We start from the raw sequence: 57,671 nt of genomic DNA on the forward strand, positions 1-57,671 counted from the left end.
GTACCGTTCCAGATTGCCCATGGTCACCCAGCGGGTGGACCGGCCGATGCCGGTGCCGGCCTTGTCCGCCATTTCGAACACCGTGACCCGGGACGTTCCCCGGAACATGTATTCCTTGAGCTTTTCAGGAGACACGGCGTCGTAGGTGATCAGGAAGTGAACCATCTCCGGGCTGAGGGTTCCTTTGTGGGCGATGTAAAGGGCCGTTTCAAGACCCACGGCCCCGCCCCCGATCACGGCCGTCTTCGGGCCCAAGGGCGGGCGGTTTGCAAGAACGTCCCAGGCGCATAAAACCTCCGGTCCGTCGAGCCCCGGAATGGGGGGTGAAAGTGGCCCGGCCCCTTCGGCGACGATCACGTGGTCCGGCCTTTTCTCCCGGATCATCGGCACCGTCACCGGACAGTTCAGGTGAAGGGGGATGCGGTATTTTTCTATCATGGCCTGATAATACCGGGCGAAGGCCCACAGGTCCTCTTTGTTGGGCGGGGTTCCGGCGATCCAAATCTGGCCGCCGATCCGGTCTTTGGCTTCGAAGATCGTAACCCGGTGTCCGGCCCGGGTCGCAGTGACCGCCGCTTCGAGCCCCGCCACCCCGGCCCCCGCCACCCAGACCGTTTTGGGATGTTCCGTTTTTTTAATGATCCGTTCGGTTTCGTATCCGGCCCGGGGGTTGCCGATGCAGTAAACCGCCCGGCCCGAAAACACCGAATCCGTGCAGCCCTGGGAACAGCCCACGCAGGGACGGATCTCGTCGGGCCGTCCTTCCTTGGCCTTCGTCGGCCAGAAGGGATCGGCGATCAGCACCCGGCCCAGGTTGACCATGTCGGCCAGCCCGTCGGCGAGAATCGTCTCGGCGTCTTCGGGCCGGGCGATGCGGTTGGAGGCCATCACGGGGATGGACACGGCCCGTTTGACGTTGAGGGCCAGATAGGCGTAACCCCCGTGGGGCAGTTCCATGGGCAGCTGGGGCACCCGGGACTCGTGCCAGCCGCCGGTGACGTTGATCAGGTCCACCCCGGCCTGTTCATAGGCCCGGGCGATCAGAGGCGTTTCTTCATCACTGGTGCTGCCGGGAACGAAATCGTTGCCCGCCATGCGCACGCCAAGGGGATAATCCGGGCCCACCCGGTCCCGGACGGCCGCGATGATTTCCAGGGGAAAGCGGAGCCGGTTCTCGAGGCTTCCCCCGTAGGCGTCGGTGCGCCGGTTTTTGACCGGAGACAGAAACTGGGTGATCAGGTATCCGGCCGATGCCAGGATTTCAATGCCGTCGAAACCGGCGGCCCTGGCCCGTGCCGCCGCGTCGGCATAGGCCGTTATCGTGGCCCTGATGTCATCGAGGCTCATCTCCCGGGGCATGGCCTTGCTGTAGGTTGAATAGACCGAAGACGGCGCCAGAGGGGGCTGGTTGCCGATGGTCACCGGATAGGCGTAGGCCCCGGCGTGAAAGAGCTGAATCCAGGGACTGGCCCCCCCGCTGCGGATGATGTCCGTCAGGGTCCGGAAGTCATCGACGGCGCCGTCGTCGGAAAGGGCCAGGGTCACAAAGCCCGATCCCACGGTGTCGATGCCCACCGGCCCCACGGTGACCAGCCCGGCCCCTCCCTCGGCAATCTCCCGGAAAAAGGCATAGTACCTTTCATTGAGCCTGCGGTCGTACGAGTACAGAAGACCTAAGGACGGATAGGCGATACGGTTCTTGATTTGAAGGCCGTTGACGGTGATGGGGCAGAACAGTCGATCGAACATGGCAATCTCCTTGGCATCGGTAAATGAATGACCCGTTCAACGCGAAAAAGCCATTTAAGGACAGACCTGCCGTTAACGTCAACCGTTTTTTTACCGAACACGGTTTTCCCTTTCCGCCCGGCATCACACGCGCCATCGAAAGAGACGATGCCGGTGCAGGGAAAAAGAATTACACGGCAAGGAGAAAAAACATGGTCCCTGTTTCCGGAAAAACAAGGATGTGGTATCAGAGGGCCATGGGATTTTTATTGAAATAATGCAGGCACGGTTTATTCAACCGCCGGAGCCGGGGAGCGACCATGTCAAGCGATCAGCAGACCGACAGCCGTCCGTTTGCGATTTTTCTTATTTTTCTGCGTCTGGGCCTGACCTCCTTTGGGGGTCCCATTGCCCATCTCGGGTATTTCCGGGATGAGTTTGTCGTGCGGCGGGGCTGGATGTCGGAGCGGCGGTATGCCGATCTTGTGGCCTTGTGCCAGTTTCTTCCGGGGCCGGCCAGCAGTCAGGTGGGGATTTCACTGGGGCTGTCCCGGGCGGGGTATGCAGGGGCCCTGGCCGTCTTTGCGGGGTTTACGCTGCCGTCGGCGGCGGCGCTCACGCTGTTTGCCTTGGGGATCGGGGCCTTTGGGGAGATGCTTCCCGCGGGCGTTCTTACGGGGTTGAAGATCGTCGCCGTGGCCGTGGTGGCCCAGGCCGTGTGGGGCATGGCCCGGAATCTCTTAACCAGCGCCCTGAAGGTGACGGTCATGGCGGCGGCAACCGCCATGGCCCTCATGGTGCCCACGGCTTTCGGACAGGTGGCGGTGATTGCCGTGTCGGCGCTGCTCGGCATGGCCCTTTTCACACCGGATCGGCAGGCGGGGCATGAGCCGTTGCCGCCCATCGCCGGTCGACGCGCGGGGCTGATCTGTCTTGGGCTTTTTTTCATTCTTCTGGCGGGACTGCCCGCTCTGGCCGGGCTTGTGCCCGGCGGGGCCGTGTCGATGCTGGATTCGTTTTATCGCGCAGGATCGCTGGTGTTCGGCGGGGGCCATGTGGTCCTGCCGCTGCTCCAGGCCGAGGTCGTTCCGTCCGGCTGGGTGGACAACGGGGCCTTTCTGGCCGGTTACGGCGCCGCCCAGGCCGTCCCGGGGCCGCTTTTCACCTTTGCGGCCTTTCTGGGCGCATCGATGACGATCACGCCGTCCGGTCCCCTCGGCGCGGCGCTCTGCCTTTTCGCCATCTTCGCCCCCTCGTTTCTGCTGGTGTTCGCCGCCTGGCCGTTCTGGGAACAGGTCCGCCGAAATGCCCGGATGCAGGCGGCCCTTTCCGGAATCAACGCGGCGGTGGTCGGCCTCTTGCTGGCGGCCCTGTACACCCCCGTGTGGACCGGGGCCATCCGCGGCCCCCGGGATTTTGTCCTGGCCCTTTTCGCACTCGTCGCGCTGATGTTCTGGAAACTGCCGCCCTGGCTCGTCGTTGCGGCAACCGGCCTTGCCGGATGGCTGGTCACCCTGTTTTAATACACGCTGGCTTCTTCGGGCCCGTGTGAGGACTATCCGGTCGCGTGGCCTTCGCCCGAAACCCACGGGGGATTTTGACAGATGCTCCCGCTTCGCGTATAATGCCTGCATCATCACGCCAGACGATCACATGCGAGTGCTTTTTTACAAAAACCCATAAGATATAGGTGAACCATGACGGATAGATCCGGACCGCGCACGAGCAAACCCGATCCCGAGCGCATGAGAATTCTCCGCGCCCTTCCCCTTCAGATCAAGGAAACCATCACGGGGGAGGAGGCCCAGGCCTTTTTGTACAACGAACCCCTGCCCGAATCCCTGCTTGAAAAACTCAAAGACTACATCGTGGACGAGGATCTCTAACCATCCGGCGAAAGGGGCGGGTCACAAGGACGGGACATGAAGAAAAAAAAGGTGTTGAAGGAACTGAAGATCAACCGGGTCTGGTGCAAGGGCTGCGGGATCTGCGTGCGTTTCTGCCCGGGCAGGGTCCTTGAAAAGGACGAGCAGGGCAAGGCGGTGGCGGCCCGGCCCGAGGACTGCATCTGCTGCAGGGAGTGTGAGCTGAGGTGTCCGGATCTGGCCATCGAGGTGATCGTGGAGACACGGAAGGAGGCCCCATGAGCGATCGGGTCAGGTTCATCCAGGGCAACGAGGTCTGTGTGGAGGCGGCCCTGTACGCGGGCCTCAATTTCTTTGCGGGCTACCCCATCACCCCGTCCACGGAAATCGCCGAGCATCTGTCCGAACGTTTGCCCCAAAAGGACGGCATCTTCATGCAGATGGAAGACGAGATCGCCTCGATCTGCGCCGTCATCGGGGCCTCGCTGACGGGCAGCAAGGTGATGACCGCCACCAGCGGACCGGGGTTTTCCCTGATGCAGGAGGGCCTGGGCTTCGCCATCATGGCCGAGATCCCCTGCGTGATCGTCGATGTCCAAAGGGGCGGTCCGTCCACGGGCCTGCCCACGGGTCCGGCCCAGGGCGACGTGCTTCAGGCCAGGTGGGGCACCCACGGCGATCACGCCATCATCGCGCTGACCGCCTCCAACCACCAGGATCTGTTCGCCCTGACCGTGGACGCCTTCAACCTGGCGGAAACCTACCGGACCCCGGTGATTCTGCTCCTGGACGAGGTGATCGGCCACATGCGGGAGAAGGTGGTGCTGCCCGGGGCGGGCGACCTGCCCGTGGTGGACCGCCTGCGTACCTCGGTTCCGGCCGGGGTCGATTACTTCCCCTACCTGCCCCGGGAGGACGGTCGTCTGCCCATGAGCGATTTCGGCGGCGAGCACTGCTATCACGTGACGGGCCTGTTCCACGATATGTGGGGCTTCCCCAGCACCCATCCCAAGATCGTCCACGGACTCCAGCGTCATCTGAACGACAAGATTATCCACAATGTCCGGGATATCACCCGGATGAAGGAATACTACGTGGAGGATGCCCGGACCGTCCTGATTTCCTACGGGGCCTCGGCCCGGTCGGCCCTGCACGTGGTGCACAACCGCAGGGCCCGGGGCGAACGGTTGGGGCTCATCGAACTCCAGAGCCTCTGGCCCTTTCCCTTTACCCAGATCGCGGAGAAATGCGAGAGGGCCCGCCAGATCGTGGTGGTGGAAATGAACATGGGCCAGGTACTGCTCCAGGTCAAGCGGGCCGTCAGCCGTCCCGAGCGGGTGATGCTGGCCAACCGCATCGACGGGCAGTTCATCACGCCCACGGACATAAGGGATATCCTCAGACTGATTCACGGAAGGGGGGTCTGATATGGCCATTCACGACTACATCCGCAAACGGTTTTTTCCCCATCTCTGGTGCCCCGGCTGCGGCCACGGGACGGTACTGAACGGCCTGGTCCGGGCCATCGACGATTTGAAGATCCGCAAAAACGACATCGTGATGGTTTCGGGCATCGGATGCTCGTCCCGGATCACCGGCTACGTGGACGCCCACACCCTCCATACCCTGCACGGCCGGGCCCTGGCTTTCGCCACCGGTGTCAAGATGAGCCGTCCGGAACTCCATGTGATCGTTCCCATGGGCGACGGAGACGCCCTGGCCATCGGCGGCAACCATTTCATCCATGCAGCCCGCCGGAACATCGATATCACGGCCCTCGTCATGAACAATCAGGTCTACGGTATGACCGGGGGCCAGTTCTCACCCATGTCCGACACAGGCAGCCGGGCCACCACGGCCCCCCTGGGCAGTGTGGACCCGCCCTTCGATGTGGTGAAGATGGCCACGGCGGCCGGGGCATCCTACGTGGCCCGGACCACGGTCTTCCACGTGCGCCAGATGATCACCCTGATTACCGAGGCCATCCGCCACAAGGGGTTCTCCGTGGTGGAAATCATGAGCCAGTGCCCCACCTACTACGGCAGGAAGAACGATCTGGGTTCGGCGGCGGACATGCTCGAGGCTTTCAGGGATCATACCGCCCCCGTCGGATCGGCGGCCCTTGCCGAAACGCCCGGACTCATTGCCCGGGGCGTGTTCGTCAATGAAGACCGGCCCGAATACTGTGAGGCCTATCGGCGGCGCGCCGCTGAAATCAAAGCCCGGGGAGGTGCGTGATGGAACGTCTGAGAATCGTTTTTTCGGGCTCCGGCGGCCAGGGGGTGATCACGGCGGCCATCGTCCTTGCCGAGGCCGCGGTGCTTCATGACGGCCTTCTGGCCACCCAGACCCAGTCCTACGGCCCCGAAGCCCGGGGCGGGGCCACCCGGTCGGATGTGATTATTTCCGATGCCCCGATTTACTTTCCCAAGGTGACCCAGCCCAACGTTCTGGTTTCGCTGACCCAGGAAGCCTACATGAAGTACTACGACATCGTCCGGCCCGGGGGGATTCTTTTGACCGACCCCCGCCACGTGACCGTTTTGACGGCGGTGGACTCGCGTCAGGTGGAGATTCCCATGCACAGCGCCATGACCGATCATCCGGCCACACCTGCGGGATACAACATCTGCGTGCTGGGGGCCTTCCTGGCCCTGACCCGGGTGGTCCGCCCCGAGTCCGTGGCCCGGGTGCTGGAAGCGCGGATGCCCAAAGCGTCCCTTTCGGCCAATCTCGAGGCTCTGGAACGGGGCCTCGCCCTGGGGGAAACCCATCACATCCGGGGTTCCTGAGACGGGGTTGCAGGGCAATCGCATGTACTATTCGTTCACGAGCACGGCAGGCCGAGACCGGCTCGACCGTCTCATCCCACGCCGGTTGAACCATCAGACGGTTGCGTTCACGTGTTGCCGGCAACCATCGTGAACGTGCTCGTGACCGTAAACGTGAACGGCAGTCTTAGGATGTCGCTAAGCGGCACTGTGTGACATGCGAAGGCATGTCCGGTTTTTCTTTGTCTTTGTGTCTCTGTGAGAGCGATAAAACCGGCGTCTCCGACGGGGACGGTCTATGTGATTTCTCACGGAGACACAAAGTCACAAAGAGGGCTCGTGTGCTTACGCGGTGTATTTCCTGCCGGCAGGGATGACGTGTTTACGTCGACAGGATTGATCTGAGATCAATCCACTGAGATTCTCACGGAGGCCGTTTTTAGTTTTCTTCAAGGATATGAAACATGCGATTGACCTGGACGGGGTTGGGATCCGGATTGATTCCATCTCCGTTTGGTCGTATAGTGGGGCACCTGTCAGGAAGGCGGGTTTTTTCGTACCTTATCCCAAACCGTTTCATGCAATCGCGGGGAGTCGTCATGCCGTTCAAACAGAATCTTCTGAAAAAAATCAAGCTCGATCAAATGCGCAAGAGGGTCCTGGTGACCCTGGGGCCCTCGGGCAGCGGCAGCAAGGTCGACAAAAAGGCCATGCGCCACCTGCTCGATGCCGCCGGATACCGGCACAGCTCTTTGAGGGGGCTCGACGTGTTTCTGCCCGAAGGCACAACGGATACGGACCGACAGGCCATCTTCGTGCTGGACAACGATCTGGCGATTTATGACAGTACCCTCGGTGATGTGGCACTGCGCAAGGAACCGACCCTCAAAGAGATGATCAGCATCAAAAACGCCGTCAAGATCCTCAATGACAAGGACGTGGTGGTCAGTCGAAGGGACCGGTCCGTGGAAACGGTCTATGCCCGGTGTCTGGAACGCCTGGACCTGTCCTTCACCCCGGACGATATTCGCAAACTGGAGTACGACGGCAGGGCCGCGGTGGAATGGAACGACACCGAAGCGGTTCTCGAAGCGCTGCGCCTGTTCGAAGAACTGCTGGCCTTCCGGCCCGAACCCCGGCATTTCAAAATCGACAGTTACGTCATGACGGGGGCCTTCAGCCGGGGCGATGCGGGCCGGGAGCATTTCGGACCCTCGGTGGTGTTCAGCATCGGCGACGGCACGATCCGTCTGATCGAGGACGTCATCGCCGTGGACGATAAAGAGGGGCTCCGAACGTTTCATGATCAGGTGCTGGGCCGCCGTGACCCCTCCCAAATCGGGCCGACGGTCTTTACCTGGCTGGCCGACCGGGTCTTGTCCAATGCCTCGGATAAGGGATGATTTGACAGACGATTCGGATTCCCGTATAGTATCCCGTTTGTTTTCTGAAAGCCTTGGTCTGTGATCAATTAACGATTCGAAACGGAGAAACATGATGAAACCCGTGGTAGCTCTGGTGGGGCGTCCCAACGTCGGCAAGTCCACCCTGTTCAACCGGATTATCCGGAGTCGGGAGGCGCTGGTCGACGACATGCCCGGTGTGACCCGGGACCGGCATTACTGTGATGCGTCCTGGGAAGGCAAGGCCTTCACCCTGGTCGACACCGGCGGATTCATCGAGGGCGATGCGGATGATTTTGCCGGGGATATCAGGTACCAGGTGCTCCAGGCCATCCGGGAGGCGGACGTGGTGGCGCTGGTGCTCGACGGCAAACACGGGCTCTCCCCCTATGACCGGGATCTGGTGGCCATCCTCCGGGACAGCGACCGGACGGTGTTTTACCTGGTCAACAAGATCGATGGGGAAATGCATGAAGACAACCTGACGGAATTTTATGCCCTGGGCGTGGAGGATCTTTACCCCGTGTCCGGCGAGCACGGCTACGGGGTGCCTGATTTCATGGACGACCTGGCCCGGACCCTGCCGGATATTCCCGAACCGGAAGGCGACGAGGATCTGATCCGCATTGCCGTGGTGGGACGACCCAACGTGGGCAAATCATCCCTGATCAACAAGATCCTGGGGGAAAAACGGCTGGTGGTCAGCGACGTGGCCGGCACCACCCGGGACTCCATCGATTCGCGCTGCAAACGGGCCGGTAAGGATTATCTGCTGATCGATACGGCGGGTATCCGCCGCAAGGGCAAGGTCGATGAAAAGCTTGAAAAATTTTCCGTGATCAAGGCCCTGAAAAGTCTGGACCGCTGTGACGTGGCCCTGATCCTGATCGACGCCTCCGAAGGGGTCACCGACCAGGACATCACCATTGCCGGGTATGCCCAGGACCGGGGCTGCGGCTGCATTTTCCTGCTCAACAAGTGGGATCTGGTGGACCGCAGTGAAACCGGCATGAAGGCCTTTTACGAGGATCTCTACATGGAAGCCAAGTTCTTGAGCTTCGCTCCGGCCATGACCATTTCGGCCCTGACCGGCCTTCGGGTGAGCAAAATATTTTCCATGGTGAACGAGGTCTACGCGCAGTATTCCCGCCGCATCCCCACCGGCGAGCTCAACCGGATCCTCGACCTGGCCACCCAGCGGACTCCGCCGTCCCTGCACAAGGGCAAACGCCTGAAATTCTACTACGCGACCCAGGTCGAGATCCGGCCCCCCACCGTGGTCTGTTTCGTCAATTACCCCGAGGCCGTTCACTTTTCGTATAAACGCTACCTGATCAACCAGATCCGCGAACGTACGGGTATGGACAAGACCCCCGTCAAGCTTGAGTTCCGCCAGCGCACCGGCAAGATCGACTTTGCCGAACGCAAGGACGAGACCTACCATGCCCGGAACAAGGACAGCTTCGACAAAGAAAGCCGGAACAAGGAAAAGAAAAAACGCGAGCGGAAAATTCAGGGCCGGAAAAAGATCGAGCGGCTTCAGGAGAAGTAAGGGCCGCGAACGAAGAAAGCGAGGGGCTTTGCATGGATCTGTTTGACTACCAGGGGCGGAAGGCGGGAGAGGACACCCGACCCCTGGCCGATCGGATGCGGCCTCGGACTCTGGACGAATTCATCGGCCAGCCCCAGATTTCCGGCGACGGGACCCTGATCCGGAAGGCCATCGAGAACGACCGGATTTTCTCGATGATCCTCTGGGGCCCTCCGGGCTGCGGCAAGACCAGCCTGGCCAACATCATCGCCCGGGAGACGAGGGCCCGGTTCGTCCAGATCTCGGCGGTCCTGTCCGGGGTCAAGGACATCCGGGAGGTCATCGAGGCCGCACGGACCCAGCTCAACCAGTACGGCAAACGCACCCTTCTTTTTGTCGATGAAATCCACCGTTTTAATAAGGCCCAGCAGGACGCCTTCCTGCACCACGTGGAAAACGGCCTGATCACCCTCATCGGTGCCAGTACGGAAAATCCCTCCTTCGAGGTGATTCCCGCCCTGTTGTCCCGGTGCCGGGTCATCACCCTGGCCCGTCACACCGAGGAGGACATCGTCCGGGTTCTTCGCCTGGCCCTCGCCGACAGCGACCGGGGTCTGGGCCGGATGGGCCTTGAGGTCGAGGACGCGGCCCTGTCCCATCTTTCGGCCCTGGCCGACGGGGATATCCGCACGGCCCTGAACAGCCTGGAAACGGCGGCCTTTTATGCCGTGAAAAATACCGATGGGGACGGGACCGTCAAAGCCCTGACCCTGTCCGACCTTGAAACCATTCTCCAGAAAAAAGCCCTTTTGTACGACAAGTCCGGCGAGGAGCATTTCAACCTGATCTCGGCCTTTCACAAAAGCCTCCGGGGCAGCGATCCCGACGCGGCCATGTACTGGCTGGCCCGGATGCTGATGGCCGGGGAGGATCCCATGTACGTGGCCCGCCGCATGGTGCGTTTTGCCTCGGAAGACGTGGGGCTGGCCGACAGCGGCGCCCTGTCGGTGGCCTTGTCGGCCCTGGAATCCTACCGGTTTTTGGGCCCGCCCGAAGGAGAGCTGGCCCTGGTCCAGGCGGCGGTCTACCTGGCCACCGCCCCCAAAAGCAACAGCATCTATACCGCCTGGAAAACCGTCCGTGACGAGGTGGGGAAAAGCGGGGCCCTGCCCGTTCCCCTGCATATCCGCAACGCCCCCACCCGCCTGATGAAACACCTGGGATACAACGAGGGTTACAAATACGCCCACAATTACAAGGGCGCCTATGTCCCCCAGGACTACCTGCCCGATGCCCTTGCGGGCCGGGAATTCTACCAGCCCACCGACCGGGGCTACGAAAAAACCATTGCCCACCGCCTGAGCGCCTGGCGGGATCTCAAACGAACCTTTTCGGAACACCCAAAGGGCCCGGGCGAAAGCGACGCATCTTAACGTCGTCGCAGGGGCCGGGAGAACGGTCGCCGTCTTTTTCCCTTTCAGGCTGAAAACGAAAAACGCCCCGCAGTTTTTTTGGCAGCGGGGCGTTTATTCTCTGTCCCGGACAGGCCGGTCAGAATCCGAACAGAATCGTCATCTCCGCGATCATGTCGGAGAGATCCGGTTTTTCATCTTCTCCCACCACGTCCGGGGACATGGTGGGAACGCAGGTGTCAAAAACAATGCGTTTGTCCGCGCCGTCCCGGGCGTCCCAGGGTGTCCAGGCCGGAAGACCATCGGATTCGGCATTCGGATTACCCGTTCGGGCGAACCGGGCAAAATAGCGCATCATGACGTCCGAGAGGTATTCGCGGCCTGGCCGGTTTGCCTCACTCCAGGCCGGTCGCGTGAGTGTTTCCGGTTCGGAAATAAAGGTATCTGGTTATGCACTTCCCTCAAGTTGGAGGTGATTTTTCAATTGTTAAACCACCCGTTCGCGTTGCTCACCGAAGGGCACGAAGAGCACGAAGAAGTACGTAAATAGTGGGCTTTTCTTCGTGCTCCTTCGTGCCCTTCAGTGAGCGCAGCGAACGGGTGGTTAAAAAATCTGTAGCTTTTCTCAAGGGGAAAGCCTCTCACCTTATAGACACATCGACAAAGCCATAACCAACCCAATGTCATTATTTTAAGACCATGATGGGCACGCTTTGCTTTACCCATCAACTGGACAACGATAATATGTTTAAGTTAATGGCATTGATTACGCGGTTGAAGAGTCACTGGAACCAAGTGCATAACCAGATAAAGGTATTGAAAACAAAGGGGCTATCCAGTGCATGGGCGGCGCCGGACACAATGTCCAGGGGCTGGGGCTCTTCATCCCAGGCAAACGTGCACACATAAGGGGTGTTCTGGTGGCCGGCCATGGCCCTGACAGAGGAATCCACGCCGTAACCCTGAAACACCATTTTGCTCATGTGGTTCACCGGTTCCAGGAGGGGCAGGAACACCGGATAGAGCCGTTGGGAGACATCCAGTTCCACATCGTCCGGATTGTCGGTCCGGGTGAAATCCCAGGCCGACACCGGATCGCCGAGAATCATCGGGAGAAACAGCGTGATTTCGTCGGTGGAGTTTCCGACCCTTTTAAGGGACATGCAAAAAAACACATATTTCCTTCTTTACAAATCAAGGTTCCTTTTGATAGTCGATATATTAATCGTTTTTATAAAGTTATTTCGGTCACCAAGGAGGATCATCACTATGCCGAGAACAACCCGGATGCTCAGTTCGGATCAGAAGTGCGTTTACCATGTTATTTCCCGGACGGCCTTGGACGGCCTGCCGTTCGGTCCGGTGGAGAAAGACCGCTTTGTATCGATTCTCAAATGGTTTGCGAAGATTTATTTTACCGAAATTATCGGTTATGCCGTGATGGATAACCATGTGCACATTCTGGTCAAGATGCTGCCCAGCAGGAATTATTCCGACGAGGAGATCGAAGCCCGTTACAAAATCAAATACGGGAAAGAGGCGGTTTTCCCTTTGGGGCGCAGGGATCATTTCCGGAAAAAATGGGCGAGTCTGTCTGAATTTATCCGGGAGGTCAAGCAAACCTTTTCCCGCTACTACAATAAAGTCAAGGGGCGAAAGGGGACCCTTTGGGGTGAACGCTTCAAAAGCGTGATCGTCGAAAAAGGGGAAACGTTGATTCACTGTCTGGCATACATCGACTTGAATGCGGTCCGAGCAGGTATTGTCAAACTCCCCGACGATTACCGCTGGTGCTCATTAGGTTACCACAGTCAGACCGGCAACCGGGATCATTTTCTGTCAACGGACTTCGGTCTTGAGGAATTTGGGGACATGGCAGAGGCTGAGCGATTTCGACGTTATCGTCGTTATGTCTATGAAGCCGGGGCTCTGGCGCGCAAAGACGGGAAAAGCAGACACGCCATCGACAGTGCCATTCTTGAAAAAGAACGCCAACGAAATTTCGACCCCGGCCGGACAGGACGGTTCATGAATCGAACCCGGTATTTCACCGATTCCGGCATCATCGGCACCCAGGCCTTTGTGGTCGCCCACTATGAGCAGTTCAAACATGTCTTTCAGGCAAAAAATGAAAAAAAACCCAAGCCCATCAAGGGGTTGAACGGCATTTATTCACTCAAGCGACTGACCGGATAAACTCATCTGTCTGGCTTATCCTTTCTCAGCACAGCCTTGTTGAAAACGACGGGGGAGGTGTTTTTTTGTTTCCTGCCTATGGTAAAAACGTTCGGGTCCAGTCTATTTTGATCAGGATTTATTCAAGAAAATAATATCAAGCACAGGGTTCGAAGCATAAAGGATCTCTACAGGTTGTAGCGGAATGAGGCATGGCACTTTGTTTTGAACCTATTATAAAAATTGACTGTCCCTTTTTTGCTTTTTTGATATTGGGCCGGGTCAGAGAACCCCGGCCAGGTAGGCGAAGGTGTCGAGCAGGTGAGACAGGGGCTTGGGCTCGTGGAGATCGGTGATTTGGTGCCAGTTTGCCTGGATGTCCTCGGGGGAGATGGCACGGTTGCCGCCGCCCAGGACCACTCCTTTGGAACAGAGAATTTCCGTACGGCTGAACCAGCCGCCGAGGCAGTTGAAAATCATTTTTGTGGTCGTGTTTTGTTCGGAGCAGAGGTAGAGGACCAGCGGGGCGATGGTTTCGGGCTGGAGCTTGTCGCTGAGGTCTTTGGGCATCAGTGATTCGGTCATGCGGGAGGCCGCCACGGGGGCGATGCAGTTGCACAGGATGTTGTATTTGTTCCCTTCGGTAAACACACTGTTCATCAGTCCCACCAAAGCCGTTTTGGCGGCGCTGTAGTTGGCCTGGCCGAAGTTGCCGTAAAGTCCCGCGCCCGAGCTGGTGTTGATGATTCTGCCGTAGCCTTTTGCTTTCATGACGGCGAAGGCCGCCTGGGTCACGCAGAAGGCGCCCTTGGCGTGGACGTCCAAAACGGCGTCCCAGTCGTCCTCGGTGAGTTTGAGAAAACTCTTGTCCCGGATGATCCCTGCGTTGTTGACCAGGATGTCCACGGTACCGAAGGAGTCCAAGGCCGTTTGGACGATGCGCGTCCCGCTGTCGGTGCCAACCACCGAATCGTAGCTGGCGACGGCCCTGCCGCCCATGGCCCGGATGTCTTCGACCACCTTGTCTGCAGCGGCGGCGTTGTTTCCCGATCCGTCCAGGGCGCGGCCCGGATCGTTGACCACAACACAGGCGCCCCGTCTGGCGAATTCACGCGCGTAACAGCGTCCCAGTCCCGCACCGGCGCCGGTCACGATGGCCACTTTGCCGTCAAATCTGATCTGATCCATGCCTGTCCTCCCGGTCTTGCTTGTCTGTGAATGGGACCTTTCCACCGCCTTCCTTGTGCGGACGGCTGATATTTGAGCATGCTCAAATTAATGAAAACTGTAGTGGGCTCCGGTGGATTTGTCAATATAAAAATTGAGCGCGCTCAAATCTTGCATCTTTGGCCCCGGAGGATTATGGTGTAAGGCAATAAACATCGGGCTCATGGCCGGTAGACGATAAAAAAGGAGCGTAGCATGGGACGCGAGGAACGAAGCAGGGACATCATGAAGACCATCGTAGACGCGAGCCGGGGGCTGTTCCTCGCCCAGGGCTACCGGCAGACGACCATCCGGCAGATTATCGAGCAGGTGGGCATCAAGAACGGCACCCTGTACCATTTCTTCAAGGACAAGGAAGACATTTTTCGTCATGTGTGCATGGAAACCTATGATGCCTTCATCGCCTATGTGGACGGCGTCACCGAAGACTCCGACGGGCCGCTGAAATACGCCATGACCCGGGCCCTGGAGTTCAAACTCGTGGAAGAGGACGAGATGATTGCCCGCCTGTATGAGGAGGCCTATACCTCATGGCGCGTGGCCGAAGCGATGATTCCCGTGAACATGAAGCGGAACAGGGCCTTTTTCCATCGCTACAATCCGACGTTCACCGACAATGATTACCACTACCGGACCGTGGCCCTGCGGGGCATGAGGGCTTTTCTGATTTCCGACCGAATCCGCAACGGGCGGGGTCGATTCGCCACCTGGTGCCCCTTTGCCGTCGAAACCGCGCTCACCCTGTTCAACGTACCCAAAGCCGACGTCACCCGCGTCGTCGCCCGGACCCTTTCCCTTATCGCCGATCACGACATCGCAGGCCTGCTCGATGGCCGGGACCCCGGCGCGGCCCGTTGGGGCCGGCCGGATAACGTTTAAACGGCTCACGTCTAAATCATCCGGCGGATGTCCCCGGCCAGGGCGTCCAGTCGTTTGGCCGAGATTTTCACCGGAGTTTTCAGTTCCTGGGCGAAGACGGAAATCTTGTATTCCTCGATCAGCCAGAAGAAGTCCTCGATGCTGTCCCGCTTTTCCCGGCTGGTGTCGGGGGAAAGGGCCTGGACAAACGAGGTGAGCAGATCCATATAGGGCTGGATGCCTTTGGCCTTGGCCCTGTCCTTGTCGGGATGCTCGAAGGCGCGTCCGGCACGGATGCGGATGCCCTGGATGAAACGGGGCAGGTGGCGAAGCCGGTCCCGGTCGTAGAGCCGGAGAAAGGTCGGCGGGATCAGGCGGTCCAGTTCCTTTCGGAGTTCCAGGGCCACGTCGGGGATTCGGCCCGCCGGGGCCTCCTTGAGTTCCCGGCTGTAGATCAGGGACCGGGCCTGATGGAAGGCGTCGAGAATCGACAGGGTCAGGGCCAACAGCTCTTGGCCGGTGGTGTGGATGGTGGGGGAAAGGGATGCGACCTTCTCGTCGAAGGCCGCCCGGCTCCGGATCTCGAGGGCGAACAGCTCGGATAGGGTGCGCTCGTAAAGATCCCGGGCCAGGGCGCTGTCACCGCCCAGGTAATTGGCATACAGGCGGTGCGGTCCTTTGAGGGTCAGATCTTTTTTGAGGGCCTTCAGCCGGTCGGACAGCCTGCGTTCGAACAGGGCCCGGACGCCCCTCACATGGCTCTGATCCGCGGCGGTCCGGGTCCGGAACAGTCGGAGGGCCACCCGGTCCTCCTCCACGCTCAGCCCCGGAAAAGCCAGGCCCGCCACACCGGCCGCCGTGTCCAGGGAGATTGATTCGGGAATGTCTCCGCAATCCCAGGGGGTTACCGTCTCCCGTTCCCAACGGGCCCTGGCCCGGTCAAACCCGTCGTCCCCGGACAGGGCGGCGTAGTCGCGATGGAGCAGTTTCGGATCACGACCCTGGGCCAGCACCTTGCCCTGGGCGTCCAGGATGGCCACCCGCAAGGTCAGATGGGGGGACAGTCCTTCGGTGGACCAGGCGGACCCCGGAATCTCCATGCCGAAGGTCCGGAAAATAAATCGGGCCAGCACCGCCGGCAGGGCGGCGGCGGGCCGTTCTTCGCCGGACAGCTCGGGACATTCCCGCATGATCCGGTCCACCGTGGCGGTGATGGGGACCAGCCGTTTCCGGTAGTCCTTGGGAAGATTTTTGAGCAGGCCCTCGATTTTGTCGCGCAACAGTCCGGGCACCAGAAAATCCAGGGACTCCGGCGTGACCGCCGCCATGGCTGCGGCAGGCACCTTGACCGTGACCCCGTCTTCCTCCGCCCCCGGATCGAAGCGGTAGGCCAGATCAAAAGAGCGGCCGGTGATGAGGGCCTGTTCGGGAAAGCGCCTGATGTCGGTGTCGTCCGGATCATAGCAGAGCAGCATGTCCCGGGTCATGCAAAGGAAATCCGATCCTCCGCGCTCCTTGACCAGCCGGGTCAGGCTGCGGACGTCGGAGACGGTCGGCAATCGTTTTTCGTAGAATTCACGGAGCACATCGTCGGCGACCATCATGTCCCTTCGCCGCACCCTATCTTCCAACGTCCGGACCTCGTCGGCCAGGGCCCGGTTGCGACGGAGGAAATCCCATTCCCGACCCAGTCGGTCAAGGTCGATGTCGCCCTCGATCAGGGCGTTTTGGATGAAGATCCGGGACGCTTCGGCGGGGTTGATCCGACCATAGGGAACGGTTTTTTCGCCGATGACCAGGCCGAAGAGGCTCATCTGCTCCCGGGCGAAGACGGCCCCTTTTTTCGCGGACCAGTGGGCGGAGCTGTATGTCCGGCTGATACAGTTTCCCCCCAGCTCCTCCAGCCAGCCGTTGTCGATGGTGGCCACGTTCCGTGCGAAAAGCCGTGAGGTCTCGACCAGTTCCGCCGCCACGATCCAGGTGCCCGCCTTGTTGAACAGGCCCGATCCGGGGAAGATCATCGCCTCTCTGCCCCGGGTGGCGGTGTAGAGGTTCTTGTCTTTGCGCACGGCAATGCCCGACAGGTAGCCGGTGAGAATGGACTGATGGATGGCCCGGTAAAGGGGACTGAAGGTGTCGGTCCTGTCATTGCCGGCGTCATTGGGCGCGGGGCCGGCAGCCAGGTCGGCTTCGGTCAGGATGGCCGAAAGCTGGGTGTGGATGTCCAGCCATTCCCGCATGCGCAAAAACGAGAGAAAGTAGCGTTTGCAAAAGGCCTTGACCGCTCCGGCCCCCCGGCTGCCCCCGGATTCCTCGTGAAAACGGTTCCAGATGTTCAACAGGGTGATGAAGTCGCTCAAGGGGTCCTTGAACACGCTGTGCATCTGGTCGGCCTGTTGGAGTTTGTCCTGGGGACGTTCCCGGGGATCACGGATGGACAGGGCCGCGATGATGACGGTGACCTCGGGCAGGCATCCCCGCCGACCGGCTTCGATGAGCATGCGGGACAAGGTGGGGTCCACGGGGATCCGGGCCATGGTCCGGCCCTGGTCGGTGAGGCTGTACCGGGACGTGTCCGTTCGATGCGACGGCGGATTCAGCCGGATGGCCCCCAACTCCACCAGGGTGTCGTAGCCGTCCCGGATGCCCGCCGGGGTCGGCATGTCGATAAAGGGAAAGGATTCCACATCCCCCAGACGCAGGGCCATCATCCGCAAAACGACCTCGGCCAGGTTGGCCCGCAGGATCTGGGGGGACGTGAACAGGGGGCGGCTTTCGTAATCGGACTCACTGTACAGGCGGTAGCAGACCCCGTTTTTCATGCGGCCGCAGCGGCCCATGCGCTGGTCGGCGCTGCTTTTCGATACGGCAAGAACCGGCAGGGAGGTGGTCCGGGTCCGGGGGGTATAGCGTGGAATCCGGGCAAGGCCCGTGTCCACCACGTAGGTGATGCCCGGAATGGTGATGGAGGTCTCGGCCACGTTGGTGGCCACGACGATTTTCCGGCCCGGCACCGGGGCGAAGATCGCCTTCTGGTCGGCGGCGGACAGCCGGGCGTAGAGGGGCATGACCACGGCATTGGGGTAGCGTCTTCCCGTGAGGGTTTCCATGCATTCACGGATGTCCGCCTCGGTGGGCATGAAAATCAGGATGTCTCCCCAGGGTCCGAGGCGCTGGATTTCGTCCACGGCCTGGACGGCCCGGTCCACGTAGCTGTCTTCCTCCTCGGGGGTCTCGGCGGGGCGGTAATTAAGCTCCACCGGAAAGGTCCGGCCCGAGACTTCGATGATGGGGGCGTCGTCAAAGGCTTTGGAGAATTTTTCCGTATCGATGGTGGCCGAGGTGATGATGACTTTGAGGTCATGCCGCTTTTTCAGGAGATTTCGCAGGATACCCAAAATAAAGTCGATATTCAGACTGCGTTCGTGGGCTTCATCGACGATAACGGTGTCGTAGGCGGACAGGAATCGGTCGGTCTGGGCTTCGGCCAGCAGAACGCCGTCGGTCATCACCTTGATCAGGGTCTGGTCCGAGGTCTTGTCCTGGAACCTGATCTTGCATCCCACGGCACCCCCAAGCTCCTGGCCCAGCTCTTCGGCGATGCGGGCCGATACGGTCAGGGCGGCAATGCGCCGGGGCTGGGTGCAGGCGATCATGCCCGAAAGACCCCGTCCGGCCTCCAGGCAGAACTTGGGAATCTGGGTGGTCTTTCCCGAGCCGGTTTCCCCGGCCAGCACCAACACCCGGTGATCGCGGATCAGCCGGATGATGTCCTCCCTGCACTCTGTGATGGGCAGGCCCTCAATGGGGGTCACGGTCGGACGGTTTCGTTTCCGGGTTTCGTATACCGCCATCGAGGCCGTAATCCGATTTTCGATCCCGTCAAGGGTCAGACCGCCGTGACCGTTCGGGTGCTTGCGCAGGCGGGTCAGATCCCGCCGGAGGCTGTGGCGGTCCCGGGCCATGCAGCGGTCGAGTTTTTTTTCAAGGCGGCGAAAACGGTCATCGGGGGAGATCATGGTGCGGGGCATGCTCGACGGTGAATCACGGGGTCTCTTCCGATGAGGGATCCCCCATGGACCGGGCCTTCAAGGTCTGTAAAAGTTCACCGATCCGGGTACGGGCCAGGGGGTCCTGAATGGTTTCAAGGGCCTGCTCCAGGGTCGTGAGGATGGTCTGATGATCGTCGGACAGACGGTTGAAATGCTCGGACAGGGCATGGATCATGTCGTTGATGACGGCGCATTCCTGCTTGAGGTAGTCTTTTTTCCGGAGGGTGACGGGCATGGGAACGCTGCCGTTTGTGATCTTTCGGAAGGTGTTGGTGAAATTGACCAGAGGGCCGCAGATCCGGTGGGTCATGTACAGCTGGTGAATGAAAAACAGGGTGAACAGAATCACCGTGGCCGGCATCAGCCGCTTGGCCAAAAGAAGAAAGGTCTGGGCCGCGGAGTACTGGGCGCTCAGATCACCGGCGGTCAGCATCTCGTAGAGCAGTGGAAAGAGGATGGAGCCGGTGGTGACGATCATGACGAGAAACATGTACATCATGCTGGTCATGATGATTCGGAACTGAAGGCCCTTGTTGATGAAAAGATTCTTTTTGAGTCGTCTGTTCGTCTCGCCCATGATCATCACCTTTCGGCCATTGTGCCGCTGTTGAAATTATACTCGAACACCGTCCGGGATTTTTCGTGCTTGGCCTGGAAAATCATGGGGTTGTCCGGATCATGGGGCCGGGTTGGGTCGCCGGAAACAATGGTGATCGAGACCCCTTCGGAAACGGTATAGTCATTGATGTCCGAGGGAATGCCGTCGTTTCGGACGGCCTGCCCCTGCTCGCCCAGGCAGCGGCCGGTCAGCTTGAAGTAGTACTGTTGAAAGTCGACGAATTCCTGCAGGTCGTGTTTGGCCATGATGTCGTAGGCCGACTGGCTGCTCAGGGAAAGAAAAACGGCACCGGCGGCAAAAAAAATGCAGATCACCACGGCGATGATGGTCAGCTCGAAGGCGGAAAAACCACGGCCGGGCCTCATGGCCTCGGGGCTTTGCGAATGTCGGCCGGTTCGTTTGAAACCGGGGCCTGATCCGGCGTTCCAATTCGGGTTCTTGCCCATGGGACAGACTCTCCTCGCGGGGGTTGATCGTCAGGCATGCCCGCAGAGCCCCCGCGAAGGCCGGGCCGCAGTCATGCCGCGGTGTTCTGATGAACGAAAACAGACCCGTTTTAACACAGGCCGATTCAAAATGCAAAACGCAAAACACCGGCGGCCCGAGAGGGCCTCCGGTGTTTTGGCGGAGAACACGGGCGGATCAGATTTTGTTGTTGTTTCTCAGGGCCAGAAGCACGATTTTCTGCATCAGGGTTTCCTTGAACGAGGACGTGGTGTCCAGATCCATGCGTTTGAGATAGGCTATGGCCGAATCAGGAACGGGCTTGAGCAATTCTGAAATCAGGCCTTTGATCACAAACAGCTTGCTGTCCGCGGCCTTGGCCTTGAAGGCCCTGAGGGACCCGCCCAGCACCACCTCGTCATCGAGGATGTCCGTACCGAAGGGGAAGGTCTTGAAATGACCCGAGGCCTGATAGGGCTTGAGCAGCCGTTCATATTTGTCCGGGGTGTTGTGGCGGTACTGTTCTGGGAGGACGAAATCCGAAGGCAGCTTGCCGGCCTTTTTCGCCTTGGCGATCAGGTCGTCCTGGAACCTGGAGTCCGCCACCTTGATCATTTCGGCGATGATGTCCTTATCGGCCTTGCCCCGGATGTCGGCGATGCCGTATTCGGTGACCACGATGTCCCTCAGGTGTTTGGGAATGGAGGTGTGGCCGTAGTTGAACACGATGTTGGACTTGAGCCCCTTGCCGGAACCCCGGGTGCTGCGCACCGTCATGATCAGGCGTCCGTCAGCGAGGGCGTGGGCCATGGTGACGAAGTTGTACTGGCCGCCGATGCCGCTGACCACCCGGCCGTCCTGGAGCTGGTCGGAGGTGACGGCACCGAGGATGTTGACCATCATGCCGGTATTGATGAACCGGCCGTGGATGCGCTGAAGCCTGCGGAGATCCTCACCGCCGTATAGCTGGTTGACCTTTTCGACCCCGCTCATGCCGAACTGCCTGCGCTCTTCCTCGCTCATGGCGTTCAAGGCGTCGTAGAAGGCCTTGGGCCCCAGGAAGAAGGCCCCTAAGATCACCATGCCGTTTTTCATTTTGTCGCCCAGAAGGTCTTTGACGGCCGTCATGTTGGCTTCATCCCGAAGGTCGGCATCGTAACGTTTGTCGCCGTCGAAAATGATCCCGTTTTCATAGCGGAGCCCTTCTTTGAAAAAGCCGTAACGGGTGAGCAGATTGAAATCAGAGGCTTTGAGTTTGCGGTGGATGCCCTTTTCGGAGATCAAAAGCTCCAGGGCGTTTTCCGGAATTCTGTCCGCATGGAGTTTGCCCGCGTTGATCAGTTTCATGATGGGGATGTTGTCGAAGACCCTGCGTTTGAGGATGCCGCTCTTGTACATCTGCATGAAGGCGTCCACGAACATCTCCGATGATCCGTAAAGTCCCTCCTCGAAGGTGCCGGTGCCGCCCCAGCGGGAGATCAGTGTGCCGTAGCGGTCAAAGAGGCCGGCGTCCCGGATGATTTTGTTGTACACATCGTTTTCGTTGTGGCGCATTTCAAGGCCGGCCACCACGGCGTCCCCCAGGGCGCCGATGCCCACCTGGATGGTGCCGCCGTCCTTGAGCAGGGTGCTGACGTGAAGGCCGATCATGTGGTCTTTGAGGGCCACCGCGTCCTTGGGCGGCCCGAACAGCGGATAGTTGCAGTCCTCGTTTTCGATGATGAAGTTGTAATGCTCTGCGCCCACGATGGCGTCACCGTACATGAATGGGAGGTTGGGGTTCACTTCGCCGATGAGGGCCGTGGGGATGCCTTCTTTCTGTTTTTCGATGAAGCGCTCGACGGCCTCGAGGCAGATGTCGGTGTTGCAGCCCATGGAATAGGCGGTTTGGCCGTCGATCTCCCGTTTGGACAGCATCTGCCCGAACACGTTGACGCCGAAATCCATGCCGTCGCGGATCACATGGGTGTAATTGGAGTTCAGATGGTTCTGCTGGGCCACGGGGTTGCCCATGAAGGCCCCGGCCTTGAAGAAGAATTCGTAGATTTCCACGTTGGGGGGCAGTTTGCCTGTGCGGAAATCAATCATGTAGTCGAAATCGGGGGTTCCGGCGAAAACCCGGTCCACCAGGGGGCCCAGAAGGCGTCGTTCCAGTTCGCTGTTCGGCGTGGGTTTTTCAAGGGCCAGGGCCGTCAGGATTTTCAGGGAAATGGAAGGATCCTGTTTGGCCCTTCGGTACAGAGCGTTTACGAAACGCGCCGGCTTGCCCAGGGCCAGGGGCATGCCGAAAATGATGTCCTTGCCCACGCGGTCGATGACCTGGTCCACGACCTGTTCGATATCGCTGGTGACGACTCCCATAGTGATGCTCATAATCAGACTCCCATCATTATAATACAGTTGTGGTGACGTGTGTGACGACTCGGTGTGCCAAACGGAAAAGGGGCTGAGAACATTGTTTGCGAGTGTTGGACAATGTTCCGCTTGTGGATCGATCCTAAAAAAAACGGATGGGAATGTCAATAACGATCCGGCCCGGTGTGGACATTTATGGGGGAACGATTTTTTTCCGGGTGTTTGATATTTCGGGGCCGAACGGTTAGCGGGTTGCCGAAAGAAACTGATTTTCAAGGAGGACCCGGTCGTCCCGGATCGCCTCCATGGCGTTTTCGAATGCGGCCCGCTCGGAGGGGCTTTTTTTTCGGAGCAGGGCTTTTTGAAGGGGACAGAGGTAATGGGTGCAGACCCAGGGTCGGGACAGGCGGGGCAGGGTGCAGCCGGTGTCCGAGCTGTACCGGCAGGAATCGGGCTGTTTTTCGATCAGCTGATGGGGCGGGACCGTTTGGCCGCTCAGATGGATGAACAAGAGATCGCGGAAATCCAGCCAGACGGTGGCCGTGACGCAGCAGGGCGACGAGCAGTCCACGCAGGTGCCCCGGCAGAATTCATCGAGCAGGGGAAAGAGTCCGACAAGCCGGGACCGGATCCGGGCCGCCGTTTCCCGGGCATCGCCCAGCCTTTCCCCGTGCATGCGGATCAGGTGCTCGATGGACCCATTGGCCTCAGCCCAGGCGGCATCGGAGCCCCACTGGGGAATTTCAATGATTCTGTCGGTATAGCGTGCCATCCGTTTTTCCGTGCGACAGGTTCAGGTTAGCGGTTTCGGGCCTGTTTCGATCCCAGGGCATGCTTTACCAGTCCGGCCCGGTCGATGTCAACAGCTCGTTGTTTCCCGGGCAGGGCGATCGCATGTACTATTCGTTCACGAGCACGAGCACGGCAGGCCGAGACCTTCTCGACCGTCTCATCCCACGCCGGTTGAACCATCTGACGGTTGCGTTCACGTGTTGCCGACATCCTGCTCGTGACCGTAACCGTGAACGGCATGATCCGTCCCGCAGGAAGAGGCCCATGTGTTAAAAAGATCATAGGTGCGATTGCCCTGGTTTCCCGGGGCCTGGGGTGATAAACGGGGGCGCAGAAAAAAACGTTGACACCACCTGCTTAATCCTGTAAATATGTCTGCGTTGTCGCCGGGGGCCGGTCATTTTGTACGAAACGCCCGGTATTTCCGGTGATTACGCTCATTCCCCAGTAGCTCAGTCGGCAGAGCAATTGGCTGTTAACCAATGGGTCCGCGGTTCAAGTCCGTGCTGGGGAGCCAAAATTCAATCCGTCGATTTCGACGGTCATTTGTTAGCACAAAACCCCGCGGGATCATCCCCTCGGGGTTTTGTCGTTTCCGGCGTGTCCACGCCGACTTACGCCCGCCCGAACATTTTCTTCGATTCTCCGTTTCCCTCACAGCCTTCGAGTTTTAATCAAGGACGTTGACGTTCGCGCCCGCCGCTCTCTGATGTGTCCCTCGGATTCTCCGATTCTCCGTTCCTTTTTCGGACGCTGTTAACGCCCGCCTGGTCAACTCGGCCCGACACCCCGATGGGTCCTCCGGTAGGTATCGAGCGAAGCCGGGTGAATACGCCCGGCGGAAGAAAAACACCAGACAGCGAAATCGGCCGTAAGAATGGAGACCGTTGTGGGTGCCGGCGAGTCAACCCTTCGGGGCGGACCAATGGACTCCGCGGTCGATACCCTCGCGGCTGACCCATCCCTCCCCGACGGCATCCACAATAGCTCAGCGGTCGCCGCAAGGAGGGCACGATGGAATTCAGAGAATCCGCAGAACGCGATCTCGCGGAAACGATTGCCGAGATCGCCTCGATCCTGGGGGAAGGCTACCTCCGCTACCGAGCGGGGCGTCGGTTGCCGACATCCACTCCCGAAATGGCCGGCCATGTAACGCAAACCAAAGAATCCGAGGCGTTTACAGAGAACCGACTTGATTGTTCCGCCAATAGAAGCCTTCATTCATGCACCGGTTAACGTCACGAGACGGCCGGATTGCCGAGTCTTTTTCGGATACTGATAAACACTTTGGAGGTTGCCATGAATGAAACGACGTATCAGCAGGTGCAAGCCCTTTCCCGAATGACCGTCGGGGAGCTCCGGGAAAGGTATATCGATGTCTTCGGAGAGGAGACGAGGTCCCACCACAAGGATTTTCTTCGGAAGCGTATCGCCTGGCGGTTGCAGGCCCTGGCCGAAGGCAGCCTATCCGAACGGGCCAGACGGAGGGCCGAGGAGATCGCCAATGACGCGGACCTTAGAATCCGCATGCTGCGGGACCCTATTAAGCCGGGATTGATGGAAGTCAGGGAACGGTCGGTGAGCGGCAGGCTGCAACCGCAGCGCGATTTAAGACTGCCGCTTCCGGGAACATTGCTCGTCAGGGAGTTCAGGGGCCGGGACATCGTAGCCAAGGTGCTGGACAAGGGCTTCGAGTATGACGGCCGGTGGTTCAAGTCCCTGTCCGCTGTCGCACAGGAGGCCACCGGAAGCAAGTGGAACGGGTTCCTCTTTTTCGGGCTTGCGGAACCCAAGGGACCGCAAGATCAAGGCGACGAGCCGGACGGGAGGAACGGATGAGCAGGCAATACGAAAGAAGCAATACACCCACCCACCAATCTATGGATAACCGGCGAGCGACCGTTCGCTGCGCCATCTATACCCGGAAATCCACCGACGAAGGTCTCGACCAGGACTTCAACAGCCTCGACGCCCAGCGGGAATCCGCGGAGGCATATATCGCGAGCCAGCGGCACGAGGGATGGCTGTGCATCGCCGATCGGTATGACGACGGCGGATTTACCGGCGGCAACATGGAGCGGCCCGCCCTCAAGAGACTCTTCGCCGACATCGAGGCCGGTGACATCGATTGCGTGGTCGTCTACAAGGTGGACCGGCTGAGCCGCTCCCTTCTCGACTTCGCCCGCATCATGGAGCTTTTCGACAAGCATGCCGTGAGCTTCGTCTCCGTCACCCAGCAGTTCAACACGACCAGTTCCATGGGACGGCTCACCCTAAACATCCTTCTGTCCTTCGCCCAGTTCGAGCGGGAAATCATCTCGGAGCGCACCAGGGACAAAATGGCCGCGGCCCGGAAGAAGGGCAAGTGGGTCGGAGGTATGCCGGTCCTCGGCTATGACCTGGATCGCAAGGGAGCGCGGCTGGTCGTTAACGAGGAAGAAGCCCAGCGGGTGCGAGCCATCTATGATCTTTACATGGAGCACAAGGCTTTGATGCCTGTCGTCCAAGAACTCGAGCGCCGCAAGTGGGGTGTAAAAAAATGGACCACCCAAAAAGGAGAGGAACGCGGGGGGAATCTTTTTACCAAAAGCAGTCTCTTCCGACTGCTCACCAACATCATTTATACAGGGAACATCAGCTACAAGGGCACCGTCTACCCCGGAGAGCATGAGGGTATCGTGGCCCCGGACCTTTGGCAGCGGGTCCAGGATACCCTTCGGCACAATGGCCGATCCGGCTGCAAGGAAATCCGAAACAAATACGGCGCGCTTCTGAGGGGGCTGCTTTACTGCGCTCCTTGTGGAACCGCCATGGTGCATTCTTACACCGCCAGAAAGGGTAAGCATTACCGCTACTATGTCTGCCTGACCGCCCAGCAGCGGGGTTGGGCATCCTGTCCGTCCAAATCACTCAATGCCTACGAGATCGAGGCCGCGGTGGTGGACTATATCCGAGGTTTGGGAGCGAGCCCGGATGTCTTTTCGGAAACCGCTTCCCAGGTTCGGGTTCAAAGTGAAAAGCGTCTGGCGGAGCTCGAAGCCGAGCGCCGCGCCAACGAACGAGAACTGAAACGGTTGGATGCCAGGCTCCGGGCCCTTGTGGGAGACCTGCCGGCATCTGGCACGGACCAGAGGCTGGTGACGGACCAGATGGCCGACCTCCAAGACCAAATTCGCTCTCTCGAACAAAGAGTGACCGTGATCCGCGAGGAAACCATCGCCGTTCAAAGAGAAACACTCGAGGACGAAGACTTGGAAAAAGCCCTCGCAGCCTTCGACCCCATCTGGCAATCGCTTTCACCGCGCGAACAGGCACGGATTTTCAAAGCCCTTGTCGAGCGCGTCGCCTACGATGGCCGTGATGGCAAAGTGACCGTGACGTTTCGGTCGCCCGGCATCAAGGCCGTTTGCCTGGGACAGGCAGCCCTTGGAAAGGAAAACCGCATATGAAACCGACCATGCACCACTTTGGGAGCGACGGGCGGCTGGAGGTAAGTTTCACGTTCCAGCCGCGCAACAAACGAGGGAACGTCAACCCACATTCGGATAGCCGACGCGGATCAACCGGCAAAGGGAACATACCGCGGGTTGCGAAGCTCCTGGCTTTGGCGATCCGCTTTGAAAAACTGGTCAAGCGAGGGGATATACAGGACTATGCGGACCTCGCCCGCCTGGGCTATGTGACCCGTGCGCGGATCACCCAGATCATGAATTTGCTCAACCTCGCTCCGGACATCCAGGAAGAGATCCTATTCCTTCCGAATACAACGAAGGGCCGAGACCCGATTCTGGAAAAAGACATGAGGCCGGTCGCCGCCGTCCCCCACTGGAACCGACAGCGAAAAATATGGGCTCAAATGCGCAAAGACCGGCTCGAATAGACTTTCAGGACGAACGCCGACATTCTCGTTATTCAGTAACTTTGCCCCTCCCAGTTCCTTTCCTTTCTATGATTTGAATCCTTCCCGTACTTTAATTTTCTAATTGACCTGATACCTATCAGGTCGTATAATATCAATCTGTAAAATATGGCAGTACCTTACCCAAACAGGGCACTGCGACCTGTGTCCTTGATTTGGAGACAAAATGGCCTACCGGGATTCAGCATCATTTGGGAAACGCCAGGAGTTCGTTGCCATCGCTGAACTGCTCAGGCGAGGTTTCGACGTCTATCTGACCTTGGTGGATGATCAGCAAATCGACTGCGTGGTCCGCAATGAAATCTTCGGGGAACCGGTGTATCTGGACATCCAGATCAAGGCCCGCTCGAAACAATGTAACCCGAAAAACGCCGGTACATTTGCGGCCTTGGAAGTCCGTAATCCCCGCGCCAACTTCTTTTTCATCTTTTTTTCCGAACAAACCAACTGCTATTGGGTCCTTCCCTCGCTTGAGCTGATCAAAGAAGCCAACCGGAACAAGACCGGACAGAATGCCGGTAAATACCGTATCGTTTTCACCAACCTCAGCAGCAAAACCGGTCAGGTCGTACCGCGTCCCCGATTCGAGAAGTACCGCAACAACTTTGATCTGTTGAAGGATTACGGAGAAGCGTCGCCATGATCAAAAATCCCCGGGGCCGACGCCCCGTTCAGGAGATAACCGAGCCACAGCGCCGAACACTAAAGGAGATCCGTCTCTTCACGAGCCGTCGGGGGTTCCCCCCCACCATGAAGGAGCTTGCTGATATCCTCGGGATATCGCACGCCAGCGCTCATGGGCAGGTGAACCAACTTGTGCGCAAAGGCTACCTTAAGCGCGAAGCCAGAAAGGCCCGCGGGCTTGCGATGACCGACAAAGCGCAAGAGTAATCATGAACTAATATTTCTAATACGTTGGAAGCCCCATGGGACATATCAGACTAGGCAATCTTCCCCGAACACGCAAATGGCAGCAAGTTGTTGCCCTTATCGAGGGCGGAGCCGGAACGGCGCAAATTGCGAATGCGACGATTACAGCTGCCGAGGATGGATTTAGACTGGCGGCGGAAGACAAGGGTCTCGTAGAAACAGTCTGGCTTCTGACTCAACTGCCTCTGGCTGCCAAGAGTGATAATTTCGCTGAGGCCCTCCAGAGCAATGGAATAGATGTGTCTGATTCCCCAAGCCTTATGGAGGTAATCGGCGCATTCTCAGACGCCATAGACAGAAAGTTGGCAAACAACGGTGGCCGAACGGACCTGGGGGAAATGGCCCAGATGGCGGCTTCCGAAACGATGACGCAAATCATTGGAACCCGGACACAGAGCCTATTCGGAACAACACCCGATGATGTCACAAATGCCTTTTCCAAACTTGCGACCAACAAACAATTTAGTATTTTCGCCAGAGATTTCTTTTCAAGACTAACAAACAAGTGTCTTGACTATTTCGTTTCCAGAGCTGTTGCCCATCACATTGGCGAAGGCCGTCGCTTTCGAACGCTTGCTCAACAAGGCGAGTTCACAAAAGCACTGGGAACGCACAGTCGCGAAGCAGCTAGAATAGTCGAAGAATTTTCCGGGGGATGGTTTTCAAAGACCAACTGGGAGAAGAAGGGGATATCGAGGCAAGACGCCGCAGGGTTCGCGCACGTGGCCATGAAAAAAATTGTGGCTGAACTCAAGGAAGGAGCGCGGACCGATGGCTAACGAGCGCTCTATACTCTGCGGCGATGTCTCTTACGGAAATCTCCCGTTCGGGGGTGACAATCCACTCTGTTTGCATTTGTGGGGAGTTAAGGAAAACGTCTCGCTTAGTATTTCTGACATTCGTGAACACTTGCTGCGAGACCTTCCATCCCAATTCCATGATCTGATTGAAATTGCCACTTACGTCTACTGTGCAGATCAAGCCGTAACAAGGGGGGGGGATGGTGTTCAGAACTTCGGGGCCGACTGGAGGAGGAGACTGTTTTTCAGAATTCCAGTTCGAAATCCGGATTTGTGGAATTCCTCGCCACTTAAAGAACAACTGATTGCGACTCTCAGCTTTCTTTCTGAAGATGAATACTATTTCGATTTTGTGAAATTGACGAAGCAACCACCTACCCAACAGCATCTTGAATTTGACTTTGCTCTACCGGAAGAGGTCGTGCTGTTTTCCGGTGGGCTTGATTCTTTGGGCGGCGCGATCCATGAAGCTGTTGTAAATAAGCGCAAAATTGCTCTTGTAATGCACAAGCCGACTCACAAACTGGCGCGTAGGCATAGAAAGCTTCAAGAGCTTCTCGAAAAACACTCAGATACCCCACCCTTGCATATTCCGGTGAGCATCAACAAGGCGAAATCATTGGGTCGCGAGTATACCCAACGAAGCCGATCTTTTCTGTATGCGGCGCTTGGATCGACTGTCGCGCAGATGTTCAATCTTTCCAGGATTCGATTCTACGAAAATGGCGTCGTGAGCTTTAACCTTCCCCCATCTTCACAGGTGGTTGGTGCACGAGCAACAAGGACAACACATCCACAAGTAATCAGCGGTTTTGCGAAAATTATTTCGATATTGGCCGGAAAACCGTTTGTGGTTGAGAATCCATTCTTGTGGAAGACCAAGACTGAAATTCTAAAAGGGATAGGCCAATCAGGTTGCGCTGAGATGATCAAGTTCGCCACTAGCTGTACACATACATGGGAAATGACGAGGCTGCTGACACATTGCGGGACCTGTTCTCAATGTATCGACCGCAGGTTTGCCGTGCTGTCGGCCGGCCTGGAGGGGCACGATCCAGCAGAGGCTTATGGCGTGGACCTACTCGTTGGAGAGCGACCAGCTGGTGATCCTTTTGACGACAATCGGAAACATAGCGAATCAAGAATTATGCTGGCTGCATATGTCGAGACTGCGTCAGACGTATGCAAGATGTCACCTATCGACTTTTTCAGTCGCTATGGAGAAGCCGCCCGGGTCCTAAGACACATCGATGGATCTGCCGACAGTGCGGCGCTCCGACTGTTCGAGCTTCACAAGAGACATGCAAAAGCGGTATCGGATGTTATCGATCAGTCGATTGCCAATTATGCCAGTGCCATAAGAAAACGCGAGCTTCCGGATTCTTGCCTTTTGCGTCTGGTATGCGACTCGGCGATTTCTACTTCTGGAGTCATTGGAGTTCCAACTTCAACGCCAATTCCACAAGATGAACTTAAGGATTTTGTTTTCCGCAAAAAAGGACAGGCGTGGATCGCGAGGTATGCCGGTGGTGAGGATTTCATCTTATTACCGTGCAAGGGTGCTGCCTATCTGCATATTTTATTATCCAATCCCAAGACAGTGTTCAGCGTTACTGACTTGGTCCTCCGTGTCGCCAAAGCTCCACAGCAATTTCAGCTTGGCAGCGCGGGTGAGGCTGCTGATCAAGATGCTTTTGCGGCATATCGCGTTCGATATGAGGAATTGAAAGAGAAACTGGCCGAAGCCCAGAACTATACCGACCAAGGGATGGCCCCCCCATTCCCTGAGTCCGATATTAGGCAAGAGATGGTCTTTCTGGCTGAGCAGATCAAAAAGGATAAAGGCCTTGGAAAAAGAATTCGCAATGCCTCGGATGACCGCGACCGAGTTCGAAAGGCTTTCCAGGCAAATATCCGACGTGTAACAAAAGAAATCGCGAAATATGACAGGCGCTTAGCCGAACATCTCAAATCCCCCCGTCTACGTTGTGGTTGGTCTCCCTGTTACGATCCCCATGATGATATCCCATGGGATATCTAATCCACTGAAACAACTCTACTTTCTGATGCTACGCGAAAAGTAGCATCTGCTACGCCGGATGTAGCGCCTTCCCTTTGAAGGCTTGGTCCGGCGACCAATCAATTCAGGCAACAACGCCCTCAGGGCGCTGAAGCAACCCCCGAGAGAGCCTTTCGCCGGGCCAGCCTCTCGGGGGTTTTTCTTTGCCCAGAGGGCCAGACCGGAGGTGTGACATGCCAAATGTCATGACAAAGGCGGCCCTGACTCCTGCCAGGAAACGCCTGGTCGAGCTGATGCAGGAGATCAACTACGGGCGGGTCGAGGGACTGCGCGTCCAAAAAGGCGAGCCAGTCTTCGATCCCCCGCCCACCGTGCTGCGGCTGTTTCTGTTCGGCAAGGACAACGGGCCGAACGAATCCCGCGGAAACGACGGCTTTGCCCTGAAAAAGAAGGTGGCGGAGCTGTTCGAGGTCTTCGACCGGGAGCGTTCGCTCTCGATCCAGGAACTCATAATCGACAACGGATTGCCCGTCCGCATGACCGTGGCGGACGCGGTCCAGGTCTGATTCAGACCCGGCCATAGAGCACGGTCCATCACCAGACAACAGACTGGCCGCAGAGCGGAGGTCGTTGTGGGTGTCGCCGATACCGGCGTACTCGCAACACCTCCGCTCGCTTCATTTAGAGCGGTCGTCCCGGCATAGGTCGACACCCACACGAGCTCCTCCTCGGCCCCGAGGAGGCTCAAATGGGTTTCGACAAACGCTACAAAGGAATCGACGAGTATGCCGTTCGGATCATCAAGTTCAAGGCGAGACAACTGGTCGGACGGGTGGGTTTCACCGAGTCCGACCGTGAGGACTTGGAGCAGGAAATGATGCTCGACCTGCTCCAACGTCTGTCCAAGTACGACCCGGAACGCGCCCAGCGCAACACCTTCATCGCCCGCGTGGTGGACCACAAGATCGCCACCATCATCGAGGCGCGGAAGGCCGGCCTGCGGGACTACCGGCTCTGCCGTTGTTCCCTGAACGATCAATTCGAGTCCGGCGAGTACGAAGACACCTTCTGTATCGAGCGCATGGAGACCATCGACCAGGAAGACTACCTGCGTCGCACGGGCAGGATTTCACGTCCTGCCTCCGAGCTTCGCGATCTCTCCATCGATGTCCGCCAGGCAATCGAGAAGCTGCCGCCGGAGCTGCGCGAACTGTGCCGGCGTCTCGACACCGACACGGTAACGGAGATCTCCCGCGATACCGGAATACCCCGTGGGACGATCTACGAATCCATCAAGAAGCTGCGCGCGATCTTCGAGGACGCCGGGCTGAGGGACTACCTCTGATCGTCCGACGGTCCGAGTCCGCCTCCGGTAGGTAATGAGCGGGTCGGATGCACGGAAGGCGTCCGAGAGGTCGCCGAAAGCATCCGGCCCGGGCGCGCCCTCCAACAGACCTTAATGAACGGAATGGAGGCAAGATCATGAACCGAGAACTTTACAGATACAACTTCGACTCCAAGGTCCCGATCCGGGACGTCGAGGAGTCCCTGCTTCTGGCGGTGCTCGCCGCCGAGAGCCTTCACGGCCGGTCGCTGGTTCGGCTGGACGCATCCTTCTGCCTGGATTCGCACAAGCGCTCCTGCGTCGTGGATGCGGCGACCGAGGTCGGCCGCGCCATCGCCCGCATCTTCACCGGCTTCCTCACCCGAGAGTTCGGCGAAGAAGCCTTCAAAGTCGAACGCGTGGGTGACGGCCCCGTGGTCGGCCCCGAGCTCAAAGCCACGGGGGCCGCATGATGGAAGCGAGAACGACCACCACCTATTCGATGTGGAGCCTGTTCCGCAACTGCCGCAAGGCCTGCGAGTGGCGCTACATCCAGGAACTGGTTCCCCTGCAACGGGACCACAACCTGGCCTTCGGCACGGTGATCCATAAGTGCCTGGAGATCTGGCACGGTGGCAGGGACCTGGGGCCCGTCCTCGATTTCATCGACCGAACCTACGTCAACCGCGCACAAGAGGAGGATCAGAAGCGGGACTGGCACCTGGCCGCAGCAATAATGAAAGGCTACGCAGCCTGCTATGCAAGCGAGGAGTTCGATGTCGTCACCCTCGAAAAGACCTTCGAGGGGAGCATCGTAAACCCGGCCACCGGCGCTTCATCCAGAAGCTTCGTGCTGGCCGGAAAGGTGGATGGCGTAGTCCGGATCGGCGACGAGCATTTCCTCCTAGAGCACAAGACCGCCTCGCAGGTGGATGCGGACTACCTGGAGCGGCTTTGGACCGACTTCCAGATCGTCCTCTACTCCCGCTACGTGGAACAGACGCTCGGCATCCGCATCGCCGGCGTTCTCTACAACATCCTGGTCAAGGCCCGGCTGCAACAGGGACGCGGTGAAACCGAGGCCGAGTTCGAGGCGCGGCGGGCCGATCTGATCGCAAAGTCCAAGACCGGCAAGAGCAGCGCCAAACGCAGACTGCCGGAGAGCGACGACGAGTTCCAGGCACGGCTGGCCGCCAAATATACTGAGCCGGGCATGTTCCATCGGGAGATGCTTTACCTCTCCCGAGACCGGTTCGAGACCCTGCAGTCCGAACTCTGGGAACTGACACAGGCCTTTCTTGACGCTCGCCGTCGCGGCGTCTTCTACCAAAACACAGCCTTCTGTTTCCACTACCGCCGGTCCTGCGCCTATTTCCCGCTCTGCCGCGCCGACGGCAGCACCAACGTCATCGAGAACTTTTACAGCAAAGTCCCCCCGCACGAAGAGCTGCGGGACGAGACCTCGTTCGAAGAGGCATCGGCTTTTTGAGGACCCCATAGAAAAGGAGAAACGACATGTTGCCTACGAAGAAAAGTCCCCCCAAGCAAGATCACGCCGATCTCACGGTGCTGGTATACGGCCCGAGCAAGATCGGCAAATCAACCTGGTGTTCCCGGTCCGAAGGCGCGCTCTTTCTCGCCACCGAACCCGGGCTGAATTCACTGGATGTCTTTCAGCTCCCCATAAGGAGCTGGGAGGAGTTGCTCGCCGCCTGCGGCGAGATCGCCGAGGGCAAGCATCCCTACAAGACCATCATTCTCGACACGGTCGACAACGCCTATCGGATGTGCAGCGATTACATCTGCAAGAAATTCAAGATCGAGCACGAGTCCGACCTCGGCTACGGCAAAGGCTGGGCGCTGATCAACAACGAGTTCCAGCGCGTCCTGACCAAACTGGCCTTCCTGCCCTACGGACTCTTCCTGGTATCCCACTCCCAGGAGAAGGAAATCGAGACGCGGACCGGCAAGTACATCCGCATCATCCCGACGCTCCCCGACAAAGCCCGCAAGATCGTGCTGGGCATGGTCGACCTGATCCTCTTCTGCGACCTGGAAGTGACGAGCGACGAAAGCGGCAAACCGGTCTACCGCCGCGTCATGCGCACCAAGCCCAGCCCGCACTACGAGGCGGGCGACCGCACGGGACGGCTTCCCGAAACCATCGACCTCAATTTCCAGGCTTTCATTGAAGCGTTCAACAGGCCGGCGGCCGCGCCGAGGGCGAGTGCCCCGCGGTCGGTGCCGGCACCGGGGGACGGGCAGGACAAGAAGCCCGCGCCCGCCGGTAAATAAACCCCATAGATGGAGGAACAGACCATGCAGAACGAAGACTACGGACATTTCGACCAGCCCCGCGGCACCGAGGACATCGACCTCGCACAGTTCGACGACGACTTCGCGCATGCCGAAGTCGAGGAGCGTGAGTTCGAGACCATCCCGGACGGCAAGTACCAGGTGAACGTGGAAAGGGCGGAGCTGACCCGGGCCCAGACCTCGGGCAACCCCATGCTCAAGTGGACGCTGCGCATCCTCGCCCCGAAGTTCCGGGGAAGGCTCCTGTGGCGCAACAACGTCATGGCCACCCGCGAGAACATCAAGTGGCTCAAGACGGACCTGCACACCTGCGGGTTGAATCTGGACAAGCTCTCCGAGCTTCCGGCCAACCTGGAGAAACTCATCAACATCAAGCTCGATGTCACCAAGCGCACGCGCGGCGAGAACGAGAACGTCTACATCAACCGGCGCATCGTGCTCGAAGACGGCGGAGACGAATACGACGCGGCGGCGCAGAGCGCCCTGGCCCCGTTCTGACGTGGACCGGGTCACCGTCGTCGTCGACACGCGGGAGCAGGAACCCTACACCTTCGACTCCGGCTGCACGGAGGTCGTCCGCCGCGCCCTCCCCGCCGGGGATTACTCCGTCGAGGGGCATGAGGATGCCGTGGCGGTGGAGCGAAAGACTCTTGAGGATTTCGTCTCCACCGTCATCCGATCCCGAAAGCGGTTCACAAAGGAACTGCGCCGCCTCTCCGAATACGACGCCGCGTGCGTCGTGGTGGAAGCGGATCTCCGGGACATCCTCGGAGGCCGCTACCGCTCCGGAGCGCATCCCAACGCCGTCCTGGGAGCTCTGCTTTCCATCGTCGTCGACTTCGGCATCCCGGTGTTTTTCTGCTCCGACCGGCAGGCTGCCTGCCGGTTCGTGGAGGAATTTCTACACAGGTATCACCGGAAGGTATCGAGACGATGCGAACAAGATCAAACAACCAATCCGTAACCGTCCGCGGCCGCGTCGAGACGGTCTTTTACGCCGGGCCGCGGTTTTCCGCAGGCCGTCTCACGACGGCCGACGGCGACGAGGTGCAGTTCGCCGGAAGGCTCTTCGCCCGTGAAAACGAACCGGTCGTGCTGAACGGCCGCTGGGTGACACACCCGAAGTACGGCCGCCAATTCGAGGTCGATGGCATGGAATACGACCTCGACCTGGACGCCGACGGTCTCGCAAACTACCTGGCCAACCACCCGGAGATGAAAGGCATCGGCCCGGTCAAGGCCCGTCTGATCGCCGAACGCTTCGGTCATGATTTCGACCGGATCATCACCGACGATCCCGGACAAATCGCCGAGGCTGCAAGGCTGTCGCCGGATGCCGTACAGAAGCTCCGCGTGGAGTGGCTCAAGACGCGGGACACCAACAGGGCGATCACCTGGCTGGCGGCTTTCGATCTCACCCATCACCAGGTGACGAGCCTGGTCAAGAAATTCGGCAACGACGCGTTGGGCCTGCTCAAGGCAGACCCCTACATCATCGTGCGCGAGGTCCGCGGCTTCGGGTTCAAACGCGTTGACAAAATCGCCAGGAAGATGGGCACCGCTAAAGACGACCCCGCGCGCATCCGGGCCGGTGTTCTCCACTGCGTGAACGAATCGCTGGATCAAGGCGACTGCTGGATCGAGTTCGAGGAGTTGATCGACCAAGCCAACATGCTGCTGGTCATGGATGTCCTCGACAGCCGCGACCGTATCGAGCAGGCGCTTGACCGGCTCATCGACGAGAAAGCCCTGGTCTGCGTCTCCCACGGCGGGAGGTTCATCGTAGCCAAACCTGAAATCCGTGCAATGGAGGAGTACCTGGCAAAGGTCTTCCGGAACGGCGGAGCGCCCAACCCGCACTTCCCCGACCGAGACCGGCTTTCCGACATGGTTGTGGAAACCGCGCCGCAGCTCAACGCGGGTCAGCGGCAGGCCGCCGTCACAGCGATTCGTCATTCGATTTCGCTCATCTCCGGCGGAGCGGGCAGCGGCAAGACCTTCACCGTATCCGCCATCACCGGCGTTTACGAGGAACAGGGACTGCGCGTCATCCTGGCCGCGCCCACGGGCAAGGCCGCCAAGCGCCTCGAACAGGTCGTCGGCCATCAAGCGGGTACGATCCACCGGCTGCTGGGTTTCAACGGCAAAGACTACGCCCGGGGACCGGACGATCCCATCGACGCCGACGTAATCATCGTCGACGAGGTCTCGATGGTGGATGTGCCCCTGGCCTGGCACCTCTTTCAGAGCATCGATCTCGAGCGGACCGCCGTTGTGCTGGTTGGAGACCACAACCAACTGCCTCCCGTCGGACCGGGCAATCTGTTGCGGGATCTGGTTCAGTCGCGGATGGTTCCCACGGTGCTCCTCGACCAGGTGGTACGGCAGGCCGGCATCCTGAAGGAGAACAGCATCGCCGTCTTGAACGGCGAGGTCCGCAAGACGAGCGACGCCGAACCCTCCGGCCGACGGGCTTGGTACGTGGTGGATCAGTTCACCGATCAATGGGATGCGCAGCGGTTCGTACTGGACCTCTTCGAAAATGTGCTCGTGGAACGCCTCGGGTTCGACCTGTTGACCGATGTCCAGCTCCTGACCCCGACCCACAAGGGACCGCTGGGAACACGCGATCTCAACTGCGAGCTTCAACGTCTGGTGCAGCGCAGACTCTGGAATGTCGAAGCGCCCCCGACGACGCCAGGTCGCCGGCCCAAGTTTCTCGTGCACGACAAGGTCATCCAGACCCGGAACAACTACGAGATCGGCGTCATGAACGGCGCGATGGGCGTGGTGCTCCACGTCGGCCGAGACGGTTCCCTGAGCGTGGACTTCGACGGCATCCCGGTGGAGATAGAGGCCGGTTCACCCAACCTGCAGGACATCCAACTCGCCTATGCCCTGACGATCCACAAGGCCCAGGGCTCCGAGTTTCCATGCGCCGTGGTGGTGGTCCACAAGGCCCACTCCTTCATGCATCACAGGAATCTTCTTTACACCGGCGTCACGCGGGCCAGACAGACGACGGTCCTCGTCGGGGACCGCTGGGGCATCTCGAACTGCGCCAGAAAGCGGAAACAGGACGACCGCCGAACGTTCCTCTCCCTCCTGCTGGATGCAGGTCGCCTTGAGGAATCCCGTGTTCCCGCGACGACCGGTCGGTAGCGAATGGACATTCTTGGAGCGGAGCGCGCATGGCATTCGAACGTCAGGACAACGTGAGGGAGTATTACCGGCGGATCACCGAGGTCGACATCGGTATGGTCGCGCGGGAACTGCTCGGCGCTCACGTCCTGCATGAATCCGACCGCCTGCTCCAATGCGACTGCCCGAACCACAGCAGCCAGTCGCACCGGTCCCTTCATGTCTTGCTCGACAAGCAGGGTTGGTATTGCTTCGGCTGCGGCGTCGGCGGCGACGTGCTCCAGCTCGTGGAGTTCATCCAGTCGGGCCGGGTGACGCGGGGCCAGTCCGGTCCCATGCCGGAAAGCCATCAACATGCCCGCGATTTCCTCGCGGCCAAGGCTGGGTTGCAGTCTTTGGCCAAGCACGGACTCTCGCCAGAGGAACTGGCGGAAGCGGAGGCCCAGCGCCTAGTCGAACTGCGGGTCCATGAGGTGTTGACGGCCCTGGCGGAACACTATCACGGGCGGCTCAAGGACAACCCCGAGGTACTCGAATGGCTTCGGTCCAAGTACGGTCTTTCCGTGGAGACTGTCGACAGGCTCCGTATCGGCTACGCGGACAACGACGGCGATGATGGCATCGTCCGGAAGTTGACCTGCAAGGAACGCGGTTTCTCCCCGCGGGACTTGGCCGCATCCGGCGCGTTTCGTCCCACCAACCAAGACGGGCTCGATCCGTTCTTCGACCGGCGCATCGTATTTCCCTACTGGAGCCGCGGTCGGGTCGTTTTCATGATCGGACGCAAGACACCGTGGACGCCCGACAAGCCATGGGAGCAAGGAAAATACAAGAAACTCCCGGTCCACGACGAAAACACCCGCAAACACATAGCCCCGTGCATCGACAATAGTCATCTCTACAACGAGGACTGTCTGCTCGCCGACCCGGAGCGGTTGATCATCACCGAGGGCGTGACCGACTGCATCTCGCTTATGGAACATGGCTTCCCGGCGGTGTCGCCGGTGACCGTCCGTATCCGCGAGGCGGATTGGGAGCGGCTGCTGCCCCGCCTTCGCAACGTAAAGACGGTCTACGTCTGCCAGGACAACGAGATATCCCAGGCTGGGTTGAACGGCGCGCTCAAGACCGCAGCGGTCCTTTCCGAGCACCGCATACAGACCCGGCTTGCCGTTCTCCCCTTGGACGAAAGACGCGAGAACGCCCGCCGCGAATTGCGGAAGCGGTTCGGTCTCGACGCCGCGGTGGGAGCCCGCGAACTGACCAAGCGCCTCGACGGCCGGACCCCGGATGAAATCCGCGAGGCCGAGCGCCTGCTCTCCGAAGCCAAGATCGACGTCAACGACTACTTCGTGGCCGGTCACTCCGCCCAAGACTTCGAAGAGTTGCTGGCGAAGGCCGAGACGCCCTTGGAGTTCGGTATCTCCCATCTGCCTACCGACGTCTCGGAGGAGGAGCGCAACCGACTGCTCGAACCGATCCTGCGCGAAGCCGCATACCTCTCCCCGCTGGAGCAGAACCGCCATCTGAAACTCATTCAGGAGCGGTTCGGCAAGACGGGACTCTCGCTGGCCACCTTGCGCGAGCAAGTGCGGGCGGTGCAAAAAGAGCAGAGGTCCCAGGCCAAGCAGGAACGGAAGCGGGAAAAGCGCTCATCGGATGCATCTCCCGGATCGTGCCGGGCACGGATCGAGGAAGTCCTGCTTGCGACCGAAGAAGAACGCGGCTCACCTGATTTCACCCTTGCCGCCGAGGCCGCCTACGAATGGTTCGCCGCCCACGGGGCTCGGTTCTTCCGCACGCCTCAGGGCGAGCCGTTCATGTTCTTCGAGGACACGATCTTGTGGATGGATACGCCCGACCGGGGCCGTAAGCGGCTCTACGCGTCCCTCATGTACAAGCACACCGGGATGGTACAGACCACCGGCGGCGGCCGCACGTTCTACGAGGTGCTGTCAAACCTGGCGGTGGAGCGCGGACAGGTGCGGGAGCATTTTTCCTGGCTTCACACGGACGTGGCCAGGGAAACGGTCTACTTCAACCTGAACAACACCGACCACGAGATCGCCAAGATCACTCCGGAGGGAGTCGAAATCCTCAAGAACGGCGGCAACGCGGACGGCGTCATCCTGGACGGTTCGCGGAAGATGGCACCGATCCGTTTCCTTCCTGACGCCGATCCCGCGGAAGCCGACCGGCTCCTTGTGGACCTGCTGCTCGACAATCTCACCTGCGCACCGGGGGATCGGGTACTGATCCTCTCATGGCTTTCCTGTTTCCTCTTGATCGATTTCGCCGGCACGAGGCCCATGACCCGGTTCGAAGGGCCAGCGGGATCGGGAAAGACCACCGCGAGCAAATTGATCTCGGCCCTGCTCTACGGCGAGCCCCAACAGAAGAAAAGCACCGATGCGGCCAACTACACCGACGGCTCGCAGAACCCGCTCATCGTCCTCGACAACATCGAGGTCAAGCAGATGACCGAGGATCTGACGACCTTCATCCTGACCAGCATCACCGGCATCGCCAAGGAAAAGCGCAAGAGCGGCACGGACACCGAGACGGTCATCGAGCGGACCAAGTGCCTGCTCAACACCACGGGCATCGAACCACTGGGAGGGGAGCTCGCCGAAATCCTGTCCCGCTCGTTTATCATCCGCTTCGATATGGACGAGCAGGCAAGCGACTGTTTCCTCGAGGCCAAAATCCTGGCCGCACTCCGGGAGCACCGCGACCTGATCGTCTCTTCCATGATGAAGCGCACGAGCCACCTGCTGGCCATGCTTCGGGCCGGCGCTCAGGAGAAGGTGATGCGGCTTCTGCACCGGAGCCTCGGAAACCACAGCAAGCGGCGATGCAACGACTACCTGAGCCTCATGTACCTGATGATGCTTGCCGGGGAGCAGCAGGAAGTGATCGACCGGGCGCTGGAAGAACTCCATCCGCAGTTTGTGGGCCGGATCGTCACGCTCAACAACGTCAGCCTCGAGACCGCCCGCGAGTCCAATCCCATCGCCACCTGCCTGGCGGCGCTCTTCAAGGCCTACCGGCACGCGCTCGAAGCGGACCGGGAGAGCACCGCATTGAACGTCGCCAAGACCAACAAGGCGGCCTTCCTCGAACGCTACCAGATCGATTTCCGGAACGAAACGACCGTCGAGGGCGCTCTGGCCCGCGACCTGTTCGTGGCCATCAAACGGCTGTCCAAGGATTTCGGTCTGTCGTTCAGCATGAACTCGGTGCAGCAGTTCGCCCAGCGGTTCTCGAACGACCTGGACACCATCCGCCAGGCCGGGTTCGAGATCGCCGTCAACCGGTCGGAGCATTCCGTCCGGCGCACCGCCACCTACGACATCACCTACCTCGTCTGATCCTTTCCCCTGATGCCGCTCCCCTGTGCGAAGGGTACCCTTCGCAAACCGCGAAAGACCTTCGCACCAGTAAACATCGTCATATCAAGATATTGCGCCGACACTGCGAAGGTGCGAAGGGTTTCAGGGGTTCACCCCCCTTACTCAGAAAAAAATATCGCATGTCGTGACCCAGTGTCTCCCGACGGACCACCGGTTGTTTTTTTTGGTCCGCGCGGGAGTGATTCTCCCGGTACCCTTCGCACCTTCTCCTTCCTTCTTCATATCTATCAGCAATATCAATCATCTACAGGACTGCGAAGGTCCCCTGCGAAGGTTCGAGCCGCATTCATTGACCTTCGCACCTTCGCATCCCGGCGGTACGGACCCCGCTCCGGTAGGTATCCCATGAAACGGAAACCACCCGATTGGAGCAGGAAACGTGAGCCTTCTCGAACTCATGATGCAACAGACCGCCGGAGGATCGGCCCCGGTCGATACGAGCAACCCGTCGGTCGATGTCCCCAGGCCGGAGACATCGGAAACAGCGGAGCGCAACGACCCGCGGGAAACCGCCGATCCCGATGGCACCGCCCTCTATGCGGCCACGAATCTGGACTCCTGGGAAACGGACAGGCCCCGGCACTTCGCGCGTGACGTCGGTATCGACGGCGTATGCTATCGCCGTCTGGACCCGGAATACTACGCCTGGCTCCGGCACAAGATGGCGCTGGCCAAGAAAGCGCTGGAAGCGGGACGAATCGATTCCGCCGCCTTCGACGGGTTGCGAATCCGCTTCAACGACATCCATGCATGGGCTGTCGCACGTTTCGGTGAGGACGAGCTTCTCGCCGCCGTTCGGAGCCTCGATCCCAAGACTTATCCTCCGCCGGCGATTGACCCGGCCGCCCAGAGCCGTCCAGCTTGTGCCGCACCCGTCTCTCCGGTTGCATGTCCCCCTGGACCGGCTGTCGAGCAATACCTTTACCCCAAGGACGGGGAGTGGCGCTTCACGGAGAAGGTCCCGCAATCGGCTATCGACAAGGTCGATGCCGTCCGCGATCAGGCGATTTCCCTCGGCTGGTCCGAGGCGCGGCTCTATCAGAACCGGGGACGGTTCCGCTTCCCATGCGGCGAGGATTTCGGACTCGTCTGTTTCGTCGATGCCAACGAACGCATCGGCCAAGTGACCCGGCAGTACATCGAGATCATCGGCCCGCCCCCGCGGGAGAACCGTCTTCGTTTCCACAACCCGGACGTGGATCAGCCATGGCTCAAGAGAACGAATCCAAAAACATGAAACGAGTCTATGCCAACGCCAGGGACGTTCTGCCGTCCGAGGTGCTCGACACCGTCCGACGGCATTTCACCGGTCTCCTCTGGGTGCCGAGTGACGTGGGCTTTTACGAGGAACGCCGCAAGCTCGTGCTGGCGCTCAAGGGGCAAGGCGTGCCTACCCGCGAGATCGCCCGGCTTTCCGGCGTCACGTCGCGCCGGGTGCGCCAGATCGTGGCGCAGAGTCGCGATGAATCCACTCCGACGCATCACGATCCGCTCCGGTAGGTATCGAAGGGGTTTCCCCGAAAGAGGGCGAAATCCGCCTTCCGCCCCGAACCCCGAGATGCCGAAACGAAAAACGCGGTGATCATGGCAGACGACAAGGCCAAAACCAGGATTGGAAAACACGACGCGGGTCAGCTCAAACGCTGGCACCGCAATGCTGCGTCCGAGCAGGAGGTCCGCAAGACCGCCAAAGCGCGGACCGGCAGCGGCGCAGTCCCTGGCAACCAGAACAGCCTGCGCCACGGCATCTACGCCGACCGCTTCCTCTCTCCGGAGGAGCGTCCTCTCTTCGAGGCCATCATCGGCCAGCTCTACCAGGACTTCGTGTTCAACAAGAGCTCTGACTTCATGCAGGTCGAGCTGGTGGCGGTCTACTTCCTCAAGCTGGGCCGGGCGCAGGAGTCCGGCGACTGGGACGCCGCCGAGCGGCTGGACCGGATGATCCGCTGCCACCTCAAGGACCTCAAGGCCACCAAGATCGCCCGTGAGGGCGAGGCATCCCAGGGACCGGAGACGACGCCGGCTGAGTGGGCCACGGCTCTGCTTGAGAAGCTGGCGGAGTCGCAGAAGAAACCGGCCCGGAAAACGACCGCGAGAGGGAAAACACGGAAATGAGGTCGGATAACACCACCGCCCGCCATGCAGCGACCCGCGAAACACGCGGACTTGCGGCCACCCCCGGCCTGGGAATGTCGGATAAGACGTGTTCTCTGACATTACGAAGCCGCCGGTCAGCGGAATGTTCTCTCAATCAATGCTTCCGCCCGGCTCCCGAAGGCTCCGATGCTGCCCGCATCATTGCCTGCGGATGTGTTCGGGGACGCGACTGTAGGCTGACTGTCTCTTGCCTCTGTGAGCGCCTGACCGAAGCCGGGAATGGAAAAGCGGCCCTGGTGGACCGCTTGGCTTCCATGGTCGGTTGCGGCTCAGAGGCGCTCGAGGGCGTCCTCCAGCGCGCCGTCCACGAGGTGGGTGTAGACCTGGGTGGTCGACAGGTCCCGGTGACCAAGGGCCCGCTGGACCACCAGGATATCTCCGGTCCGGCTGTAGAGGTGGGTGGCGAAGGTATGCCGCAGCGCATGCGGACTGAGCTTCTTGTCGATGCCCGCGGCCTTGAGCCAATACTCGAGCCGCCTGGCCACCTGCCGCTCGCAGAGCCGCTCCCCGCGGTTGGAGAGGAACATGGCCCGGCATTCGCCGTCGCCCCGGCGTCGGCGCTCGGCCAGGTAACTCCGCAAGAGGGAGCGCAGAGTGGACTTTAGAAACTTCACTTGCGGGACTGAGCCCTTGGCGAGCACACGGAGATGCTTGGCGTCGAGGTCCACGTCCTCGATGTCAAGGTCGACGAGTTCCTGCAGCCGGATTCCGGTCCCGAGGAATACCTCGATGATGACGCGGTCCCGGATTGCCAGCGAGGATGCCCTGCCGCGAAGTTCCTTGAGCAGACGGCGCTTCTCGGCCTCGGTCAGAAACTTGGGCGGAGTCCGGGGAAGCCTGCGCAGGGTCAACGACCCGGCCGGATTCTCCCGGACGATTCCGTCCCGCTCGGCCCAGGTGAAGAACGACCGGACGGCCGCCTTGAACCGGTGCATGGACGCCGGCGAGCGGACGCTACCTCCGGCTGAGGTCGTTACCTGTGGTGAGGTCAGCGCCTCGTCGATCATGGCGCTGGTCACCTCATCCGGGACGATCCCCGGATGCCTCCGGAGGAGCGCCTCTGACAGGTACGAGAGGTCGCGCAGGTATGCACTGATGGTGTTTTCCGAACGTCCTTCAGCCGCAAGCCTTCTGCTGAAGGCTTCCAAGGCTTCGGTGAAACCGGGCCGCGCGTCTGAAGGCTCAGGACTGCTCAGCAGCCGGAGCCTCGATGGTGTCGTGTTCGTCATTACGCTCTCCTCCTTTCTTGGCGCTCCGGCCCATGGGCGTGTCCTTGGGCAGGGGCAGCTTGTCGATGCGACCGGTTTCCTTGGCCCAGATCAGAAACATGCGGAGCACCCGCTTGGTCTTTTCGACTGTGGGCGCGGAGCGCTCCCGCCCGTTGGGCAGTTTGAGCAGCGCATCGGACTTGAAGAATTTTCCCACGTGCGGAATGAGGACGGCGGACAGCTTGCGCTCCGCACCGAAAAAGGCCTCGATCTGCTCGAAGTCCTTGCCGTAGGTGTAGAGCGTCCGCTCCTTTTTCCCCTGGGTCCGCAGGTGTTCCAGATAGGCCTGGGCGGCTTGATGCAGGGTCTCGTTCATGACTCGTTCTCCTTTCGTTCGCTGATTTCAGGTTTCCCGGACCGGATGGTCCCGACGTCGAAAACGCGCATTCGGCACCTCCTTTCAAACGGCTCAAGTCATTGTAAATCAAGGCTCTACGCACATTCACATACAGGCTTCGTGTGCGCCGGAAGTCAAGGCGTTCCATTGGTTTTTGCAAGAATGTACAAGCATTCGCAGTTAAAGGATGGCATTCGTGAAAAAGGAATTGGAACTTATATTGCGGGCGATTGTGGTTGCAATCCTGGCGGCATCATTGGCCATGTTGTTTAAAATGATCCCCTGGGGATTTTTTATGGCGAGGCCGTCTTAATGGCCCGCATGTCCGCCGAGGAGCGCAGGCTGGCGGAGACCCTGGCGGACCCGGTCCTCTGGGGACAGGGATACCTGCGCAACCGCGACGGTGGGCAACGCATCTACTGGCCACACCAGGCCGAGGACCTGCTCTGTCCGGACAGGAACATCATTCACCTGGACGGGCGCGATGTGGGCAAGAGCGTCTGCATCACCACGGACGCCCTGCATTTCGCCTTCACCAACCGGGGCTGTCAGGGACTTGTCGCAGCGCCCCACCAGGGACATCTCGACACGCTGATCGAGGAGATCGAATTTCAGCTCGACGCCAACCCGGACCTCATGGTCAGTGTGGCTCTCACCAAGTACGGCAAGCCCAAGATACACCGCAAACCCTACTTCCGACTCGAATTCACCAACGGCGCGATCCTCTACTTCCGCCCCGCCGGTGCTTACGGCGACGCCTTCCGCTCGCTGCATGTGGACCGGGTATGGGTGGACGAAGGGGCGTGGCTCACCGAGCGGGCCTGGAAAGCCCTGCGCCAGTGCCTGAAGGCGGGTGGCAGACTGCGCATCTACTCGACGCCCAACGGCCTGCGTGACACGACCTATTACCGCTTGACCGGCTCGACGCAGTTCCGGGTTTTCCGCTGGCCTTCCTGGCTGCACCCGGCGTGGACCCAGGAGCGCGAGGCGGAGCTGCTGGAGTTCTACGGAGGCAGGGACAGCGCGGGCTGGCAGCATGAGGTGGCCGGCGAACACGGCAAGCCTTCCTACGGCGCGTTCAACATCGAGCACCTCAATCTCTGCCGACAGGACGTGGTCGAGTACCAGAAGGTCGTCGTCACCGGCGAGGAACTGCGCGGCTGCGCCACCGAGGAGGAATCCCACGACCGCCTGGAGATGCTGCTCAATCTCATGCCGCGGACCGGCGTCTTTTGGATCGGCGGCGACCTGGGCTACACCAACGATCCGACGGAGCTCGTCGTGTTCCAGGAGATCGAACTGCCCGAGCGCAGGATCGTCAAGCTGGCCCTGCGGGTCCGCATGGAGCACGTGGCATATCCGCACATCGCCCAGACCATCGCCCTGCTGGATCGCTACTTCATAGCCGCAGGCATCGGCGTTGACAACGGCGGCAACGGGATGGCCGTCGTGCAGGAACTGCTGACCCTGGACAAGTACAAGGACCTGGCTCTCCAGGGACGGCTACGCGGTTACGACTTCGGGGGCATGACCACCCTGGCCGTGCGCGACGGCCACGAAGTCAGGAAGCGGACCAAGGAATTCATGACCAGCCTTATCGCCGGGGCGCTGCAGCGACGCCAGCTCGTGTTCCCCATCGAGGACCTGGAGATCGAGGACCAGTTCACCACCCATACCTATACGCTGCACGATGGCCGCATCGTCTATTCGAAGGGCAACGACCACATCATAGACGCAGTGCGCTGCGCGATGCTGGCCCGGGAGCAGTCCGTCCTCAACCTAGTGGGCGAGGAGACAGTTTCCTTGGTGCCGCTGACGACCGACCCGGTGTTTATCTGATTAGGGAAGACGCGTTGTTCCCTTCGTCCCCTGGAAGCATCCAAGCTTTGCCCTATCCCGCCCACCGACGTTCCTCCCCCGCCCCCGGTAGATAACCCCAGGGGCGGGCTTTCCCCGCTACACGGCGCGAATGTTGCGCCCACAAGGGCAAAAAACCGAGAGGACCCCGGTGGAAACAAGATCCAATCCGACATCCGACAACCCGGCTTCCGATTCGGGCGCTGAGCCGACGCCGCTTTCAGCGGACGGTCTGGTGCTCGTTCCACTGGCCGCTGCCGCGGCCTTGGACCCGTCCGTGTTCAGCAAGATCAACGCCTCCGAAGCGATCCCGGCCTCCTGGGAGGACCGGGCGCGCAAGGCCTGGGAGTATTACCTCGAAGAGCCGTTGGTGAAGAACTGCGTCAACTCCTGGCGCACCTTCGCCGTGGGTGATGAGATCAAGATCGCGGGCGACGACGAAAAAGTAAAATGGGAAGCCATAGAGCTGTCCGACCGCCTGAGCGTCTCCGAGTTCGTCAAGGACATGATTCTCCAACTCCTGGTCAAGGGCGACGCCGTCGGATTCAAACGGTACACCAAGGATGGCAAGGACCTGGAGGAACTGGTCTGCGTTAACCCGGTGTCGGTCAAGGTCAAGTACGCCCAGGGACAACTCGTGGAGGTTATACAGGTCCCCGAGGATAATCCAAGTGCGTCGGATGGGCTGGACCTGCCCGTGGAGCAGGTGCTCCACCTCAAGTGGGATGCGCCTGCCTTCTCTCCACGTGGCAACTCGCTCGTCCTTCCCGCTTTCCAGTCCATCGAACTTCTGCGCGATTACCGCCGGGCCGAACAGGCCATTGCCAAGCGCTGGGCCACGCCTTTCAGGCTTCTCAAAGTCGGCGGCGCGTTCGGCCAGAAGATGGTCATGCCCGACCAGAAAATGCTCGAACAGGTCCGGGACATGGTCAACAAGATGGACCTCAAGAGCGGACTGGTCGTCCCCTTCTACGTCACGGTCGAAACCCACGGCACCGAGGGGCAGGTTCTCAACGTCGAGGACAAGGTCAAGGAAGTGAAGGAGGACATCGTCGTGGCGCTTGGTCTCTCGCGGTCGCTGGTGACCGGGGACGGCCCGAACTTCGCCACGGCTTCGGTGAGCCTTCAGAAGATGCTGGTGATGATCCGGGAGATCAAGCAGGCCGCCCGGATCATCCTGAACTGGATATTCAACGACTGGCTGGAGCTCAAGGGCTGGGAAGACAAGACGCTCCAGTTCCTGTTCAACGACCTCGATCCCTCGGACGCAGTCGATTTCAAGCGCCTGCTCATCGAACTCTACGACCGCAAGCTCATCAGCCGTTCGAGCCTGCAAATCAAGATGGACCTCGACCCGGACATCGAGGCCGCCAACCGGGAGACCGAGAAGCGCTCGGTGGACATGCTCGACGAAAAGCAGATCAAGCCCATTGTCGATATGGTGACCGCCGGGATCATGGGCGTCGAGACGGCCCAGGAGATGCTCGGCCTCGACCCGGCGAAGAACCCGGCTGGGAGCCGCGCCGAAGCATCGTGGGCCGGACCGTTCGCCCGCGCAAGCATCGCCGCCGTCTGTGACGACTGCGCGCATTTCGACGGCGACCTCAACCATTGCCGGGTCCAGCGAAACGAAACCACCTTCGATACCCCGGTCTGCCGCTTCTTCGACCCAAAGAACGCCGCAATGGAACACGGCTCTGACCGGAAGGAAGAATCGGCGTCCCTGCAGGCGGCGTGCCGAGAGTGCTCGGGATGATCGGCGCGCTCGCGGCCAAACTTCCGCTCTCTCAAGCCGAGGCCATTCGCTTGGCCACGGAGAAGAGCGTCCGCACCCGCAATCTCTATACGGAGCAAACGGTCGCCGAGCTGACCGCGATGCTCGCCGCCGCCGAGGAGGAGGTGCGCCGCGCCATCCTCCGCTACAAGAGCCTCGGCTCCCTCCCTGACAACAAACTTGCCGCTCTCGAAGGCCTCAAGAAACTGCAAACCGACATCCAGGAGACCACGAGCCGCCTGCACCGGGAGCAGACGCTGCTTTTCCGGAAGACGGCCAAGACATCCTTCCGCCAAGGCGTCTACCGCGGCATCGACGAGTTCGCCGCGGCGCAGCTTCCCTTTTACCGTGACTTGACCCCGGAGGGTATCGACAAGCTCGCCACCCGAGTGTTCACCCTGGTGGATACGGATGCCCTCGATTTCATGACCAACTACAACCTGGTCCTGGCCGGCGACGTCAACCGCGAGCTGGCCGACGGCATCAAGCGTGTCGTGATGGGCGGCGTCGCCACCGGCAAGGGCGTGGAGGACATCGTCCGCGACCTCGGGCGCGTGGTGAAAGACCCGGAGTCCTTCCGTTATGCCGGTTCCAAGGTGTTCACCAAGGCGCAGTACCGCATGGAGGTGATCGCCCGCACGGAGGTCCTGCGCGCCCACAACCAGGGGCGACTCAAATTCCACGACAAGGTCGGAGTCAGGAGGCTCGAATGGATGACCATGGAGGACGAGCGGGTCTGCCCGGTCTGCGGGCCGCTGGACAGTAAGGTGTTCGACACGAACCGCTTTCCCCAGCAACCGGCCCATCCCAACTGTCGCTGCACGAGCGTGGTCGCGTGGCCGCTGGTGATCTGCGGAGGTGAGCTGGGGGCGAAAGCCGCGGACGAACCCGCCGCGTGCATCATCCCGCCCCAGACCATCGAAGAGCAGGCGAAGACCAAGGCGGCGGAAGACGCAAAGCTCAAGGCAGCTTTCGAGGGCGGACAGATCGCCGACCTGAACACTCTGAGCGTGAAGCAACTCCAGACCCTGGCCAAGCAGAACGGCGTCTCCATCGCCAGGAACAAGGCCGACTTCATCAAGCTGCTCGATGCGGCGGAGCCGGGCGTGGACCACTCCAGCCTCGCCGGAGCCGCGCTCGATGCCAAGCTCAAGGAACATAAGATCGGCCTGCTCCGCACCAAGGACGACCTGATCCAACTCCTGGCGCAGAAACAGGCGTCCCTCAAGCAGGCGCAACAACTGGCGGACCAGTTCAAGAAAATTCCGCCGAGCGGCGGGCTGCATGACCTCACCGTGGTCGAGCTGCAGGAGATGGTCAAAGCCAAGGGCGTGTCCCTCAACATGACCAAGCAGGACGTGATCGATCTGCTCGACGAGTTGGAACCCGGCGTCGATCACAAGGCGCTCCAAGGCGCGACTCTGATCGACGCCAAGAAGAAGCACCACATCGGCCCGCTCAAGAACAAGCAGCAGCTTGTCAAGGCGCTGGAAAAGTCGGCCGGTGAGGAGCTGGCGGAAAAGGCCAAGAAGGAAGCTCTCGAAGCAGCCGAGAAGGCCGCAATCAACAAGGCGAAGCTGGCCGTCGAGCAGACCGCGGCGAAGGTGGTCGTGCCGGAGTCCCCCGCAGGATACGCCGACTTCCTTTCGGCGGTGAAAGATGCGGAATCGGCGCTCGCGGCTTCGCCCGGCCTGCCGCAGGAGATACTCGAAGGACACGCCAAGGAGCTCGCCCTTAAGAAGAAGCTGTTCCAGGACCAGGTCGCGTCCATGAAGGTCGGCGACCTCAAGACCCTGGCCAAGGACACCAAGCTCAAGCACTGGCAGTGGGCGAACAAGGACGAACTGGTCACTCTGCTTACGGAGACCGACCCGGCCAAGATCGAGGCCGCCAAGACCGGCATCGAAACGAAGCACGCAGCCTGGTTGGAAAAGCACGGTGGCAAAAAGAAGGTCTCCACACCCGAACCGGCGAAACCCGCACCGACTCCGAAGCCGACGCAGCCGTCCCCGCCGGTTTTCGCCAAAAAAGGTACGCAGTTCGAGGAGGCGGACGCGGCCTGGATCGCCAAGGGCAAATCAGGAAACTTCACGTCCGCGGGCAAGGCGCAGGTCGGCGGCGCGCACAGCAAGGAGTTCTGGACCGATGAAGCCGGCGACCGCTGGCTCTTCAAACCGGTTGAACGGGCCGGTGACCAGTTCATCGCCTATGGAGAGGAAGCCGCTTACAAGATCGGACGCCTCATCGATCCGGACGCGGTCGAAGTCCGCACCATCCGCCTGAATGGACGCCTCGGCTCCATCCAGAAGTGGCGGACCGACCTCAAAGATCGCTTCGACTTCGCAGGATTGGACCTCACAGACCTCACCACCCTCGACATCGAGCAGATTCAGCGGGAGCACGTCGTCGACTGGTTGATCTCCAATCACGACGGCCACGCCAAGCAATTCCTGCGGGGTCGAGACGGGAATGTCTACGGCATCGACAAAGGACAGATCTTCAAATACCTGGGCGAGGACCGCCTGGCCGTCGACTATCACCCGAACGCCAAGTACGGCGAACAAGAACCTTTTTACAATACGGTTTTCCGCGCCGCCAAGGAAGGCAAGGTCAAAATCGATCCCGCGGCGACCCTGCGCTACATCCGCGAAGTGGAGAAGGTCGCTGATGAGGATTATCTGGCTATTCTGCGTCCCTATGCCGAGGGACGATTCGGAGGGGACGAGTTTCGGAAGCAGGCTTTCTACGACACCGCCCTGGCGCGGAAGCGGAACCTGCGCCGCGATTTCGAGCATTTCTATGCGGACGCGCTGGGCCGTCGGGATTTCCGCTTCGAGGATGTGCTGGAGGCGCTGCCGAAAACGCGCCTGGGTCCGACCGAAGAGGCGCTTCTTGAGGAGGTCCGTTCGCTCGGCTGGCAGGGGAAGGTCCTGCCCTTCGACGAGGACGACATCGAGGACCAGAACGCCCTGGTCTTTGTCGAGACCTTGAAGGGAAAGCAGCGGACCGTGGTCAAGATGAAGGTTCGGCCCGAAGCGGAAGGCAAGCTCATGGAGGCGCTGCGCAAGGTGGGAGTCGATACTGCGACCGCCCGGGTGGGTGAGGCGCTGCCGCAGGACGTCTTCGCACAAGACATTTTGTCCGCGGTGAAGACGGTCAATCATCACGCCACGGACCAGCAGTACAACCAGAGCTCGCTCAAGAAAGCGACGGACCACCTGAAAGCCTTGAAGCGCATGGCCGACTCGGACGATCCCGACGAGCGGGCCATGGCACGGAGCTACATTGACTGGATCGAAAAGGTTCAGGAAGCCGCGCGTGAACACAAACCGGTAGGCGGGCGCTTCGATGCCTATCTCAAGAAACATGCCGTGCCGGAAAAGAAACCCAAGGAGGCTCCCTTCACCGTGCGGCGGACAAAGGCGCTTCAGGCCAAACGGGAGCTCAAGAACGGCGAACTCGTTGTCGTGGACGAGGCGGCGGACAACTCGGCGCTCTTCCGCAGCCGCAGCATGAAGGCCGGCGAGCAATACGAAATCGACTTCGGCGACGGCACGCGCGCCGTCTACCGCCCTTGGTCGGACAAGAACCTCTATGCCCAGCAGGGCGAATTTGAGATGGTTCTCCCGGACAGACCTGACGCCAAGAGCCTCGAGCGGGCCATGGAACGTATGGAATCGCTGGGCATCAAGGCAGGCGCGGCCACGCCTCAGGACGCCGAACTTCTCTATCTTCACAAGCAAGCCTACCTCGCCAAGGTGGACCGAGAGCCGGACTACAAGCGGCTGGTCGAGGAATTGGACCGCCGGGCGGCAGGCAAGGAGGAACGGGTCCGGGAGATACGCGGCTTCTGGGAAAAACGGCTCGGAGTGAAAGACATCACCCGCATGCCAGGCTACGACCCCATGGGTGAATACCAGGCCGCTTTCAAGAATCCCGCCAAGCGCGCCGGCTACAGACATCAATACCGCTTTGACATTTCCGACGCGGACATCGAGAAGCAGATGAAGGGATACGGCCTTCACCACCGTTTGACCAACGGCGAAGACGTGGCGTCGTTCATCGATGCAGCGCTGGGAAACAATGGAGCCATGGTGAGCACGGTCGAGAAGCTGCGCGCCGGTGTTCCGGTGGGCGGGATGTCGCCGGAAGCGGACATGGACACCGGCGGCGCGAGCTATTTCTTCACCCGGATCAAGAAGCTCCCGACGGCCGGAGGGTCGTCCGACACTGGGCTCTACTTCAAAAAAAGAATGCTCCGTCGCATGGACGCCATCAGCTACGACCACGACGCCTTCGGACGGGTGAGGGACGAATACGTCTCGAACCACCGAGGGAGCACGCCCGAGGAGTGGAAACAGTTCGCCCGCCGAGGCAGCAACGAGACGATCTTCAAGTACTCGGTGACCCTGCTGGACAACATCGACGTGATCGTGGTCGGAAGCGAGCGGGAAAAACAAAGGCTGCTGGATGTGTTTCGCAACCGCAAAATCATGAAACTGCCCGACGGCCGTAAGGTCGAGGACATCGTGCTGGTGAGGTGAGCATGAAAGAGTTCATCGAAAAGGAGAAGGCCCGTCTGCAGGCGCTTTTCGAGCCGTTCAACACCGGAGGCTCCTGGATGACGCTGGCGGAGAAAGGCCGGACACCGGTCCGGGTCGGACTCGTGGATGGGTTCACTGTGACCCGTGTAGCCCCGCACTTCGACGCCGGGGGCGAGGTGACGCGTGTCGATTTCTGGCTGCTTTTGAGAATGCTCGGCTACGACGAGGGCTTCCAGCACGCCCACACAATCAAGGTCGTCTCCTGGTCACAGGACGACGCCTACCTGCTCGATCTGCTCGATGATCGGGATCGCGGGTTCCATATTGAGCTCATCTTCCCGGATCAGGAACCCAACGAGACGGCGGACTGGAAGCGCTGGCGAGACTATAAGGCCGGAAACCGGGACCGATTCGAACGGATCGACGCGGAGCTTCTGGCCGAGCACACCCGCATTGCGGAGGAATGGGAATGAAGCTCAAGTACATGATCGAATACGCGCTCCGCGACCGTATCCGCAACCCGCGTTACGAACCCATCGGAGTCTGGGTTCAGGGTACTGGCCCGGGGTTGGACCTGGTGATCGAGTTCCTGCCCGGAAACGCGGACGCCGAGGAAGACGCTCAGTGGGTGGTCAACCAGCTGGTGGAGCAAGGCGTCCGCAGCCTCCCTGATGATTTTCTGGCTTACCACCAGGGCACCCTTTCCCAATATCGCGGCATGCGCGGTCCCGTTATCCAAACAGACGAATACCCGTCCACCGAATCTTGCGCCCGGTCGGTCATCGACCGGATCAACTCGGGCGGCGTTTCCTGATTCCCCCTCCGACACTTTCCGACGGTCTCCGGTAGGTATCCAAGCGACAGGGCTATCGGCCTGAGTTCGGGGTTCGCCCCGAACGCGGACCGTCCGCCCACCGGCATCAACCGGATTTGTCGCGACATGACCGGAGAACCGAATGGAGCTTTTCGCAACCGACCGTGACCGACTGGCGTTCCTCCTCGAAACGGACGCCGCCTTGGACCTGGACTTCGAGGCGCTCGAGGCCCAGGCCAAGGAGGCTGTCACAGATGAGGCGTCACCGGCCGAACGGCCAAAATACATCACCAATTACATCGGTTCGAAGCAGAAGCTGGTTGACTGGATCTGGAAACACACGCCGGAAGGTGTTGGCTCCGTCCTGGACGCGTTTTCAGGTTCCGCTGTCGTGGCCTATATGTATAAGACCAAGGGCCTGCGGGTCCTGGCCAACGACCGGCTGCGCTACTGCCACCACGCGGCCCGGGCGATCATCGAGAACGACAAGGTGCGTCTCTCCGATGAGGACCTGGAGGCGCTGCTCGCGGACAACGCGAAGGCCGGAACCTTCGTCCGGGACAACTTCAAGGGCATCTTCTTCGCCAAGGGCGTCCACGGTCTGATCGACACGATCCGGGCCAACGTCGACAAGCTCTCGGGCTTCAAGAAAGACATCGCCCTGTTCGCACTGGGTAAGACCTGCATGTCCGGCAAGGGCGGCTTCGGGCATTTTTCGTCGTCGACCCGCTACGGCAAGCGCGAGGACACCCCGGAGGAATTCAAGGAGCGGCTGCGCAAGAACGTGGCCCGCATCAACGCCCTCGTTTTCGACAACGGCAAGGAGTGCAAGGCGTCCCGCAAGGACATCAACGATTTCCTGCCGGAGGCCAAGGCCGACCTGGCCTATTTCGATCCGCCCTACGCCACGGAGTTCTCGACCACCAACTACGAAAAATCCTATCACTTCGTGGAAGGGCTGATGACCTATTGGGATGGGCTGACCCTTGTCAAAGACTCCAAGACCAAACACTACGAGACCGACCACAAGACCGTCACCCGCACCAACGCCGCGGAGTTCTTCGAGACCTTCCTCGGCAACTCCAAGCACTTCCCGCACTGGCTCATTTCCTATCGGGACCACGCTTATCCGAACGAATCGGAGATGCGGCGGATCATCGCCTCCATGGGACGAAATTCGTCGATGCGCTCCCACGATCACCATTATGCCATCACATCGCGGCACGGCGAGGCGTCCCACGCCAAGGAACGGCTGTTCATCTGCCGCAGAGCCGAGGGCGCAGAGCGATCCGCCAAGGCGTCCGCAGAGGACAGCCTACGGGCAGAAGCCATCTGGGAGGAAACCGAGAACGAGGTGCGCTTCCGCGTCCGGAACCCGGACGAGTTCGAACCCGACAGCTTTCGCCGCAAGCCCCTGGAGGGTGTCGATGGCGTGGCGATCATCATCGGACGCCTGAAAAAGGAGTTCGTGCCCGAGGGCGGCAACCCGCGTTCCATGGTGCTGCAGGCCTACCGGTTCGTCCGCAAGACGGAAAAGAACCCGGATGGCTGGACCAAGGAGAAGGCCAAGGAGTGGATCGACAAACACGAAGCCGGACGGGCCGTCGATGCCGCCCTGCGCGTGGAGGAGAACCTGATCGCGCTGGCGGACGCGCCGCTGGGCGAATCGCTGGACCTATTGAGCTGCCAGGCCGGGAAAGCGGAATCGGTCCGCGTCACCGGTTTCATGGGCAGCAAGTACCTGATGCTCGGCTGGATCGAAAGCCATGTCCCCAAGGACGCGGAGAGCATCCTCGATGCCTTTTCGGGCGGGGCCAACGTCGCCTACCACTTCAAACGCAAAGGGCTGAAAGTCATCGCCAACGACCTCCTGCGGTATCCCCACCATCTGGCGCGGGCCGTGGTGGAGAACTCCGGCGAGACTCTGAGCGACGAGGATGTGGACCGAATCCTCGCCCCAAATGCGGACGCGGGCACGTTCATCGTGGATCACTTCTACGGGTACTACTACACCAAACCGGTGCTCCGGTGGCTGGACCAAGTCTGGGCGAACATTCAGAAGCTTCACGGCTACAAGAAAGACCTGGCGCTTGCCGCGCTCGGCACCACCGTCAAGGCCAAGAGCGCCTTCGGCCAGTTCTCGCGGTCCAAGATGCACCGCAAGGCAGACCTCGACACGGATGCCAGCCTGGAGCAATCCCAGCTCTCCAATCCGCCGCTGTCCAAGTTCATCGAGTCGTTCCGGCGCTCGGTGGGCCAGCTCAACCGGCTGGTCTTCGACAACGGCAAAGAGTGCAAGGCCTTCAACCTGGATGCGGCCGAGGCGGTTCGGCGATTCGGCGCGGACGTTCTATATCTGGACCCCCCTTACGTCACGGAGTTCGGCAGCAACGACTACGAGGACTCCCTGCATTTCATCGAGGGTCTCATGACTCGCTGGGCGGACAAGGAACTCCAAGACAATCCCCGCCGCAGTTATCCGTCACGGACGCGCTACACCAAGGAATCGATCCGTTCCCTCATGGAGACGTTGGCGGCCGACGCCCGCGGCAAATACGGCACGGTGCTCCTGTCATACCGCGACCGGGCTTTTCCGCGGGAGGAGGAAATCAAAGAGATCTTCGCCGAGCACTACGGCCTTGTCCGGGTCCGCGGCATGGAGGTGGACTACAACATCGCCAAGGACATCGGCCGGGAAGGTAAACACGCGAGGGAACTGCTCTTCGTCGCCTCCAAATCCCGAGGCGCGCCACGCTCTAAAGCGGATACGCGAGCACCGGCGGCATGTCACACCTCGTTCCCTGTGGAGCTGTCGCTCGATACGTTCACCGGGCTCCAGACCGAAGCGGCGGCATTGGACCAGGCCGCGGGCGATCCGCAGTTCACCTTCATCCTCTGCCGGGCCGGCACGAACAAGAACGGCGACCACTTCACCCCCGACGAACTGGCCGCCCGTTACATGACGGCGATCAACAAGAAGATCGACCTGAAGCATTCCCAGGATTTCACCGACATTGTCGGCGGCATTGTGGGGGCGGATTACGTCGAGGACGAAAGCGGCGGCCGGATCGAGTGCGCGGGGGAACTCTATGTCTCCGACAGCCCGCACGCGCAGTTGGCCTACAAGCTCATCCGCAAAGGGATCATCTCCCAGGTCTCCATGGAATGCGACTACGAGGAAGGCGAGTGCTCGATCTGCGGCAAACGCGTCGTTTCGAAGAGCGATTACTGCGTCCACCTGCGCAAGAACAAGGGCGGCGAGCTCCAGGGGCAGCCCGTCTACGAAATCCTCCACGGCGTCACTTTCACCGGGCTCGGGCTCCTCGACCGCAAAGGCGCGGACGAGAACGCCCGCATCCTGAAGGTCGCCGCGGCGGAAAACGATGGTTCGAAAACCCACTCTGAAGGAGGTCCGACTATGGACGAGAAACACAAGGAAACCGAGGAACGAGCGCTGGAAGCCGCCAAGAAGAAGGACGACGGCGGCGGCGGGACCGCGCCCGATGACAAGACCCGCCTCAAGGAACTGGAGCGGGAGAACAAGGAGCTCAAGCAGCAGGTGCTCGGCCTGCAGAAGCAGCTCGAGGAATTTGAAGCTGAAAGGAAGGCCGCCGCGAACCGGAGCCGGGCACAGAAGCTTCTGCGCAAGATCGAGAAAAACGGTCTGGCCTTCGAGTCCGACGAGGAGCGCGAGCAGGAACTCGCCCGTCTGGCCGGACTTTCCGACGACGCCTTTGCCGCCAGCGAAGCCGCTTTCGAGCGAATGCTCAAGGCCGGGTCCCGCGCCCACGCCGACGACAAGGACCGAGGAGCAGGAGCGGAAAC

General features: G+C 60.1%; 48 protein-coding genes and 1 tRNA gene (2 of these 49 only partly in view). 38 read left to right on the forward strand and 11 right to left on the reverse strand.

What is annotated here, in order from left to right:
- Nucleotides 1-1,749, reverse strand: the 5' portion of a protein-coding gene (locus ACYQ11_RS01115) for an oxidoreductase (RefSeq protein WP_459921889.1). 255 nt of this gene lie to the left of the window's left edge; only the first 1,749 of its 2,004 coding nucleotides appear in the window; the start codon lies at nucleotides 1,747-1,749; its stop codon lies off the left edge, out of view.
- A gap of 299 nt (nucleotides 1,750-2,048) precedes the next feature.
- On the opposite strand from ACYQ11_RS01115, the gene chrA reads away from it, so the two are divergent.
- From chrA to ACYQ11_RS01160, 9 genes are all read left to right on the forward strand, one after another.
- A complete protein-coding gene (gene chrA / locus ACYQ11_RS01120) occupies nucleotides 2,049-3,251 on the forward strand; it encodes a chromate efflux transporter (RefSeq protein ID WP_459921890.1) in 1,203 nt (400 codons plus the stop codon).
- Between the two features lie 174 nt (nucleotides 3,252-3,425).
- Complete coding sequence (locus tag ACYQ11_RS01125) at nucleotides 3,426-3,614, forward strand: hypothetical protein (protein ID WP_459921891.1); 189 nt, start codon at nucleotides 3,426-3,428, stop codon at nucleotides 3,612-3,614.
- A gap of 36 nt (nucleotides 3,615-3,650) precedes the next feature.
- Nucleotides 3,651-3,875, forward strand: coding sequence for a 4Fe-4S dicluster domain-containing protein (locus ACYQ11_RS01130; RefSeq protein WP_459921892.1), 225 nt, complete (start codon nucleotides 3,651-3,653; stop codon nucleotides 3,873-3,875).
- Entirely contained in the window at nucleotides 3,872-5,020 is a 1,149-nt protein-coding gene (locus ACYQ11_RS01135) for a 2-oxoacid:acceptor oxidoreductase subunit alpha (RefSeq protein WP_459921893.1), read from the forward strand. The genes ACYQ11_RS01130 and ACYQ11_RS01135 overlap by 4 nt, the downstream gene beginning before the upstream one ends.
- A gap of 1 nt (nucleotide 5,021) precedes the next feature.
- Nucleotides 5,022-5,831: a 2-oxoacid:ferredoxin oxidoreductase subunit beta gene (locus ACYQ11_RS01140; protein WP_459921894.1), complete on the forward strand. Its 810-nt coding sequence runs from the start codon at nucleotides 5,022-5,024 to the stop codon at nucleotides 5,829-5,831.
- Nucleotides 5,831-6,385 carry a 2-oxoacid:acceptor oxidoreductase family protein gene (locus tag ACYQ11_RS01145; protein WP_459921895.1) on the forward strand — a complete coding sequence of 185 codons (555 nt, stop codon included), beginning with the start codon at nucleotides 5,831-5,833 and terminating at the stop codon, nucleotides 6,383-6,385. The genes ACYQ11_RS01140 and ACYQ11_RS01145 overlap by 1 nt, the downstream gene beginning before the upstream one ends.
- A 578-nt stretch (nucleotides 6,386-6,963) precedes the next feature.
- Complete coding sequence (locus ACYQ11_RS01150) at nucleotides 6,964-7,767, forward strand: hypothetical protein (RefSeq protein WP_459921896.1); 804 nt, start codon at nucleotides 6,964-6,966, stop codon at nucleotides 7,765-7,767.
- A 94-nt stretch (nucleotides 7,768-7,861) separates the two neighbouring features.
- Nucleotides 7,862-9,319: a ribosome biogenesis GTPase Der gene (gene der, locus ACYQ11_RS01155; RefSeq protein ID WP_459922010.1), complete on the forward strand. Its 1,458-nt coding sequence runs from the start codon at nucleotides 7,862-7,864 to the stop codon at nucleotides 9,317-9,319.
- A gap of 32 nt (nucleotides 9,320-9,351) precedes the next feature.
- Nucleotides 9,352-10,731 carry a replication-associated recombination protein A gene (locus ACYQ11_RS01160; RefSeq protein WP_459921897.1) on the forward strand — a complete coding sequence of 460 codons (1,380 nt, stop codon included), beginning with the start codon at nucleotides 9,352-9,354 and terminating at the stop codon, nucleotides 10,729-10,731.
- Nucleotides 10,732-10,849: 118 nt separating this feature from the next.
- Here ACYQ11_RS01160 and ACYQ11_RS01165 read toward each other — a convergent pair whose 3' ends face one another.
- Nucleotides 10,850-11,068: a hypothetical protein gene (locus ACYQ11_RS01165; RefSeq protein ID WP_459921898.1), complete on the reverse strand. Its 219-nt coding sequence runs from the start codon at nucleotides 11,066-11,068 to the stop codon at nucleotides 10,850-10,852.
- A 424-nt stretch (nucleotides 11,069-11,492) separates the two neighbouring features.
- Nucleotides 11,493-11,873, reverse strand: coding sequence for a carboxylesterase/lipase family protein (locus ACYQ11_RS01170; protein WP_459921899.1), 381 nt, complete (start codon nucleotides 11,871-11,873; stop codon nucleotides 11,493-11,495).
- A gap of 106 nt (nucleotides 11,874-11,979) precedes the next feature.
- On the opposite strand from ACYQ11_RS01170, the gene ACYQ11_RS01175 reads away from it, so the two are divergent.
- Nucleotides 11,980-12,906, forward strand: coding sequence for a transposase (locus ACYQ11_RS01175; protein WP_459921900.1), 927 nt, complete (start codon nucleotides 11,980-11,982; stop codon nucleotides 12,904-12,906).
- 261 nt (nucleotides 12,907-13,167) lie between these two features.
- On the opposite strand, the gene ACYQ11_RS01180 is transcribed toward ACYQ11_RS01175, so the two are convergent.
- Nucleotides 13,168-14,073, reverse strand: a complete 906-nt coding sequence (locus ACYQ11_RS01180; protein WP_459921901.1) for an SDR family oxidoreductase — start codon at nucleotides 14,071-14,073, stop codon at nucleotides 13,168-13,170.
- Between the two features lie 234 nt (nucleotides 14,074-14,307).
- On the opposite strand from ACYQ11_RS01180, the gene ACYQ11_RS01185 reads away from it, so the two are divergent.
- On the forward strand, nucleotides 14,308-14,991 hold the full coding sequence (locus tag ACYQ11_RS01185; RefSeq protein ID WP_459921902.1) for a TetR/AcrR family transcriptional regulator: 684 nt from the start codon (nucleotides 14,308-14,310) through the stop codon (nucleotides 14,989-14,991).
- An 11-nt stretch (nucleotides 14,992-15,002) separates the two neighbouring features.
- Here the strand turns inward: ACYQ11_RS01185 and hrpA are convergent, their stop codons facing one another.
- From hrpA to ACYQ11_RS01210, 5 genes are all read right to left on the reverse strand, one after another.
- Entirely contained in the window at nucleotides 15,003-19,001 is a 3,999-nt protein-coding gene (hrpA, locus tag ACYQ11_RS01190; protein WP_459921903.1) for an ATP-dependent RNA helicase HrpA, read from the reverse strand.
- Between the two features lie 13 nt (nucleotides 19,002-19,014).
- Nucleotides 19,015-19,599 (reverse strand): hypothetical protein, encoded by a 585-nt coding sequence (locus ACYQ11_RS01195; RefSeq protein WP_459921904.1) that lies wholly within the window; start codon nucleotides 19,597-19,599, stop codon nucleotides 19,015-19,017.
- 5 nt (nucleotides 19,600-19,604) lie between these two features.
- Nucleotides 19,605-20,087: a hypothetical protein gene (locus ACYQ11_RS01200; protein WP_459921905.1), complete on the reverse strand. Its 483-nt coding sequence runs from the start codon at nucleotides 20,085-20,087 to the stop codon at nucleotides 19,605-19,607.
- 196 nt (nucleotides 20,088-20,283) lie between these two features.
- On the reverse strand, nucleotides 20,284-22,458 hold the full coding sequence (locus ACYQ11_RS01205; RefSeq protein ID WP_459921906.1) for an acetyl-CoA hydrolase/transferase C-terminal domain-containing protein: 2,175 nt from the start codon (nucleotides 22,456-22,458) through the stop codon (nucleotides 20,284-20,286).
- Between the two features lie 226 nt (nucleotides 22,459-22,684).
- Nucleotides 22,685-23,212: a hypothetical protein gene (locus ACYQ11_RS01210; protein ID WP_459921907.1), complete on the reverse strand. Its 528-nt coding sequence runs from the start codon at nucleotides 23,210-23,212 to the stop codon at nucleotides 22,685-22,687.
- 461 nt (nucleotides 23,213-23,673) lie between these two features.
- On the opposite strand from ACYQ11_RS01210, the gene ACYQ11_RS01215 reads away from it, so the two are divergent.
- The 21 genes from ACYQ11_RS01215 (at nucleotide 23,674) to ACYQ11_RS01315 (ending at nucleotide 43,210) form a co-directional block, all read left to right on the forward strand.
- Nucleotides 23,674-23,749 (forward strand) — tRNA-Asn (locus ACYQ11_RS01215).
- 497 nt (nucleotides 23,750-24,246) lie between these two features.
- The gene (locus ACYQ11_RS01220; protein ID WP_459921908.1) at nucleotides 24,247-24,468 is read left to right on the forward strand and encodes a hypothetical protein; all 222 of its coding nucleotides are present in this window, start codon (nucleotides 24,247-24,249) and stop codon (nucleotides 24,466-24,468) included.
- A gap of 63 nt (nucleotides 24,469-24,531) precedes the next feature.
- Nucleotides 24,532-25,071: a DUF2924 domain-containing protein gene (locus ACYQ11_RS01225; protein WP_459921909.1), complete on the forward strand. Its 540-nt coding sequence runs from the start codon at nucleotides 24,532-24,534 to the stop codon at nucleotides 25,069-25,071.
- Entirely contained in the window at nucleotides 25,068-26,681 is a 1,614-nt protein-coding gene (locus tag ACYQ11_RS01230) for a recombinase family protein (protein WP_459921910.1), read from the forward strand. The genes ACYQ11_RS01225 and ACYQ11_RS01230 overlap by 4 nt, the downstream gene beginning before the upstream one ends.
- Nucleotides 26,678-27,112 (forward strand): hypothetical protein, encoded by a 435-nt coding sequence (locus ACYQ11_RS01235; RefSeq protein ID WP_459921911.1) that lies wholly within the window; start codon nucleotides 26,678-26,680, stop codon nucleotides 27,110-27,112. The genes ACYQ11_RS01230 and ACYQ11_RS01235 overlap by 4 nt, the downstream gene beginning before the upstream one ends.
- 205 nt (nucleotides 27,113-27,317) lie before the next feature.
- On the forward strand, nucleotides 27,318-27,794 hold the full coding sequence (locus tag ACYQ11_RS01240; protein ID WP_273696204.1) for a hypothetical protein: 477 nt from the start codon (nucleotides 27,318-27,320) through the stop codon (nucleotides 27,792-27,794).
- Nucleotides 27,791-28,042, forward strand: coding sequence for a LexA family protein (locus ACYQ11_RS01245; RefSeq protein ID WP_273696205.1), 252 nt, complete (start codon nucleotides 27,791-27,793; stop codon nucleotides 28,040-28,042). Before ACYQ11_RS01240 ends, ACYQ11_RS01245 begins: the two co-directional genes overlap by 4 nt.
- 35 nt (nucleotides 28,043-28,077) lie before the next feature.
- The gene (locus ACYQ11_RS01250) at nucleotides 28,078-28,860 is read left to right on the forward strand and encodes a hypothetical protein (RefSeq protein ID WP_273696206.1); all 783 of its coding nucleotides are present in this window, start codon (nucleotides 28,078-28,080) and stop codon (nucleotides 28,858-28,860) included.
- Nucleotides 28,853-30,922: an adenine nucleotide alpha hydrolase family protein gene (locus tag ACYQ11_RS01255; RefSeq protein ID WP_273696207.1), complete on the forward strand. Its 2,070-nt coding sequence runs from the start codon at nucleotides 28,853-28,855 to the stop codon at nucleotides 30,920-30,922. The genes ACYQ11_RS01250 and ACYQ11_RS01255 overlap by 8 nt, the downstream gene beginning before the upstream one ends.
- Nucleotides 30,923-31,134: 212 nt before the next feature.
- Entirely contained in the window at nucleotides 31,135-31,467 is a 333-nt protein-coding gene (locus ACYQ11_RS01260) for a hypothetical protein (RefSeq protein ID WP_459921912.1), read from the forward strand.
- Between the two features lie 182 nt (nucleotides 31,468-31,649).
- Nucleotides 31,650-32,246, forward strand: a complete 597-nt coding sequence (locus ACYQ11_RS01265) for a sigma-70 family RNA polymerase sigma factor (RefSeq protein ID WP_459921913.1) — start codon at nucleotides 31,650-31,652, stop codon at nucleotides 32,244-32,246.
- A 137-nt stretch (nucleotides 32,247-32,383) separates the two neighbouring features.
- Nucleotides 32,384-32,698: a hypothetical protein gene (locus ACYQ11_RS01270; RefSeq protein ID WP_459921914.1), complete on the forward strand. Its 315-nt coding sequence runs from the start codon at nucleotides 32,384-32,386 to the stop codon at nucleotides 32,696-32,698.
- Nucleotides 32,695-33,714, forward strand: coding sequence for a PD-(D/E)XK nuclease family protein (locus tag ACYQ11_RS01275; RefSeq protein WP_459921915.1), 1,020 nt, complete (start codon nucleotides 32,695-32,697; stop codon nucleotides 33,712-33,714). The genes ACYQ11_RS01270 and ACYQ11_RS01275 overlap by 4 nt, the downstream gene beginning before the upstream one ends.
- A 26-nt stretch (nucleotides 33,715-33,740) precedes the next feature.
- Nucleotides 33,741-34,520 (forward strand): ATP-binding protein, encoded by a 780-nt coding sequence (locus ACYQ11_RS01280; protein ID WP_459921916.1) that lies wholly within the window; start codon nucleotides 33,741-33,743, stop codon nucleotides 34,518-34,520.
- A gap of 24 nt (nucleotides 34,521-34,544) precedes the next feature.
- Nucleotides 34,545-35,039 carry a DUF669 domain-containing protein gene (locus tag ACYQ11_RS01285; protein WP_459921917.1) on the forward strand — a complete coding sequence of 165 codons (495 nt, stop codon included), beginning with the start codon at nucleotides 34,545-34,547 and terminating at the stop codon, nucleotides 35,037-35,039.
- A gap of 1 nt (nucleotide 35,040) precedes the next feature.
- Nucleotides 35,041-35,505 (forward strand): ERCC4 domain-containing protein, encoded by a 465-nt coding sequence (locus ACYQ11_RS01290; protein WP_459921918.1) that lies wholly within the window; start codon nucleotides 35,041-35,043, stop codon nucleotides 35,503-35,505.
- Nucleotides 35,475-37,703, forward strand: coding sequence for an SF1B family DNA helicase RecD2 (recD2, locus tag ACYQ11_RS01295; RefSeq protein WP_459921919.1), 2,229 nt, complete (start codon nucleotides 35,475-35,477; stop codon nucleotides 37,701-37,703). Before ACYQ11_RS01290 ends, recD2 begins: the two co-directional genes overlap by 31 nt.
- Nucleotides 37,704-37,732: 29 nt before the next feature.
- Nucleotides 37,733-41,053, forward strand: coding sequence for a CHC2 zinc finger domain-containing protein (locus ACYQ11_RS01300; RefSeq protein ID WP_459921920.1), 3,321 nt, complete (start codon nucleotides 37,733-37,735; stop codon nucleotides 41,051-41,053).
- Between the two features lie 421 nt (nucleotides 41,054-41,474).
- Entirely contained in the window at nucleotides 41,475-42,332 is an 858-nt protein-coding gene (locus ACYQ11_RS01305; RefSeq protein WP_459921921.1) for a hypothetical protein, read from the forward strand.
- On the forward strand, nucleotides 42,329-42,595 hold the full coding sequence (locus tag ACYQ11_RS01310) for a hypothetical protein (RefSeq protein ID WP_459921922.1): 267 nt from the start codon (nucleotides 42,329-42,331) through the stop codon (nucleotides 42,593-42,595). Before ACYQ11_RS01305 ends, ACYQ11_RS01310 begins: the two co-directional genes overlap by 4 nt.
- A gap of 84 nt (nucleotides 42,596-42,679) precedes the next feature.
- Complete coding sequence (locus tag ACYQ11_RS01315) at nucleotides 42,680-43,210, forward strand: hypothetical protein (protein ID WP_459921923.1); 531 nt, start codon at nucleotides 42,680-42,682, stop codon at nucleotides 43,208-43,210.
- A 311-nt stretch (nucleotides 43,211-43,521) separates the two neighbouring features.
- Here ACYQ11_RS01315 and ACYQ11_RS01320 read toward each other — a convergent pair whose 3' ends face one another.
- Nucleotides 43,522-44,481 carry a tyrosine-type recombinase/integrase gene (locus ACYQ11_RS01320; protein ID WP_108100859.1) on the reverse strand — a complete coding sequence of 320 codons (960 nt, stop codon included), beginning with the start codon at nucleotides 44,479-44,481 and terminating at the stop codon, nucleotides 43,522-43,524.
- The gene (locus ACYQ11_RS01325) at nucleotides 44,435-44,836 is read right to left on the reverse strand and encodes a hypothetical protein (RefSeq protein WP_108100861.1); all 402 of its coding nucleotides are present in this window, start codon (nucleotides 44,834-44,836) and stop codon (nucleotides 44,435-44,437) included. The genes ACYQ11_RS01320 and ACYQ11_RS01325 overlap by 47 nt, the downstream gene beginning before the upstream one ends.
- A gap of 333 nt (nucleotides 44,837-45,169) precedes the next feature.
- On the opposite strand from ACYQ11_RS01325, the gene ACYQ11_RS01330 reads away from it, so the two are divergent.
- The 6 genes from ACYQ11_RS01330 to ACYQ11_RS01355 all read left to right on the forward strand — a co-directional run.
- A complete protein-coding gene (locus ACYQ11_RS01330) occupies nucleotides 45,170-46,696 on the forward strand; it encodes a terminase large subunit domain-containing protein (protein ID WP_459921924.1) in 1,527 nt (508 codons plus the stop codon).
- A gap of 169 nt (nucleotides 46,697-46,865) precedes the next feature.
- Entirely contained in the window at nucleotides 46,866-48,470 is a 1,605-nt protein-coding gene (locus ACYQ11_RS01335) for a phage portal protein family protein (protein WP_459921925.1), read from the forward strand.
- Nucleotides 48,467-53,032 carry a phage head morphogenesis protein gene (locus ACYQ11_RS01340; RefSeq protein WP_459921926.1) on the forward strand — a complete coding sequence of 1,522 codons (4,566 nt, stop codon included), beginning with the start codon at nucleotides 48,467-48,469 and terminating at the stop codon, nucleotides 53,030-53,032. The genes ACYQ11_RS01335 and ACYQ11_RS01340 overlap by 4 nt, the downstream gene beginning before the upstream one ends.
- A complete protein-coding gene (locus tag ACYQ11_RS01345) occupies nucleotides 53,029-53,505 on the forward strand; it encodes a hypothetical protein (RefSeq protein ID WP_459921927.1) in 477 nt (158 codons plus the stop codon). The genes ACYQ11_RS01340 and ACYQ11_RS01345 overlap by 4 nt, the downstream gene beginning before the upstream one ends.
- Nucleotides 53,502-53,846, forward strand: a complete 345-nt coding sequence (locus ACYQ11_RS01350) for a hypothetical protein (RefSeq protein ID WP_459921928.1) — start codon at nucleotides 53,502-53,504, stop codon at nucleotides 53,844-53,846. Before ACYQ11_RS01345 ends, ACYQ11_RS01350 begins: the two co-directional genes overlap by 4 nt.
- 142 nt (nucleotides 53,847-53,988) lie before the next feature.
- A protein-coding gene (locus ACYQ11_RS01355) for a DNA adenine methylase (RefSeq protein ID WP_459921929.1) crosses the window boundary here: on the forward strand, nucleotides 53,989-57,671 show its 5' portion. The gene runs 175 nt beyond the window's last position; 3,683 of the gene's 3,858 nt are visible here — the first part of the coding sequence; its start codon is at nucleotides 53,989-53,991; its stop codon lies beyond the right edge, outside the window.

The organism is Desulfatiferula olefinivorans, assembly GCF_054657895.1.

Coding starts and splice junctions, on each gene's coding strand:
- chrA (WP_459921890.1), top strand. CDS start 2,049: ATGTCAAGCGATCAGCAGACCGACAGCCGTCCGTTTGCGATTTTTCTT.
- ACYQ11_RS01125 (WP_459921891.1), top strand. CDS start 3,426: ATGACGGATAGATCCGGACCGCGCACGAGCAAACCCGATCCCGAGCGC.
- ACYQ11_RS01130 (WP_459921892.1), top strand. CDS start 3,651: ATGAAGAAAAAAAAGGTGTTGAAGGAACTGAAGATCAACCGGGTCTGG.
- ACYQ11_RS01135 (WP_459921893.1), top strand. CDS start 3,872: ATGAGCGATCGGGTCAGGTTCATCCAGGGCAACGAGGTCTGTGTGGAG.
- ACYQ11_RS01140 (WP_459921894.1), top strand. CDS start 5,022: ATGGCCATTCACGACTACATCCGCAAACGGTTTTTTCCCCATCTCTGG.
- ACYQ11_RS01145 (WP_459921895.1), top strand. CDS start 5,831: ATGGAACGTCTGAGAATCGTTTTTTCGGGCTCCGGCGGCCAGGGGGTG.
- ACYQ11_RS01150 (WP_459921896.1), top strand. CDS start 6,964: ATGCCGTTCAAACAGAATCTTCTGAAAAAAATCAAGCTCGATCAAATG.
- der (WP_459922010.1), top strand. CDS start 7,862: ATGAAACCCGTGGTAGCTCTGGTGGGGCGTCCCAACGTCGGCAAGTCC.
- ACYQ11_RS01160 (WP_459921897.1), top strand. CDS start 9,352: ATGGATCTGTTTGACTACCAGGGGCGGAAGGCGGGAGAGGACACCCGA.
- ACYQ11_RS01165 (WP_459921898.1), bottom strand. CDS start 11,068: ATGATGCGCTATTTTGCCCGGTTCGCCCGAACGGGTAATCCGAATGCC.
- ACYQ11_RS01170 (WP_459921899.1), bottom strand. CDS start 11,873: ATGTCCCTTAAAAGGGTCGGAAACTCCACCGACGAAATCACGCTGTTT.
- ACYQ11_RS01175 (WP_459921900.1), top strand. CDS start 11,980: ATGCCGAGAACAACCCGGATGCTCAGTTCGGATCAGAAGTGCGTTTAC.
- ACYQ11_RS01180 (WP_459921901.1), bottom strand. CDS start 14,073: ATGGATCAGATCAGATTTGACGGCAAAGTGGCCATCGTGACCGGCGCC.
- ACYQ11_RS01185 (WP_459921902.1), top strand. CDS start 14,308: ATGGGACGCGAGGAACGAAGCAGGGACATCATGAAGACCATCGTAGAC.
- hrpA (WP_459921903.1), bottom strand. CDS start 19,001: ATGCCCCGCACCATGATCTCCCCCGATGACCGTTTTCGCCGCCTTGAA.
- ACYQ11_RS01195 (WP_459921904.1), bottom strand. CDS start 19,599: ATGGGCGAGACGAACAGACGACTCAAAAAGAATCTTTTCATCAACAAG.
- ACYQ11_RS01200 (WP_459921905.1), bottom strand. CDS start 20,087: ATGGGCAAGAACCCGAATTGGAACGCCGGATCAGGCCCCGGTTTCAAA.
- ACYQ11_RS01205 (WP_459921906.1), bottom strand. CDS start 22,458: ATGAGCATCACTATGGGAGTCGTCACCAGCGATATCGAACAGGTCGTG.
- ACYQ11_RS01210 (WP_459921907.1), bottom strand. CDS start 23,212: ATGGCACGCTATACCGACAGAATCATTGAAATTCCCCAGTGGGGCTCC.
- ACYQ11_RS01220 (WP_459921908.1), top strand. CDS start 24,247: ATGGAATTCAGAGAATCCGCAGAACGCGATCTCGCGGAAACGATTGCC.
- ACYQ11_RS01225 (WP_459921909.1), top strand. CDS start 24,532: ATGAATGAAACGACGTATCAGCAGGTGCAAGCCCTTTCCCGAATGACC.
- ACYQ11_RS01230 (WP_459921910.1), top strand. CDS start 25,068: ATGAGCAGGCAATACGAAAGAAGCAATACACCCACCCACCAATCTATG.
- ACYQ11_RS01235 (WP_459921911.1), top strand. CDS start 26,678: ATGAAACCGACCATGCACCACTTTGGGAGCGACGGGCGGCTGGAGGTA.
- ACYQ11_RS01240 (WP_273696204.1), top strand. CDS start 27,318: ATGGCCTACCGGGATTCAGCATCATTTGGGAAACGCCAGGAGTTCGTT.
- ACYQ11_RS01245 (WP_273696205.1), top strand. CDS start 27,791: ATGATCAAAAATCCCCGGGGCCGACGCCCCGTTCAGGAGATAACCGAG.
- ACYQ11_RS01250 (WP_273696206.1), top strand. CDS start 28,078: ATGGGACATATCAGACTAGGCAATCTTCCCCGAACACGCAAATGGCAG.
- ACYQ11_RS01255 (WP_273696207.1), top strand. CDS start 28,853: ATGGCTAACGAGCGCTCTATACTCTGCGGCGATGTCTCTTACGGAAAT.
- ACYQ11_RS01260 (WP_459921912.1), top strand. CDS start 31,135: ATGCCAAATGTCATGACAAAGGCGGCCCTGACTCCTGCCAGGAAACGC.
- ACYQ11_RS01265 (WP_459921913.1), top strand. CDS start 31,650: ATGGGTTTCGACAAACGCTACAAAGGAATCGACGAGTATGCCGTTCGG.
- ACYQ11_RS01270 (WP_459921914.1), top strand. CDS start 32,384: ATGAACCGAGAACTTTACAGATACAACTTCGACTCCAAGGTCCCGATC.
- ACYQ11_RS01275 (WP_459921915.1), top strand. CDS start 32,695: ATGATGGAAGCGAGAACGACCACCACCTATTCGATGTGGAGCCTGTTC.
- ACYQ11_RS01280 (WP_459921916.1), top strand. CDS start 33,741: ATGTTGCCTACGAAGAAAAGTCCCCCCAAGCAAGATCACGCCGATCTC.
- ACYQ11_RS01285 (WP_459921917.1), top strand. CDS start 34,545: ATGCAGAACGAAGACTACGGACATTTCGACCAGCCCCGCGGCACCGAG.
- recD2 (WP_459921919.1), top strand. CDS start 35,475: ATGCGAACAAGATCAAACAACCAATCCGTAACCGTCCGCGGCCGCGTC.
- ACYQ11_RS01300 (WP_459921920.1), top strand. CDS start 37,733: ATGGCATTCGAACGTCAGGACAACGTGAGGGAGTATTACCGGCGGATC.
- ACYQ11_RS01310 (WP_459921922.1), top strand. CDS start 42,329: ATGAAACGAGTCTATGCCAACGCCAGGGACGTTCTGCCGTCCGAGGTG.
- ACYQ11_RS01315 (WP_459921923.1), top strand. CDS start 42,680: ATGGCAGACGACAAGGCCAAAACCAGGATTGGAAAACACGACGCGGGT.
- ACYQ11_RS01320 (WP_108100859.1), bottom strand. CDS start 44,481: ATGACGAACACGACACCATCGAGGCTCCGGCTGCTGAGCAGTCCTGAG.
- ACYQ11_RS01325 (WP_108100861.1), bottom strand. CDS start 44,836: ATGAACGAGACCCTGCATCAAGCCGCCCAGGCCTATCTGGAACACCTG.
- ACYQ11_RS01330 (WP_459921924.1), top strand. CDS start 45,170: ATGGCCCGCATGTCCGCCGAGGAGCGCAGGCTGGCGGAGACCCTGGCG.
- ACYQ11_RS01340 (WP_459921926.1), top strand. CDS start 48,467: ATGATCGGCGCGCTCGCGGCCAAACTTCCGCTCTCTCAAGCCGAGGCC.
- ACYQ11_RS01350 (WP_459921928.1), top strand. CDS start 53,502: ATGAAGCTCAAGTACATGATCGAATACGCGCTCCGCGACCGTATCCGC.